General features: G+C 69.8%; 56 protein-coding genes, 1 tRNA gene and 3 pseudogenes (2 of these 60 only partly in view). 38 read left to right on the forward strand and 22 right to left on the reverse strand.

All coding sequences use genetic code 11. From position 1 onward, the window contains the following. From ABGB12_RS20185 to ABGB12_RS20225, 9 genes are all read left to right on the forward strand, one after another. Positions 1 to 1,626, forward strand: the 3' portion of a protein-coding gene (locus tag ABGB12_RS20185) for an NADH-quinone oxidoreductase subunit G (RefSeq protein WP_347680116.1). It extends 774 nt beyond the left edge of the window; 1,626 of the gene's 2,400 nt are visible here — the last part of the coding sequence; its start codon lies off the left edge, out of view; the stop codon is at positions 1,624 to 1,626. Beyond that, positions 1,626 to 2,915 (forward strand): NADH-quinone oxidoreductase subunit NuoH, encoded by a 1,290-nt coding sequence (gene nuoH / locus ABGB12_RS20190; RefSeq protein ID WP_347680118.1) that lies wholly within the window; start codon positions 1,626 to 1,628, stop codon positions 2,913 to 2,915. Before ABGB12_RS20185 ends, nuoH (ABGB12_RS20190) begins: the two co-directional genes overlap by 1 nt. Continuing rightward, positions 2,902 to 3,429, forward strand: coding sequence for an NADH-quinone oxidoreductase subunit NuoI (gene nuoI, locus ABGB12_RS20195; protein WP_344243825.1), 528 nt, complete (start codon positions 2,902 to 2,904; stop codon positions 3,427 to 3,429). The genes nuoH (ABGB12_RS20190) and nuoI overlap by 14 nt, the downstream gene beginning before the upstream one ends. Next, positions 3,429 to 4,193, forward strand: a complete 765-nt coding sequence (locus ABGB12_RS20200; protein ID WP_347680120.1) for an NADH-quinone oxidoreductase subunit J — start codon at positions 3,429 to 3,431, stop codon at positions 4,191 to 4,193. Before nuoI ends, ABGB12_RS20200 begins: the two co-directional genes overlap by 1 nt. After that, positions 4,190 to 4,483, forward strand: a complete 294-nt coding sequence (gene nuoK / locus ABGB12_RS20205; protein ID WP_347680122.1) for an NADH-quinone oxidoreductase subunit NuoK — start codon at positions 4,190 to 4,192, stop codon at positions 4,481 to 4,483. The genes ABGB12_RS20200 and nuoK (ABGB12_RS20205) overlap by 4 nt, the downstream gene beginning before the upstream one ends. 13 nt (positions 4,484 to 4,496) lie before the next feature. Then, entirely contained in the window at positions 4,497 to 6,392 is a 1,896-nt protein-coding gene (nuoL, locus tag ABGB12_RS20210) for an NADH-quinone oxidoreductase subunit L (RefSeq protein WP_347680124.1), read from the forward strand. Then, positions 6,392 to 7,930 (forward strand): NADH-quinone oxidoreductase subunit M, encoded by a 1,539-nt coding sequence (locus ABGB12_RS20215; protein WP_347680126.1) that lies wholly within the window; start codon positions 6,392 to 6,394, stop codon positions 7,928 to 7,930. The genes nuoL and ABGB12_RS20215 overlap by 1 nt, the downstream gene beginning before the upstream one ends. Then, positions 7,927 to 9,528: an NADH-quinone oxidoreductase subunit NuoN gene (gene nuoN / locus ABGB12_RS20220; RefSeq protein ID WP_347680128.1), complete on the forward strand. Its 1,602-nt coding sequence runs from the start codon at positions 7,927 to 7,929 to the stop codon at positions 9,526 to 9,528. Before ABGB12_RS20215 ends, nuoN begins: the two co-directional genes overlap by 4 nt. A gap of 68 nt (positions 9,529 to 9,596) precedes the next feature. After that, positions 9,597 to 10,538: a polyprenyl synthetase family protein gene (locus tag ABGB12_RS20225; RefSeq protein WP_347680662.1), complete on the forward strand. Its 942-nt coding sequence runs from the start codon at positions 9,597 to 9,599 to the stop codon at positions 10,536 to 10,538. Positions 10,539 to 10,568: 30 nt separating this feature from the next. Here the strand turns inward: ABGB12_RS20225 and ABGB12_RS20230 are convergent, their stop codons facing one another. Together ABGB12_RS20230 and rarD are read right to left on the reverse strand one after the other, a co-directional pair. Continuing rightward, positions 10,569 to 11,210: a C39 family peptidase gene (locus ABGB12_RS20230; RefSeq protein WP_347680130.1), complete on the reverse strand. Its 642-nt coding sequence runs from the start codon at positions 11,208 to 11,210 to the stop codon at positions 10,569 to 10,571. 74 nt (positions 11,211 to 11,284) lie between these two features. Further along, the gene (rarD, locus tag ABGB12_RS20235; protein ID WP_347680132.1) at positions 11,285 to 12,184 is read right to left on the reverse strand and encodes an EamA family transporter RarD; all 900 of its coding nucleotides are present in this window, start codon (positions 12,182 to 12,184) and stop codon (positions 11,285 to 11,287) included. Between the two features lie 117 nt (positions 12,185 to 12,301). On the opposite strand from rarD, the gene msrA reads away from it, so the two are divergent. The 9 genes and pseudogenes from msrA to ABGB12_RS20280 all read left to right on the forward strand — a co-directional run. Further along, a complete protein-coding gene (gene msrA / locus ABGB12_RS20240) occupies positions 12,302 to 12,958 on the forward strand; it encodes a peptide-methionine (S)-S-oxide reductase MsrA (RefSeq protein WP_347680134.1) in 657 nt (218 codons plus the stop codon). A gap of 35 nt (positions 12,959 to 12,993) precedes the next feature. Beyond that, the gene (locus tag ABGB12_RS20245; RefSeq protein ID WP_347680136.1) at positions 12,994 to 13,395 is read left to right on the forward strand and encodes a hypothetical protein; all 402 of its coding nucleotides are present in this window, start codon (positions 12,994 to 12,996) and stop codon (positions 13,393 to 13,395) included. Between the two features lie 33 nt (positions 13,396 to 13,428). Then, positions 13,429 to 13,527: pseudogene (locus ABGB12_RS20250) on the forward strand (peptide-methionine (S)-S-oxide reductase); the annotation flags it as partial. A gap of 6 nt (positions 13,528 to 13,533) precedes the next feature. Continuing rightward, positions 13,534 to 13,740: a hypothetical protein gene (locus ABGB12_RS20255; protein WP_347680138.1), complete on the forward strand. Its 207-nt coding sequence runs from the start codon at positions 13,534 to 13,536 to the stop codon at positions 13,738 to 13,740. Between the two features lie 82 nt (positions 13,741 to 13,822). Further along, positions 13,823 to 14,449, forward strand: coding sequence for a Uma2 family endonuclease (locus ABGB12_RS20260; protein WP_347680140.1), 627 nt, complete (start codon positions 13,823 to 13,825; stop codon positions 14,447 to 14,449). Between the two features lie 44 nt (positions 14,450 to 14,493). Then, positions 14,494 to 14,595: pseudogene (locus ABGB12_RS20265) on the forward strand (peptide-methionine (S)-S-oxide reductase); the annotation flags it as partial. 49 nt (positions 14,596 to 14,644) lie between these two features. Further along, positions 14,645 to 14,845 (forward strand): Arc family DNA-binding protein, encoded by a 201-nt coding sequence (locus tag ABGB12_RS20270; RefSeq protein ID WP_347680142.1) that lies wholly within the window; start codon positions 14,645 to 14,647, stop codon positions 14,843 to 14,845. Then, positions 14,842 to 15,231 carry a Fic family protein gene (locus ABGB12_RS20275; RefSeq protein ID WP_347680144.1) on the forward strand — a complete coding sequence of 130 codons (390 nt, stop codon included), beginning with the start codon at positions 14,842 to 14,844 and terminating at the stop codon, positions 15,229 to 15,231. The genes ABGB12_RS20270 and ABGB12_RS20275 overlap by 4 nt, the downstream gene beginning before the upstream one ends. A 16-nt stretch (positions 15,232 to 15,247) precedes the next feature. Continuing rightward, positions 15,248 to 15,331 (forward strand): annotated as a pseudogene (locus ABGB12_RS20280) (peptide-methionine (S)-S-oxide reductase); the annotation flags it as partial. A gap of 14 nt (positions 15,332 to 15,345) precedes the next feature. Here ABGB12_RS20280 and ABGB12_RS20285 read toward each other — a convergent pair. From ABGB12_RS20285 to blaOXA, 4 genes are all read right to left on the reverse strand, one after another. Next, positions 15,346 to 15,495: a hypothetical protein gene (locus ABGB12_RS20285; protein ID WP_347680146.1), complete on the reverse strand. Its 150-nt coding sequence runs from the start codon at positions 15,493 to 15,495 to the stop codon at positions 15,346 to 15,348. Between the two features lie 2 nt (positions 15,496 to 15,497). Further along, positions 15,498 to 17,120: a hypothetical protein gene (locus ABGB12_RS20290; RefSeq protein ID WP_347680148.1), complete on the reverse strand. Its 1,623-nt coding sequence runs from the start codon at positions 17,118 to 17,120 to the stop codon at positions 15,498 to 15,500. A gap of 208 nt (positions 17,121 to 17,328) precedes the next feature. Beyond that, positions 17,329 to 18,639, reverse strand: coding sequence for an MFS transporter (locus ABGB12_RS20295; protein WP_347680150.1), 1,311 nt, complete (start codon positions 18,637 to 18,639; stop codon positions 17,329 to 17,331). Positions 18,640 to 18,658: 19 nt separating this feature from the next. Beyond that, the gene (gene blaOXA, locus ABGB12_RS20300; RefSeq protein ID WP_347680152.1) at positions 18,659 to 19,555 is read right to left on the reverse strand and encodes a class D beta-lactamase; all 897 of its coding nucleotides are present in this window, start codon (positions 19,553 to 19,555) and stop codon (positions 18,659 to 18,661) included. 222 nt (positions 19,556 to 19,777) lie between these two features. Here blaOXA and ABGB12_RS20305 point away from each other — a divergent pair, with 222 nt between their 5' ends. Next, positions 19,778 to 20,491: a DUF2306 domain-containing protein gene (locus ABGB12_RS20305; protein ID WP_347680154.1), complete on the forward strand. Its 714-nt coding sequence runs from the start codon at positions 19,778 to 19,780 to the stop codon at positions 20,489 to 20,491. Here ABGB12_RS20305 and ABGB12_RS20310 read toward each other — a convergent pair. From ABGB12_RS20310 to ABGB12_RS20325, 4 genes are all read right to left on the reverse strand, one after another. Then, entirely contained in the window at positions 20,466 to 21,137 is a 672-nt protein-coding gene (locus ABGB12_RS20310) for a response regulator transcription factor (protein WP_347680156.1), read from the reverse strand. The genes ABGB12_RS20305 and ABGB12_RS20310 overlap by 26 nt on opposite strands. After that, on the reverse strand, positions 21,134 to 22,273 hold the full coding sequence (locus ABGB12_RS20315) for a histidine kinase (protein WP_347680158.1): 1,140 nt from the start codon (positions 22,271 to 22,273) through the stop codon (positions 21,134 to 21,136). The genes ABGB12_RS20310 and ABGB12_RS20315 overlap by 4 nt, the downstream gene beginning before the upstream one ends. Before the next feature lie 66 nt (positions 22,274 to 22,339). Further along, the gene (locus ABGB12_RS20320) at positions 22,340 to 23,389 is read right to left on the reverse strand and encodes a mechanosensitive ion channel family protein (RefSeq protein WP_347680160.1); all 1,050 of its coding nucleotides are present in this window, start codon (positions 23,387 to 23,389) and stop codon (positions 22,340 to 22,342) included. A 105-nt stretch (positions 23,390 to 23,494) separates the two neighbouring features. Continuing rightward, positions 23,495 to 23,986 (reverse strand): MarR family winged helix-turn-helix transcriptional regulator, encoded by a 492-nt coding sequence (locus ABGB12_RS20325; protein ID WP_347680162.1) that lies wholly within the window; start codon positions 23,984 to 23,986, stop codon positions 23,495 to 23,497. A 66-nt stretch (positions 23,987 to 24,052) separates the two neighbouring features. On the opposite strand from ABGB12_RS20325, the gene ABGB12_RS20330 reads away from it, so the two are divergent. The 3 genes from ABGB12_RS20330 to ABGB12_RS20340 all read left to right on the forward strand — a co-directional run bounded on the left by ABGB12_RS20330 (position 24,053) and on the right by ABGB12_RS20340 (position 26,058). Next, on the forward strand, positions 24,053 to 24,739 hold the full coding sequence (locus ABGB12_RS20330; RefSeq protein WP_347680164.1) for a hypothetical protein: 687 nt from the start codon (positions 24,053 to 24,055) through the stop codon (positions 24,737 to 24,739). Next, entirely contained in the window at positions 24,736 to 25,554 is an 819-nt protein-coding gene (locus ABGB12_RS20335; protein WP_347680166.1) for an SGNH/GDSL hydrolase family protein, read from the forward strand. Before ABGB12_RS20330 ends, ABGB12_RS20335 begins: the two co-directional genes overlap by 4 nt. Positions 25,555 to 25,617: 63 nt before the next feature. Further along, on the forward strand, positions 25,618 to 26,058 hold the full coding sequence (locus tag ABGB12_RS20340; protein ID WP_347680167.1) for a carboxymuconolactone decarboxylase family protein: 441 nt from the start codon (positions 25,618 to 25,620) through the stop codon (positions 26,056 to 26,058). Positions 26,059 to 26,183: 125 nt separating this feature from the next. Here ABGB12_RS20340 and ABGB12_RS20345 read toward each other — a convergent pair whose 3' ends face one another. The 8 genes from ABGB12_RS20345 to ABGB12_RS20380 form a co-directional block, all read right to left on the reverse strand. Beyond that, positions 26,184 to 28,421, reverse strand: a complete 2,238-nt coding sequence (locus tag ABGB12_RS20345) for an esterase-like activity of phytase family protein (protein WP_347680168.1) — start codon at positions 28,419 to 28,421, stop codon at positions 26,184 to 26,186. Between the two features lie 851 nt (positions 28,422 to 29,272). Further along, positions 29,273 to 30,091 carry an ABC transporter permease subunit gene (locus ABGB12_RS20350; protein ID WP_347680170.1) on the reverse strand — a complete coding sequence of 273 codons (819 nt, stop codon included), beginning with the start codon at positions 30,089 to 30,091 and terminating at the stop codon, positions 29,273 to 29,275. Next, positions 30,088 to 32,472: an alpha/beta fold hydrolase gene (locus ABGB12_RS20355; protein WP_347680172.1), complete on the reverse strand. Its 2,385-nt coding sequence runs from the start codon at positions 32,470 to 32,472 to the stop codon at positions 30,088 to 30,090. The genes ABGB12_RS20350 and ABGB12_RS20355 overlap by 4 nt, the downstream gene beginning before the upstream one ends. A gap of 54 nt (positions 32,473 to 32,526) precedes the next feature. Then, the gene (locus tag ABGB12_RS20360; protein ID WP_347680174.1) at positions 32,527 to 32,829 is read right to left on the reverse strand and encodes a hypothetical protein; all 303 of its coding nucleotides are present in this window, start codon (positions 32,827 to 32,829) and stop codon (positions 32,527 to 32,529) included. A 46-nt stretch (positions 32,830 to 32,875) separates the two neighbouring features. Continuing rightward, a complete protein-coding gene (locus tag ABGB12_RS20365) occupies positions 32,876 to 33,397 on the reverse strand; it encodes a hypothetical protein (RefSeq protein ID WP_347680176.1) in 522 nt (173 codons plus the stop codon). Positions 33,398 to 33,508: 111 nt separating this feature from the next. Then, entirely contained in the window at positions 33,509 to 34,537 is a 1,029-nt protein-coding gene (locus ABGB12_RS20370; protein ID WP_347680178.1) for a 2-oxoacid:ferredoxin oxidoreductase subunit beta, read from the reverse strand. After that, positions 34,530 to 36,371: a 2-oxoacid:acceptor oxidoreductase subunit alpha gene (locus ABGB12_RS20375; RefSeq protein ID WP_347680180.1), complete on the reverse strand. Its 1,842-nt coding sequence runs from the start codon at positions 36,369 to 36,371 to the stop codon at positions 34,530 to 34,532. Before ABGB12_RS20375 ends, ABGB12_RS20370 begins: the two co-directional genes overlap by 8 nt. 275 nt (positions 36,372 to 36,646) lie before the next feature. After that, the gene (locus ABGB12_RS20380) at positions 36,647 to 37,984 is read right to left on the reverse strand and encodes a hypothetical protein (protein WP_347680182.1); all 1,338 of its coding nucleotides are present in this window, start codon (positions 37,982 to 37,984) and stop codon (positions 36,647 to 36,649) included. A 353-nt stretch (positions 37,985 to 38,337) separates the two neighbouring features. On the opposite strand from ABGB12_RS20380, the gene ABGB12_RS20385 reads away from it, so the two are divergent. From ABGB12_RS20385 to htpX, 11 genes are all read left to right on the forward strand, one after another. After that, on the forward strand, positions 38,338 to 38,709 hold the full coding sequence (locus tag ABGB12_RS20385) for an NADH-quinone oxidoreductase subunit A (protein ID WP_347680184.1): 372 nt from the start codon (positions 38,338 to 38,340) through the stop codon (positions 38,707 to 38,709). After that, entirely contained in the window at positions 38,700 to 39,542 is an 843-nt protein-coding gene (locus ABGB12_RS20390) for an NADH-quinone oxidoreductase subunit B family protein (RefSeq protein WP_347680186.1), read from the forward strand. The genes ABGB12_RS20385 and ABGB12_RS20390 overlap by 10 nt, the downstream gene beginning before the upstream one ends. Further along, the gene (locus ABGB12_RS20395; RefSeq protein ID WP_347680188.1) at positions 39,529 to 40,080 is read left to right on the forward strand and encodes an NADH-quinone oxidoreductase subunit C; all 552 of its coding nucleotides are present in this window, start codon (positions 39,529 to 39,531) and stop codon (positions 40,078 to 40,080) included. Before ABGB12_RS20390 ends, ABGB12_RS20395 begins: the two co-directional genes overlap by 14 nt. Then, positions 40,073 to 41,017: an NADH-quinone oxidoreductase subunit NuoH gene (gene nuoH, locus ABGB12_RS20400; RefSeq protein ID WP_347680190.1), complete on the forward strand. Its 945-nt coding sequence runs from the start codon at positions 40,073 to 40,075 to the stop codon at positions 41,015 to 41,017. The genes ABGB12_RS20395 and nuoH (ABGB12_RS20400) overlap by 8 nt, the downstream gene beginning before the upstream one ends. Further along, positions 41,014 to 41,487 carry an NADH-quinone oxidoreductase subunit I gene (locus ABGB12_RS20405; protein WP_347680192.1) on the forward strand — a complete coding sequence of 158 codons (474 nt, stop codon included), beginning with the start codon at positions 41,014 to 41,016 and terminating at the stop codon, positions 41,485 to 41,487. Before nuoH (ABGB12_RS20400) ends, ABGB12_RS20405 begins: the two co-directional genes overlap by 4 nt. Continuing rightward, a complete protein-coding gene (locus ABGB12_RS20410; protein WP_347680194.1) occupies positions 41,484 to 42,008 on the forward strand; it encodes an NADH-quinone oxidoreductase subunit J in 525 nt (174 codons plus the stop codon). The genes ABGB12_RS20405 and ABGB12_RS20410 overlap by 4 nt, the downstream gene beginning before the upstream one ends. Continuing rightward, complete coding sequence (nuoK, locus tag ABGB12_RS20415) at positions 42,008 to 42,331, forward strand: NADH-quinone oxidoreductase subunit NuoK (RefSeq protein WP_347680196.1); 324 nt, start codon at positions 42,008 to 42,010, stop codon at positions 42,329 to 42,331. The genes ABGB12_RS20410 and nuoK (ABGB12_RS20415) overlap by 1 nt, the downstream gene beginning before the upstream one ends. Further along, positions 42,328 to 44,346, forward strand: coding sequence for an NADH-quinone oxidoreductase subunit L (locus ABGB12_RS20420; RefSeq protein ID WP_347680198.1), 2,019 nt, complete (start codon positions 42,328 to 42,330; stop codon positions 44,344 to 44,346). Before nuoK (ABGB12_RS20415) ends, ABGB12_RS20420 begins: the two co-directional genes overlap by 4 nt. Further along, on the forward strand, positions 44,343 to 45,830 hold the full coding sequence (locus tag ABGB12_RS20425; RefSeq protein WP_347680200.1) for an NADH-quinone oxidoreductase subunit M: 1,488 nt from the start codon (positions 44,343 to 44,345) through the stop codon (positions 45,828 to 45,830). The genes ABGB12_RS20420 and ABGB12_RS20425 overlap by 4 nt, the downstream gene beginning before the upstream one ends. Before the next feature lie 2 nt (positions 45,831 to 45,832). Then, positions 45,833 to 47,293, forward strand: coding sequence for an NADH-quinone oxidoreductase subunit N (locus ABGB12_RS20430; protein ID WP_347680664.1), 1,461 nt, complete (start codon positions 45,833 to 45,835; stop codon positions 47,291 to 47,293). A gap of 72 nt (positions 47,294 to 47,365) precedes the next feature. Beyond that, entirely contained in the window at positions 47,366 to 48,214 is an 849-nt protein-coding gene (gene htpX / locus ABGB12_RS20435; RefSeq protein ID WP_347680202.1) for a zinc metalloprotease HtpX, read from the forward strand. A gap of 51 nt (positions 48,215 to 48,265) precedes the next feature. Here the strand turns inward: htpX and ABGB12_RS20440 are convergent, their stop codons facing one another. Then, positions 48,266 to 48,757, reverse strand: coding sequence for a YajQ family cyclic di-GMP-binding protein (locus tag ABGB12_RS20440; protein WP_347680204.1), 492 nt, complete (start codon positions 48,755 to 48,757; stop codon positions 48,266 to 48,268). 160 nt (positions 48,758 to 48,917) lie between these two features. Here ABGB12_RS20440 and ABGB12_RS20445 point away from each other — a divergent pair. Together ABGB12_RS20445 and ABGB12_RS20450 are read left to right on the forward strand one after the other, a co-directional pair. Then, a tRNA-Tyr gene (locus ABGB12_RS20445) sits at positions 48,918 to 48,999 on the forward strand. 170 nt (positions 49,000 to 49,169) lie between these two features. Next, positions 49,170 to 50,363 carry a hypothetical protein gene (locus ABGB12_RS20450; RefSeq protein WP_347680206.1) on the forward strand — a complete coding sequence of 398 codons (1,194 nt, stop codon included), beginning with the start codon at positions 49,170 to 49,172 and terminating at the stop codon, positions 50,361 to 50,363. Between the two features lie 153 nt (positions 50,364 to 50,516). On the opposite strand, the gene ABGB12_RS20455 is transcribed toward ABGB12_RS20450, so the two are convergent. Further along, positions 50,517 to 51,077: a dihydrofolate reductase family protein gene (locus ABGB12_RS20455; RefSeq protein ID WP_347680208.1), complete on the reverse strand. Its 561-nt coding sequence runs from the start codon at positions 51,075 to 51,077 to the stop codon at positions 50,517 to 50,519. Between the two features lie 92 nt (positions 51,078 to 51,169). Next, positions 51,170 to 51,679: a cupin domain-containing protein gene (locus tag ABGB12_RS20460; RefSeq protein WP_347680210.1), complete on the reverse strand. Its 510-nt coding sequence runs from the start codon at positions 51,677 to 51,679 to the stop codon at positions 51,170 to 51,172. Positions 51,680 to 51,762: 83 nt separating this feature from the next. On the opposite strand from ABGB12_RS20460, the gene ABGB12_RS20465 reads away from it, so the two are divergent. Further along, positions 51,763 to 52,272, forward strand: a complete 510-nt coding sequence (locus ABGB12_RS20465) for a MarR family transcriptional regulator (RefSeq protein WP_347680212.1) — start codon at positions 51,763 to 51,765, stop codon at positions 52,270 to 52,272. 30 nt (positions 52,273 to 52,302) lie between these two features. On the opposite strand, the gene ABGB12_RS20470 is transcribed toward ABGB12_RS20465, so the two are convergent. Further along, positions 52,303 to 52,887, reverse strand: coding sequence for a TetR/AcrR family transcriptional regulator (locus ABGB12_RS20470; protein ID WP_347680214.1), 585 nt, complete (start codon positions 52,885 to 52,887; stop codon positions 52,303 to 52,305). A 174-nt stretch (positions 52,888 to 53,061) separates the two neighbouring features. Here ABGB12_RS20470 and ABGB12_RS20475 point away from each other — a divergent pair, with 174 nt between their 5' ends. After that, a complete protein-coding gene (locus ABGB12_RS20475; protein WP_347680216.1) occupies positions 53,062 to 54,522 on the forward strand; it encodes a DHA2 family efflux MFS transporter permease subunit in 1,461 nt (486 codons plus the stop codon). A gap of 88 nt (positions 54,523 to 54,610) precedes the next feature. Further along, positions 54,611 to 54,902 carry the 5' end (the start) of a 3-oxoacyl-ACP reductase family protein gene (locus tag ABGB12_RS20480; RefSeq protein ID WP_347680218.1) on the forward strand. 440 nt of this gene lie beyond the right edge of the window, so the window shows 292 of its 732 coding nt (coding positions 1-292); the start codon lies at positions 54,611 to 54,613; the stop codon falls past the right edge of the window.

Genomic DNA, 54,902 nt, shown 5'->3' on the forward strand with positions numbered 1-54,902 from the left:
CGGCGCGGCAAGGTCACCCGGCGCCTGGCTGGTGACGACCCGCAGGTCAACGAGGAGTGGAACTGCGACAAGGGCCGCTGGGCCTTCACCTACGCCACCGAGCCGGACCGGCTGCGCTACCCGCTGGTCCGCAACGCGGAGGGCGTGCTGGAGCCCGCCTCGTGGCCCGAGGCTCTCGCCGTCGCGGCGGCGGGCCTGGCCGGGAAGAAGACGGGTGTCTTGACCGGCGGACGGCTGACCCTGGAGGACGCCTACGCGTACTCCAAGTTCGCCCGCATCGCCCTGGGCACCAACGACATCGACTTCCGGGCCCGCCCGCACAGCGTCGAGGAGGCCGAGTTCCTGGCCTACGGCGTCGCCGGGCACGGCATCGAGGTCTCCTACCAGGACCTGGAGAACGCGCCTGTCGTGCTCCTCGCGGGCTTCGAGCCCGAGGAGGAGTCGCCGATCGTCTTCCTGCGGCTGCGCAAGGCGGTGCGCAAGAAGGGCCTGAAGGTCCTGTCCATCGCCCCGTTCGCCACGGACGGGCTGCGCAAGCTCAAGGGCCGGCTGCTGCAGGCCGGTCCGGGCGGCGAGCCGGAAGCGCTGAGCATCAGCGGTGAGGCGGCAGAGGCCCTGCAGGCCGAAGGCTCCGTCATCCTGGTCGGCGAGCGGCTCGCCCAGACCACCGGGGCGCTGAGCGCCGCGGTGCGGCTGGCGCAGAACACCGGGGCCCGGCTGGCCTGGGTGCCGCGGCGCGCCGGTGAGCGCGGGGCGCTGGAGGCCGGCGCGCTGCCGGACCTGCTGCCGATCGGCCGCCCGGTCGGCAACGCCGCGGCCCGGGTCGAGGTCGCGCGGGTCTGGGGCGTGAGCAGCCTGCCGGACGAGCCCGGCCGCGACGCCGCGCACATCCTGGCCGCGGCCGCGTCCGGCGAGATCGAGGCGCTGGTCGTCGGCGGGGTCGACCCCCACGACCTGGAGCACCCGCGGTTCGCGCTGACCGCGCTGGAGGAGACCGGCTTCATCGTCAGCCTGGAGCAGCGGGTCAGCGCGGTCACCGACCGCGCCGACGTGGTGCTGCCGGTCGCGACCGTCCAGGAGAAGTCCGGGACGTTCGTGAACTGGGAGGGCAGGGGCCGCCCGTTCGAGACGGCGCTGAAGGTGCCGAGCGCCATGTCCGACCTGCGGGTGCTGGGCGCGCTCGCCGACGAGCTGGACGTGCACCTGGGGCTGCCCGACCCCGCGGCGGCCCGCAGGGAGCTCGCCGAGCTCGGCGCCTACCGGGGCGAGCGTCCCGACGCGCCGGGCACGCTGGCGGACTTCACCTTCACCCCGGGTTCGGGCGAGGCGGTGCTGGCCACCTGGCGGCTGCTGCTCGACGACGGCCGCATGCAGGACGGGGAGCCGCACCTGAAGGGCACGGCCCGTCCCGCGGTCGCCCGCGTGTCGGCCAAGACCGCGGCGGAGAACGGGCTGAACGGCCTGGTCACCGTCTCCACCGACGAGGGCGCGATCACGGTCCCGCTGCGGATCGACGACCTGCCCGAGGGCGTCATCTGGCTGCCGGGCAACTCGTCCGGCAAGAACCTGCTGCGTGAGCTCGGCGCCACGACCGGCAGCATCGTGAAGATCGGAGGTGTGGGCTGATGGGTCCCGATCCGTCGCTCCCCGCATTCGGCCAGGACCCGTGGTGGCTGATGCTCGGCAAGGTGCTGGTCATCTTCGTCTTCCTGGTCCTGACCGTGCTGATGTCGATGTGGGTGGAACGCCGCGTCATCGGCAGGATGCAGCTGCGCGTCGGCCCCAACCGCACCGGGCCGTTCGGCCTGCTGCAGGGACTGGCCGACGGTGTGAAGCTGGCCCTGAAGGAGGACATCGTCCCCGCGGGCGTCGACAAGATCATCTTCTGGACGGCCCCGGTGGTCGCCGCGATCCCGGCGTTCATCTCGTTCGCCATCATCCCGTTCGGGCCGACCGTCTCGGTCTTCGGCCACCAGACGCCCCTGCAGGGCACCGACCTCCCGGTGGCGGTCCTGCTGGTGCTGGCGATGGCCTCCATCGGCGTCTACGGGATCGTGCTGGCGGGCTGGTCGTCCATGTCGCCCTACTCGCTGCTGGGCGGGCTGCGCTCCAGCGCCCAGGTGATCTCCTACGAGATCGCGATGGGCCTGTCGTTCGTGGCGGTGTTCCTCTTCTCCGGGACGCTCTCCACGTCCGGCATCGTCGCGGCCCAGGCCGACCGCTGGTTCGCGGTGGCGCTGCTGCCCTCCTTCGTGGTCTACGTGATCACGATGATGGGCGAGTCGAACCGCATCCCGTTCGACCTGCCCGAGGGCGAGGGCGAGCTGGTCGCCGGCTTCCACACCGAGTACTCGTCGCTGAAGTTCGCGATGTTCTTCCTCGCCGAGTACATCAACCTCGCCACCCTCTCGGCCCTGGCCACCACCCTGTTCCTGGGCGGCTGGCGGGCCCCGGCGCCGATCTCCACCGTGTGGGCCGGCGCCAACGAGGGCTGGTGGCCGGTCCTGTGGTTCATGATCAAGATCTGGGCCTTCATCTTCTTCTTCATCTGGCTGCGCGGCTCCCTCCCCCGGGTCCGCTACGACCAGCTGATGAAGCTGGGCTGGAAGGTGCTGATCCCGTTCTCGCTGGGCTGGATCCTGCTGGTGGCCACCATGCGGGCGCTCACCCAGGAGGGCTACGGCACCGGCGCCCTGGTCGTCGTCGCCGCGGTCGTGGTGGCGCTGGCCCTGGGCGGCTCGGTCGTCTACGACATGCTCCGCAAGGACAAGAAGCTCGAACCGGGACAGGCCGCGAGCGCTGAGAAGGCCGAGCGGAAGGACCCGTTCGCGGGTGGCTTCCCGGTCCCGCCGATGGACGCCCCGCACTACCACGGGACGTCCCCGCAGAAGGAGGTCGGAAGTGGGGTTCACTGACTTCCTGAACCCGGTCAAGGGCTTCGGAGTCGCGTTCCACCAGCTGTTCACCAAGGTGGAGACGGTCCAGTACCCGGAGGTGAAGAAGCCCACGGCGCCCCGGTTCCACGGCCGGCACCAGCTCAACCGCTGGCCGGACGGGCTGGAGAAGTGCATCGGCTGCGAGCTGTGCGCCTGGGCCTGCCCCGCCGACGCGATCTACGTCGAGGCGGGCGACAACACCGAGGACGAGCGCTTCTCTCCGGGTGAGCGCTACGGCCGGGTCTACCAGATCAACTACCTGCGCTGCATCCTGTGCGGGCTGTGCATCGAGGCGTGCCCGACCCGGGCGCTGACCATGACCAACGAGTACGAGCTGGCCGACGACAGCCGCGAGTCGCTGATCTACACCAAGGAGATGCTGCTCGCCCCGCTGCGCGAAGGCATGGAGCAGCCGCCGCACGAGATGCGGCTCGGCGAGACCGAAGAGGATTACTACCGCCTCGGCCTCGGCGCCAAGGACGGTGATTTCTGATGGTCGTGTTCTGGATTCTGGCGGTGGTCTCGGTGGCCGCCGCCCTCAGCATGATCTTCCAGCGCAAGGCCGTCTACTCGGCCCTGCTGCTGGCCGTGGTCATGCTCAGCCTGGCCGCGCTGTACGCGGTCCAGGAGGCGCCGTTCCTGGCGTTCGTGCAGGTGATCGTCTACACCGGCGCGGTGCTGATGCTGTTCCTGTTCGTGCTGATGCTGGTCGGCGTCGCGACCGTCGACTCGCTGGTGGAGACGATCTCCGGCCAGCGGATCTGGGCCGCGATCGCCGGCCTGGGCTTCGCCGGGCTGCTGGTCTTCGGCATCGGCGGCGCGGCCTTCGCGGACGACACCGGGCTGGCCGCGGCCAACGGCGAGGGCAACGTCCTCGGCCTGGCCCGGCTGATCTTCAACAAGTACGTGTTCGCCTTCGAGGTGACCAGCGCCCTGCTGATCACCGCGGCGCTCGGCGCGATGGTGCTGGCGCACAAGGAGCGCACCTCGCCCAAGGCCACCCAGCGCCAGCTGTCCGAGCAGCGGTTCAAGTCCGGGGAGCACCCGGGCAACCTGCCCAGCTCGGGCACCTACGCCCGGCACAACGCGGTCGACATGCCCGCGCTGCTGCCGGACGGCTCGGTCGCCGAGCGCTCGCTCAACCCGGTGCTCACCGGCCGCGGCGACGCCGCGTCCCGGCACACCGACCTGGAGGGCGCGACCGAGATCGAGGCGGCCGAGGCCGACGTCGAGGCAGTACGGGAGACCCAGAAGTGACCCACTACCTAGTGCTCTCCGCGCTCCTGTTCAGCATCGGCGCGGTGGGCGTCCTGATCCGCCGCAACGCCATCGTGGTGTTCATGTGCGTCGAGCTCATGCTCAACGCGACGAACCTCGCCTTCGTGAGCTTCTCCAAGATGCACGGCAACCTGGACGGGCAGGTCATCGCGTTCTTCGTGATGGTCGTCGCCGCCGCCGAGGTCGTGGTGGGTCTCGCGATCATCATGACCATCTTCCGTTCCCGCAGGTCCTCGTCGGTCGACGACGCGAGCCTGCTGAAGTACTGAGGGGCTTGGGGACGTGGAACAACAACTCACCGCCACCGGGCTCCAGTCGCTCGCCTGGCTGCTGATCGCCCTGCCCCTCGCGGGCTCGGCGATCCTGCTGCTGGGCGGACGCGTCACCGACAAGTGGGGCCACTACCTGGCCACCGCGCTGTCGGGAGGCGCGTTCGTCCTCGGCTTCCTCATGTTCTGGCAGATGCTCGGCTACCCGGGCGAGGAGCGCGCCAGGGGCGTGCACCTCTACCAGTTCATCCAGACCGGGTCGGTCACCGTCGACATGGGTCTGCTGCTGGACCAGCTGTCGATCAGCTTCGTGCTGCTGATCACGTTCGTCGGCACGCTGATCCACATCTACTCCATCGGCTACATGCACGAGGACACCGGCCGGCGCAGGTTCTTCGCCTACCTGAACCTGTTCGTGGCGGCCATGCTCCTGCTGGTGCTGGCCGACAACTACGTCGGCCTGTTCATCGGCTGGGAGGGCGTGGGCCTCGCCTCGTACCTGCTCATCGGGTTCTGGCAGCACAAGCCCACCGCCGCCGTCGCGGCCAAGAAGGCGTTCGTCGTCAACCGGGTCGGCGACCTGGGCCTGGCGATCGCGATCATGCTCATGTTCGCGACCTTCGGCACCGTCTCCTACACGCAGGTCTTCGGCCTGGTGGACGACCCGGCGGTGTCCGAGGGCATCATGACCGCGCTCGGCCTGCTCCTGCTGCTGGGCGCCTGCGGCAAGTCCGCCCAGCTGCCGCTGCAGTCCTGGCTCCTGGACGCGATGGAGGGCCCGACCCCGGTGTCGGCGCTCATCCACGCGGCCACCATGGTCACCGCGGGCGTCTACCTGATCGTCCGCTCCGGCGCGATCTTCGAGGCGTCCCCGACCGCCCAGCTGGTGGTCACCATCGTCGGCGCGGCCACGCTGCTCGCCGGTGCGATCATCGGTTGCGCCAAGGACGACATCAAGAAGGCCCTGGCCGGCTCGACCATGTCGCAGATCGGCTACATGGTGCTGGCCGCGGGCCTCGGCCCGGTCGGCTACGTCGTGGCCATCGGCCACCTCATCACGCACGGCTTCTTCAAGGCCGGGATGTTCCTGGGCGCGGGCTCGGTCATGCACGCGATGGAAGACGACGTGAACATGCGCAGGTACGGCGCGCTCCGCAAGATGCTGCCGATCACCTTCGGGACGTTCTTCCTCGGCTACCTCGCGATCATCGGAGTGCCGCCGTTCGCGGGCTTCTTCACCAAGGAGGGCATCATCGAGGCGGCCTGGGACCAGAACGCGGTCCTGGGCGTGTGCGCGATCGTCGGCGCCGCCGTCACCGCGTTCTACATGTCCCGGCTGATGTTCATGACCTTCTTCGGGCAGAAGCGCTGGGACCCCGACGTGCACCCGCACGAGTCGCCCGCCGTGATGACCGTCCCGCTGATCGTCCTGGCGTTCGGCTCGGCCGGCATGGGCGCGTTCCTCATGCTGGGCGACCGGTTCGGGTCCTTCCTGGAGCCGGTCACCCGCACCCCGCACGCCGAGCACCACCTGTTCACCCTCAACGGGACCATCACCCTGGTGCTGGTGGTCATCGGCGTGATCATCGCGTGGGTGAAGTACGGAGCCCGGCCGGTGCCCGAGACGGCGCCCCAGGGCTCGGCGCTCACCACCTTCGCCCGCAAGGACCTGTACGGAGACGCCCTGAACGAGTCGCTGCTCATGCGGCCCGGCCAGTGGCTGACCCGGCTCGCGGTGTTCTTCGACAACCGGGGCGTGGACGGGGTCGTCAACGGCCTCGCCGCGCTCATCGGCGGCACGTCCGGCCGGGTTCGGCGGCTGCAGACCGGCTACGTCCGGTCCTACGCCCTGTCCATGTTCCTCGGCGCGGGCATCCTCGTCGCCGCTCTGCTGGTGGTGAGGCTCTGATGTTGACCGCACTCATCGCCCTTCCCGCCCTGGGGGCACTGGCCGTCGGCCTGCTGCCCAGGGGGAAGGACGACCTGGCCAAACTGGTCGCGCTGGTGATCTCGGTGGCCGTCGCGGTCTACGCGATCGTGGTGGCCCTCGGGTACGACACCGCGTCCACCGAGAGGTTCCAGCTCACCGAGACGTACTGGTGGATCGAGTCGTTCGGCGTCCACTGGGCGCTCGGGCTCGACGGAGTCTCGCTGACGCTCGTCCTGCTGTCGGTCATCCTCGTCCCGGTGGTCATGCTGGCCAGCTGGACGTCGGCCGACCGGTACGGAGGGGCTTCCAGCGACGACGTCCCCGAGCGTTCGGTGAAGACGTACTTCGCGCTGATCCTCCTCATGGAAGCGATGATGATCGGCGTCTTCGCGGCGACCGACGTCTTCCTCTTCTACGTCTTCTTCGAGGCCATCCTCATCCCGGCCTACTTCCTCATCGGCCGGTACGGCGGGCCGCAGCGCTCGTACGCGGCGGTCAAGTTCCTGCTGTACTCGCTGTTCGGCGGGCTGCTCATGCTGGCCGCCGTCATCGGCCTGTACGTGGTCGGCGGCAAGAACTCGTTCCTGCTGACCGAGCTGACCGGGCTGGACATCCACCCGACCACCGCCAAGTGGCTCTTCCTCGGCTTCTTCATCGCGTTCGCGATCAAGGCGCCGATGGTGCCGGTGCACACCTGGCTGCCGGACACCGCCGGGCAGGCCCCCGCGGGCGCGCTGGTGCTGATCGTCGGCGTGCTCGACAAGATCGGCACCTACGGCATGATCCGGTTCTGCCTGGAGCTGTTCCCCGGCGCCTCCAAGTGGGCCACCCCGGTGGTGATCACCCTCGCGGTGATCAGCATCGTCTACGGCGCGGTCCTGGCCATCGGCCAGGTCGACCTCAAGCGGCTCATCGCCTACACGTCGGTCAGCCACTTCGGGTTCATCGTGCTGGGCATCTTCGCGATGACGACGGCCGCCCAGTCCGGCGCCATGCTCTACATGGTCAACCACGGGTTCTCCACCGGCGCGCTGTTCCTGGCCGTCGGGTTCCTGATCTCCCGGGGCGGCTCGGCCCGGATCGACGCCTACGGCGGGGTCCAGAAGGTCGCGCCGCTGCTGGCGGGGACGTTCCTGGTGGCGGGCCTGTCCGGGCTGGCGCTGCCGGGGCTGTCGTCGTTCGTCTCGGAGTTCCTGGTGCTGGTCGGGACGTTCTCGCAGTACAAGGTGGCCGCGATCATCGCGACCTCCGGCATCGTGCTGGCCGCGATCTACATCCTGTGGGTCTACCAGCGGGTCGCCGGCGGTCCGTCCCTGGTCAGCTTCCCCGATCTGGGCAAGCGCGAGCTCGCCGCGATCGGGCCGATTCTGGCGATCATCGTGGCGCTCGGCTTCTTCCCGCAGCCGATCCTCAAGGTGATCAACCCCTCCGTGGAGCGCACTCTGACGGTCGTGGAGAAGACCGACCCGGAGCCCACCGTCGCAGAGGCTCCGACTAGCACGGGAGTGAAGCCGTGACCGGTTCAGTTCTCGCCGCGGGGGACATCCCCGCACCGCACATCGAATACGACCTCGTCGCCCCGCTGCTGATCGTCTTCGCGACGGCGGTGCTCGGCGTCCTGGTCGAGGCGGTCTTCGGCCGGGAATGGCGGCCGAAGATCCAGGTGCCGCTGGCGTTCGCCGGACTCGGCGCGGCGTTCGTCTGGACCGTCATCATGGCGGTCAACGGCGACCCGCACCAGGTGGCGGCCGAAGGGGCGCTCGGCATCGACGGGCCGACGCTCTTCATCCAGGGCACGATCCTGGTGCTGGCGATGCTCAGCATGCTGCTCATCGCCGACCGCAGGCAGGACACGTTCGCGGCGCAGGCCGCGGCGCTGCCCGGCACCGAGGCCGAGGCCAAGGCCTCGGCGGGCGGGTCCGCGCACACCGAGATCTACCCGCTCACCCTGTTCGCGGTCGGCGGCATGCTGATGTTCCCGGCCTCCAACGACCTGCTCACGATGTTCGTGGCGCTGGAGGTCATGTCGCTGCCGCTGTACCTGCTGTGCGGGCTGGCACGGCGCCGCCGCCTACTCTCGCAGGAGGCCGCGGTCAAGTACTTCCTGCTCGGCTCGTTCTCCTCGGCGTTCTTCCTGTTCGGGATCGCGCTGCTGTACGGGTACTCGGGCAGCATGTCGCTCGGCGACATCGCCCAGGTCGTCCAGACGGGGCAGACCATCGTCCCGGCGGAGGTCGCGGGCGGGGTCCAGCCGCAGGAGGCCACCGGCGTGCTGCTGTACGGCGGTGTGGCGCTGCTGGCGGTCGGGCTGCTGTTCAAGGTGGGCGCCGTGCCGTTCCACTCCTGGAAGCCCGACGTCTACCAGGGGGCGCCGACCCCGGTCACCGCGCTCATGGCGTCCGGGACCCTGGTCTCGGCCGTCGGCGCGCTGCTGCGCGTGTTCTACGTCGCACTGGAGAACATGCGCTGGGACTGGCGGCCGATGATGTGGGCTGTGGCCATCCTCACGATGGTCGTCGGCGCGGTCGTCGCCATCACCCAGACGGACATCAAGCGGATGCTGGCCTACTCGTCCGTCGCGCACGCGGGCTTCCTGCTCACGGGCGTGATCGCGACCTCGGAGAACGGCCTGTCGTCGGTGCTGTTCTACCTGGCGGCCTACGGCGCGACGACCATCGGCGCCTTCGCGGTCGTCACGATGGTGCGCGACTCCAGCGGCGAGGCGGGGCACCTGTCCCGCTGGGCCGGGCTGGGCAAGCGCTCCCCGGCGGTCGCGGGGATCTTCGCGTTCTTCCTGCTGGCGTTCGCCGGCATCCCGCTGACCAGCGGGTTCACTGGGAAGTTCGCGGTGTTCCGGGCCGCGGTCGAGGGCGGGGCCGCGCCCCTGGTGGTGGTCGGCGTGCTCAGCTCCGCCGTGGCCGCGTTCTTCTACGTGCGTGTGATCGTGCTCATGTTCTTCAGCGATCCGGAGCCCGAAGGACCGTCCGTGGTGGTGGCACCGGCCACCGCGGCGGCGGTCGCCCTGGGGCTTGCGGCTACTGTGGTACTCGGCGTGCTGCCGCAGCCGCTGCTGGACTTGGCTGGTCAGGCCGCCGGTCAGCTTTTCGTGCGTTAGAAGGGTCTACTCCTGTGGGTGCTGCCGTGCCGTTCGGTCTGCGAGTGGACGACGCGCTCGCCGCGCAGATGCAGCAGGGGCTCGCGGACGTCGAGTCCCTGCTGCTGGAGACGGTCGACAGCGAGGAGTCGCTGCTCACCGAGGCGTCCCAGCATCTGGTGACGGCCGGTGGGAAGCGGTTCCGGCCCATGCTGGTGCTGCTGGCCTCGCGGTTCGGCGAGCCGTCAGCACCGGGAGTCGTCCCGTCCGCCGTCGTGGTGGAGCTGACCCATCTGGCGACGCTCTACCACGACGACGTGATGGACGAGGCCCCGCTGCGGCGGGGCCAGGCGTCCGCCAACTCGCGGTGGACCAACACCGTGGCGATCCTCACGGGCGACTACCTGTTCGCCCGTGCCTCCGACCTCCTGGCCGACCTCGGCACCGAGGCGGTGCGGATCCAGGCCCGCACGTTCGCCCGGCTGGTGCGGGGCCAGATCCAGGAGACCGTGGGGGTCTCCGACGACGGCGACCCGCTCAAGCACTACCTGCAGGTGGTCGCGGACAAGACCGCCTCGCTGATCGCGACCTCGGGCCAGTTCGGGGCGATGATGGCCGGGGCCCCGTCCTCGGTGGTGGACACGCTGACCTCGGCGTGCGAGAAGATCGGCGTCGCCTTCCAGCTCTCCGACGACATCCTGGACGTGGCGTCCGAGTCGGCGCAGTCGGGCAAGACTCCCGGCACCGACCTGCGTGAGGGCATCCGGACGTTGCCGATGCTGCACGTCCTGGCGGGAGACGACCCGGCCGACGCGCGGCTGCGGGACCTGCTGTCCGGGCCGATCACGGACGACGGCGACCACGCCGAGGCGCTGGACCTGCTGCGGGCGCACCCGGCGATGGCGCGGGCCAAGGCCGACACCCGGCGGTGGGCGGAGGACGCCCGTGCCGAGCTGCTCACCCTGCCCGACGTGCCCGCGCGGGACGCGCTGGCGAGCCTGTGCGACTACGTGGTGTCCCGGACGGGCTGAGGCCCCTCCAGCGGGCTCGGCTCCGGGCCCTCAGTCCTTGGTGAGGTAGAACATGCCGGCGGCGCCGTCCGTCGACTGCGTGGCCTTGGCGAGCTTGTTCAGCGGCATGACGTGGGTGCCGCCGTTGAAGTAGTAGTTGTACGGGTCCCAGATGGTGACGGTCTTGGCCTTCTTGTCGTAGCCGTAGGCGACGATCAGGTGCCCGGGGTTGCCGTCGATCAGGCCCTTGTACCAGGGAAGACGCTTCATGTAGACCTGCAGCGGCACGGCTCTGCGCAGCACTCCGACGTCGTGGACGACGCGCTTGGCCAGCCGGCCGGGCTTGTTCACGTCGTAGACGAGGGAGAAGCGGTAGCCCTTCTTGCTCGCGTAGGAGTTGAGGACCCGGACGGCGTCGTAGTCGTAGGTGCCGTAGGGGGACTTGGTCTTCATCTTCTTGGCGAGCGTCTTCTGGCCGACGTTGACGCCCAGTTTCGCCAGGGAGATCGAGGCCCCGGCCGGCGCGCACCACAGCGGCCGGGCCTGGTAGGTCTTGTTGATCTTGAGGGTGAGGCGGGCGGGGGAGCCGGCGAGGCTGATCCCCTTGGCCTCCGCGGGGGCCGGAGGCTGGAGCACGACGAGCGTGGCGGTGAGCGCGGTGCCGGACACCAAGCTCGCGAGTACCTTGTTCACCTGGGCGAAACTCCGGACAGTCGGGGTGGTTCGTGCGGTAAGCCTGCCGAAGAGAACCAAACGGTGCAAGTGCCTCAAGCGGCGACAGTGACCGGTTCTCTGGAGCGGATTTTACGGGCGGTACGTAGAGCGTCCCAGGTCAGTACCGACAACGCCACCCAAACAAGGGTGAAACCCAGCCATCGGCTGGGGGGCATCGCCTCATGCTGTATCAGGAGTCCCACCAGGAACTGCAGTACCGGGGCGACGTACTGCAGGAGCCCGAGGCTGGTGAGCGGCAGGTGCTGGGCGGAGGCGTTGAAGAGCATCAGCGGGACGGCGGTGACGACGCCGAGGCTGAGGATCAGCAGGACGTTCCCGGTGCCGGCGTGCCCGAAGGCGGCGGTGCCCTGGATCTGGGTCCAGGCCATCAGCCCCAGCGCGGGCGGGGTCAGGACGGCGGCCTCGACCGTCAGGCTCTCGGCCGAGGGCATCGCGGCGCTCTTCTTCATCAGCCCGTAGGTGCCGAACGTCAGGGCCAGGATGAGCGCGATCCACGGCGGCCTGCCGTAGTCGAGGGTCAGCACCACCACCGCGACGGTGCCGACGGACAGGGCGCCCCACTGCCAGGGCCGCAGCCGTTCCCGCAGCAGCACGACGCCCATCAGGACGGTGATCAGGGGATTGATGAAGTAGCCGAGGGAGGCCTCGATGGTGTGGCCGGAGTTGACCGCGACGATGTAGGTGCCCCAGTTGACCGCGATCACCGCCGCGGCGACGGACAGGAGCAGCCACTGGCGGCGGGTCATGCGGCGGATCCAGCCCCAGTTGCGGGTGGCGGTCAGCAGCAGCCCGACCGCCACCAGGGTCCAGACGATGCGGTGGGCCAGGACCTCGTCCGCGCGGGCCGGCTTGAGGAGCGGAAAGTACAAGGGGAAGAGGCCCCACAGGGCATACGCCGCGAAGCCGTATATCAACCCCTTTTTCGTTTCCATGCGCGCAGGCTATCAAGCTGTAATGAGTGATAATAGGGTCACTCATGTCCTTCCCGGGTATGTCATGCCGTCCCCAGGAAGGAGGGCGGCGCGGCCCGGACCGGTTACCCTGACAACGTGTTCGGATTCGCGAAGGCTGAGATGGTCACACCGGAGAAGGCGCTCCCCGGCAGGGACAACCCCGTGCCGGTCGCCCCCCGCCATGCCGTTCTGTCGGGCCCGCTGGCCCCGCCCTACCCGGACGGCGCCGAGGTCGCGGAGTTCGCCTTGGGCTGCTTCTGGGGCGCCGAACGCAAGTTCTGGCAGTTGGAAGGCGTCCTGTCGACCGCGGCCGGCTACACGGGCGGCTACACCCCCAACCCCACCTACGAAGAGGTCTGCTCGGGCCGCACCGGCCACGCCGAGGCCGTCCGCGTCGTCTTCGACCCGTCCCGCATCTCCTACGAGACTCTCCTGAAGGTCTTCTGGGAGTCCCACGACCCCACCCAGGGCATGCGCCAGGGCAACGACGTCGGCACCCAGTACCGCTCCGCGATCTACACCCGCGGCGAAGCCCAGCATTCGGCCGCCGAGTCCTCCCGCGAGGCCTACCAGAAGGTCCTCACCGAGGCCGGCTACGGCGAGATCACCACAGAGATCGCCCCCGCCACCGACTTCTTCTTCGCCGAGGACTACCACCAGCAGTATCTTTCAAGCAGTAAAAACCCCAACGGGTACTGCGGCATCGGCGGCACGGGCGTTTCCTGCCCGATCGGCGTCGCTCCGGCTGAGTGAAGCAGGGGGCTTCATACGGGTGAGAGACTCCTCAGATGAGGCGGTCTTGGGCTCTTTTCGGCCTGCTGTTCACGGTCGGCTGTTCGGCGTTCGGCTGGGGCGGCCGAGAACTGAAACCAGGCTCGGACGCGGCGGCCTGGGTCGAGCCTGATCAGCGCACCGTGTTGATCTCGACTCTCGGCGGTGCCTGCGAGGAGTCCGCCAAGGTCAAGGTGCAAGAGACATCGGAGACGGTGGAGATAAGGGTGACCGTCCGTTCTAGCGACGGCCCTTGCGTAATGGTCGGTATCCCCCGGGCGTACAAGGTCGTGCTGCGTGAGGCGCTGGGAAGCAGGAAGCTCGTCGGCGGTGATGCAGTGGAATACCCAAGGGCCGAGCAACGGCCTGTCGAGGGCTCAGCCGAGTACAAGATCCCGGTCGAGGTCGAGTACGACTGATCACCAGAACGAACCTCTCCTCCGCAGGACTGTCACCAGCAGTATCTTTCGGACGCCAAGAACCCCAACGGCTACTGCGGCCTCGGCGGCACGGGCCTGAGCTGCCCCATCGGCGTCGCCCCCGCCGAGTGAATCGCGTTGCTGGACGCCTATGTGGCCGGGGGCGTGAGCGGTTATCTGGACGGCCGGATGGATCCCTGGGGACTTGCCATCCTGGACGACTGTCTCCAGGATCTGCGGGACCTGCTGGCGGACCTTCGCGGGCGAGAGGAACGCGACCATGTCGCGCGCCTGGTCCGGATGGTCGAACTGATCCTCGGCGACCCGAAGGCGCTACAGGCCTGACCTGTCACCTCGTCATCTCGGCGTGGTCCCGGGACAGGCCGTAGGCTTGGCTCGTCGAGCGGGTGGCGACAAGGAGACATGGATGACGGCCCTGCCGGAGGACAGCTGGCTTCTCAACCTCCGTCCGCAGCCCGCGCGGGTCACCGCTGAGGAGTACGAGGCGCTTCCTGAGGAGATCGCCAAAGCGATCGAGATCGTCGACGGCTATGTGGTTTACTGCGCGGCCCCCACACCTGATCACCAGACCGCCGGCAGGCGACTGGCCAACATGCTGGAACGTCATGCTCGTGAGGCGATGAGCGAGGGGCACGAGCGCGTCACCGTGAACAATGACGTGGATCTGCGGCTGAGGGATCTTCCATTGCTCAACCGGAGGCCCGATGTCGCGCTCTACCGGTGCCTGGACCGTGAGCGGGGCGAACGGCTCCGGGCCGAACATGCGTTGCTCATCGTGGAGATCGTGTCTCCCGGGTCGGAGACTCAGGACACGACCGACAAGCTCGGGGAGTACGCCAAGGCGGGTATTCCGCATTACTGGATCGTCAGGCTCGACCTCACCGGCGTATCGATCATCGAACGCTACCGGCTGGACCGGGCTGCCATGCTCTACAAGCACATGAGCACGTTCATGAAAGACGAGTCCGGTGACGCTCCCAGCGTCAGCAACCCGATCCCCATGGTGATCGATTGGTCGGAACTGCAGTTCTGAGTGAGAAGAGCCGCATGAATCGGGTCAGAACACCCGGCAATCGCTACCACCGGCAGTATCTTTCAAGCAGTAAAAACCCCAACGGCTACTGCGGCATCGGCGGCACGGGCGTCTCCTGCCCGATCGGCGTGGCTCCGGCCGAGTGAGCAGGCCGGCCGGCTAGAAGGTGGTACCACTCGGTGGTACCGTGCGGGTATGGCTGAGACTCGGTTGCGTCTGCCCGACGAGATCTACGAGCAGATCAAGGAGATCGCCCAGGGCGATGAGCGGAGTGTCAACTCCGCGATGGTTCTGGCGATCGAGGAGTACATCACTCGGCGACGGCGTGACCGGTATGCGGCGATCGGCAGGAAGGTCGCGCAACGCGACCGTGAACTGCTGGATCGCCTCGCGTGACCTCCTTCCCCACCACAGACGACATCCTCGCGCTGGCCGATGCCCTGCTCCCGGTCGTCGAACTGCGAGATGGCGGACTCCTGCACGCGGCGGTGCTACGGCCCCAGACGTCGGTGTTCGGCGGAGACGCCTATCCGGACCTGTGGGAGAAGGCCGCCGCGTTGATGCACAGCCTTGTTCTGGGCCATCCGCTGGTGGACGGCAACAAGCGGCTGGGCTGGGCCGCTGCCGTCGCCTTCCTCGAAGACAACGGCGAGATCCTGGATTACCAGGACGTGGATGAGGCCGAGAGCGTCATCATCTCTCTGGCAAAGGGAGAACTGGACGACATTCCCGAGCTGGCACGCCGTCTGCGAGATCTCCGCAGCGCACCAGGAGCAGAGTAGGCACGTGAAGGACTGCCACCAGCAGTATCTTTCGGACGCCAAGAACCCCAACGGCTACTGCGGCCTCTCCTGCCCGATCGGCGCCGCTCCTGCCGAGTAGTAGGCACCGACTGATCAGCCGGACCCATCGACTCCCAGCGCCTGACCGGCGGCCCGGCGGTGCCCGGTGGACATCGCGCCGACGGAGTGAGCCGAGCCGTCCTCGCCGAGGTCACCGTGCTCCGGGCGGAGTGCGGGGAGCGCCGTGACCCGTTCGAAAGACATGGCTACTGTCGCGGTCCTGACGAGGTGAACGTGAGGATTCTCGGTGCCAGCACCTTGGAGGAGTCCGGCCCGCGCTGGGTTCCCGGCTTGATGTAGTCGCGCAGCGAGGCCATGAACATGCCGTGCAGAGCGGGGTCGCCTTCCGCCGAGGTGTCGCCGCGCGACGGCAGCATCTGATCCGTGATCCTGGTGCAGTTCTTCGGCCAGCCGGGCAGGCCCCGGAGCACCTCGCAGTCCCGGGTGAAGTAGTGCACGAAGAACTTGCCGCTGTTCTTGACCGTGTTCGTGTAGCCGGACGCGGAGCCTTTGAGAGTGGTGTCCAGAACATTCGCCACGCCCGCCAGCAACGAGGCGTCGTTGACGGACAGGGCGCTGTAGGTCGCGTTGCCGGTTTCGGTGGCGAGGGCGTCGACCACTGCGTAGACCTGACCGGAGTCGAGGGGGAGCGGTCGTGACAGGTAGTAGGCCGCGTCCTGCTGGTCGCCCAGGCAGTTCATGTTGATCTTGCGGCAGTACGGCCCGGTCCACCCGTACTCCCGCACCGGGTCGACCATCGGCGAGGATGCCGCCGGCCGCCTGCAGTCACTGCTCTTCAAGCGCGCCGTACCGCTGACCTTGTCGCACACCGCGTTGATCAGCTTTCGCAGGTCCGGGGCCAGGCGGGCCTCGTTGTTCGCGGTCCGTTTCTCGAAGGCCAGCGATCCGTAGCGCCGTACGGGCCCCTGAGAGGCAGAGGCACGTACGCGCAGCACCTTCAGCGGGGGGTTCTTCCGCCACTCGTCCGCGGCCTGCTCTTGGCCGGGTGCGGGGATGGCGTACCGGAACGCGGTGAAGAAGTCGACGGCGTTCTTGCCCATGCCCAGCGGACCGATCGGGCCGAATCCGTCGCGGCTGGGCACCCGCTCGGTGAAGATGTGCCCGCTGGGAACGCCCTCGGCTCGCAGGGCCCGGCGGACGGCCCGGTCGGTGGTGGCGCTGGGCGTGATGATGAAGTACCGCTTCTTCCCGAAGGGATAACCGGATCGCCGCTGCATGACGACGTTGTTCACGGTGTCCCCGATCGCGGACACGCTCTGGATCCGTCCTGATCGCCGGCCGTTGGCCGGGATCGTGTCGAACAGGTACTGCATGGGAACAGGCTGGCCGGCTGTGCGCTTCCACTTGCGGTAATCGTTTTCCCTCCACCGCCCGTTCTGGCTGAACTGCCATGTCTGCACCCCCATGTAGCGGCCCGGGGGAGGCATCTTCCCGTAGATCACGATCGCTTCCCGCGGATCGAGGCGGTAGGTCACGTTGTAGCCGGGCCGCGTCCCGCCGAACGCGTTCACCATTTTCGGGTCGACGTATTCGTTCGGCCAGGTCTTCACGATGGGGACCACGTACGGGGCCGAGGGGTTGTTCAGGAGGCAGTTCTTCAGCACCGGGTAGGTGGAGTCCTTGCAGTCCTGCTGGGTGTACAGCATCGGATACCCCGGGTTGACCCGCGCTCCGCTCTTCTTCAGGCCGGCGACCAACCTCGTGGTGAACGGATCATCGGCCATGCCCGCCCGCTCGCCGTTCTGGTGCAAGCGCGCCGGAGGGGAGGCGCCGCCCTGCGCCGGAGACGCTGATGCGTACCCGGTCACGACGACGAGCATCACGCACATCGGCAAATACCGGGCTCTCGGTGAGATGCGACTCATGGCCATCCCTTCCCCCGGGGTGCTGAGCGGCCGTCCCGTGCCGTGGCTCTGCCCGCCCGACCCTCACTTTGACTACCATTAGTAGTATGAATGCTACTATAAGTGAGGAGGGATGGTGCTGGCCTGCCCGGTCTTGCCGGGTTCCTTCAGCTCATCGAACGCTACCGGCTGGATCGGGCTTCAGTTCTGAGCGGGTCGGAGGGATCCGCAGGGCGGCCGCGGAGAGTGCCGCGATGAGTGCGAGGCCGGTCATGGCGGTCGTCGTGCCCGGGGTCCCGGCGCCCAGAAGCGGGCCGAGGGCGAATCCTCCTGCCAGGGAGACGGCTCCGGCGAGGAAGCTGAGCAGGCCGAGATACACGCCGAACCGCGAGGGCGGGGCCCAGCGGGTGACGGCCTGGAACAGCGCCGACTGCGTCAGCCCGGCGGCCGATCCGTGCAGGACGGCGGCTGCCATCAGCACGGCGATCCGGCCGTAACGGTCAGAAGGCACCGCGAGCAGTACCAGATAGCCCGTGCCCGCGCAGAGCAGGCCGGTCCTCAGCAGCCGGGGACGCTCGCCTCGGCCGCCGCCGCACCACGGCTGGACGGCGGCCGTGGCCACCGCCACCACGCAGAAGAACAAGGTCGTCGTGCCGGAGCCGACCTCCTTGAGCGGGACGACGGTCGTGACCTGGGTGGTGAGCAGCGTGCTGGGAGCGGCGGCCAGGGCGAACAGGAGGAAGGCCCGATCCCGGAACACCGCCGAGACCCCCTCGGCGAGACCCCGGGCCCACGGCCGGTCGTCCGCCCGGCGGACGGCGCCGGACGGACGGTGCAGGAGCACGAACAGTACGGCGCCGGCCACCCACGCGCCCGCCGTTACCGCCGACAGCAAGCCGAACCCGCCGGCCAGCAGGACCAGACCGAGGGGCGGGCCGGCCACCGCGCCCAGCTGACCGGCGATCACGTAGGCCGAGAAGCCTCGGGAACGGCGCGACGGCGCCACTCCGGCCAGCACGGACTGGGCGGCGGGATGGAACAGAGCCCCGCCGATCGCCATCACCACGACCGCGAGGAGCAGTTCGCCCACGCCCTCGGTGGTGCCCAGCAACGCGAACGCCGCAGCCCTCAGGACGCAGGCCAACGCCCCCGTGCGTGCGGGGCCGATCGTGTCGGTGAGCGCGCCGGCCGGCAGGTACAGCATGTTCTGGACCGCGACGCGCACGGCGAGCACCACCGTGATGGTGCCCGCGAGCATGCCGAGGTCGTGGCGCAGGTGGAAGACCACATGCGCCATCACCGCGAAGTAGCCGAGCGAGATGGCCAGCTGGATCCCCACGACGATCGCGACCACACGACGGTCGGAGACCGGCGGCCGTCCCCGCTGTGTGGGGATGCGCGACCCGGCGGTTCCCCCGGCCCGGGAACGGCCGGGAGGATCGGGCTTCACGCGTGACGGGGCCATGGTGTCGGGGGTCTTCATGCGATCACGGTCGGGCTCGTCAGGCCTTCGGGAGGACGCCGAGGGTCCGCAGCAGGTCACGGGCGAGGGGGACGCGCTTGGCGGTGTCATCGTCGGCGTTGATGTCGATGTTGAGGGCGAAGGCGTAGACGCGGTCGTCGCGCTCGACCCAACCCACCCACCAGCCGATGCCGGGCTCGGTCGAGGTGCCCCAACCGGTCTTGGCGAACAGCGCGTAGCCGTCCTTCTCCTCGACCTTCAGCAGTTCACGCACCGTCAGCTGGTGGTGCTCGGACGCCGGCAGCTGCCGGCGGGCCAGCCGGGACAGGAAGCGGGTCTGCTCGACCGCCGAGATCTCCAGCGGGCCGTCGAGCCAGAAGCGGTCCACGGCGGCGCCGATCTCGCGGTCGCCGTAGTGCAGCCGGTTCACCCACTGCTGCTCCCGCTTGACGCCGATCCGGCGGGCGAGCGTCTGGAACACCGGCACGTTGGACACCCGGACGGCGTCGCGCAGGTTCATGTCCTGCTCCCATTGGGGGAAGGGCTGCGGCTGCCCGCCGTAGGGGATCACCTCGTTCTCGTCCGCGACGACGCCGGTCTCCAGCGCGATCAGGCTGTGCGGGATCTTGAACGTGGAGGCCGGGATCAGTCTCTGCTCCGCCCGTGCGAGGTCGACGACGGTCGTCCGCTTCTGCTCCACGTCGAGGAGCACGAATGTTCCGTTCACTCCCGCCTCGCGGAACGCGGCTCGAAGGTCGTCCCGCACGATCAGGTCATGGTGGACGGCCGTCCGGGGCGCGGCGCCGTGGACGGTCGTGGTATCCGTGGGCCGGGCGCCGGCGGCGCCGGGGATGATTCCGCCGAACAGCGCGGAGGCGGTCAGAACGGCTGCACCGAGTGCCGCGCGCAGTCGTGTCCGTGGGGTGGAGTTCTGCATTCCGGTCTCCTCACTCTCGATCTTCAGGGGAAGAGCAGACCAGAACCCGAAGGAATGTGTCCAATATCGATATGAAAGCAAGATTGATATGTGAATAGATATTCATGCTGGTGAGAAGCGTGGATGAACGGCCTTTCGGTGGGGCGCATCGGCCGAAAGTACGGGTGGGGTCGAGCCGATCCGGCGATGATCCGGCGGGGTCTCGGCGGTCACGATCGGTGCATGAACGACGTGAGTGGTGAGAACAGGGCGGGGCGGGTCTTCGCTCCTCGGAAACCGGGGAACGGCCGAGCGGCGGGGGAGCTTTCCGCGGGCTCCGCGAAGGCGGGGTGGAGGGCGCCCGCCGGGTTGATCGCGCTCAGCGCGGTACCCATGGTCGCGGGGGCGCTCCGGCTGGGGGAGCTGGCCGGCGGGGCTGAGGTCACGGCGGACAACGCCCGGTTCTTCGCGCAGCCCCTGCCGATCGTGGCGCACATCTTCGGCGTCAGCGTGTACTGCGTTCTGGGGGCGTTTCAGTTCGCTCCAGGGCTTCGGCGCCGACGGCCCGGATGGCATCGTGTCGCCGGGAGGCTGCTGGTGCCGTCCGGGCTGGTCGCGGCGCTCACTGGATTGTGGATGAGCCTGTTCTACGACCTTCCCGCGCATGACGGGGAGCTTCTGCTCGTTTTCCGGCTCGTGTTCGGGGTGGCGATGGCGGTGGCACTCGTTCTGGGGTTCGCCGCGATCCGGCGAAGGGACGTCGCCCGGCACCGCGCCTGGATGATCCGTGCTTATGCGATCGGGTCGGCGGCGGGCACGCAGGTGCTGACCAATGTGCCTTGGATGCTGTTCTTCGGGATGCCTGGAGAGACGCCCAGGGCGTGGCTCGTGGGCGCCGGATGGGTGATCAACCTCGCGGTGGCCGAAAGGGTCATCCGAGCCCGTCCCGGTTCCTGACGCGGCCGGTCTCGTAGGCCCAGATGGCCAGTTCGACCCGGTTGCGGGCGCCGAGCTTGGCCATCAGACCGGCGATGTGGGTCTTGACGGTGCTGAGGGAGATGTGGAGTTCGCGGGCGACCTCGCCGTTGGTCCGTCCGCGGGCCACGGCGGCCAGGACCTGCTCCTCCCGGTCCGTGAGGGGGTCGACGGGCTGCGGCGCCGGTGCGCGGGGCCCGGTGCGGGCGAAGGCGCCGAGCAGCCGCGCGGTGACGCTCGGGGCTATGAGGGCGTCGCCCTCGGCGGCGGCGCGGACGGCCTGGGAGAGCAGGTCGACGCCCGCGTTCTTGAGCAGGAAACCGCGGGCACCCGCCCTGAGCGCGGCGTAGACGTACTCGTCGAGGTCGAAGGTGGTGATGACGATGACGGCGAGGGGGTCGCCGACGTCCGGCCCGGCGAGGGCGCGGGTGGCCTCGATGCCGTCGGCTCCGGGCATGCGGATGTCGAACAGGCACACATCGGGGCGCAGGAGCCGCGCGAGTTCGACGGCCCGCCGCCCGTCCTCGGCCTCGCCGACGACCTCGATGCCGGGCTGGGCGTTGAGGATCATCGTCAGCCCGGTGCGGACGATCTCCTGGTCGTCGGCGACGAGTACCCGGATGCTCATCCGGCCCTCCCGGTGCGGGGCAGCACGGCGGTCACGGCCCAGCCCCGTTCGGGGCCGTGACCGGCCGCGCAGGTGCCGCCCAGCAGTTCGGCGCGTTCGATCATGCCGATGAGTCCGTATCCCGGCGCCGTGACCGTTCGTGCGGAGGCGCTGTCGCCGTCGTCGCTGACCCGCAGGCGCACGGACGTGCCGTCGGCGGTGACGCGCACCTCGATACGGGTGGCGTGGCGCGCGTGCCGCCGTGCGTTGGTGACCGACTCCTGGACGATCCGGTAGACCGCCGCCTCGACCGCCGGGGAGATGCCGTCGAGCTCGCCGGAGAGTTCCACATCGACGGACGGTCCGGTGCGGGGGGTGTCGGCGAATCGACGCAGGTCGGCGATGCGCCGTCCGGGTTCCAGGTCCGCGGGCAGGTTCCGGCGCAGGACCCGGACCATGGTGTTCAGTTCGGTGAGGGCGAGTCCCGCCTCGGCCTCGATCACCCGGAGCGCCTCGACCGCGGCGTCCGGCCGTGAGGCCGCGGTCGCCAGGCCCGCCTGGGCCCGGATCGCCATCGCCGAGACGTGGTGCGCGACGGTGTCGTGCAGGTCGCGGGCGAGGTTCTCGCGTTCGAGCAGCTTGACCTGGTCGAGTTCGCGCATCCTCGCCTTGGCCCGGTAGCGGAACGCCGCGCCCAGGGCGAGGGCCGCGGACACGACGGCGAGCGCGCCGACGGCCTCGGACGGGACGAGGCGGCCCGAGGCGACCTGGAACACGATCCCGCCGAGGATGACCGCCGACCCGGTCACCGTTTCGCGTCCCGACCCCCATCGGAAGAGCGAGTACAGAACGACGAGAAGGAACATCATCGTGTTCGTCTCCGCGGATTCGCCGCCGGTGAGCAGCGCCGCGAGCCCCGTGCAGACGAAGACGATCAAGACCATCAGCAGCGGTCTGGTCCTCCGCCACAACAGTGTGGGTATCAGCCCGAGCGTGAGGGCCAGGGAGAGGCCCCGCCAGGGGAGGTCCGGCCGCAGCACCCCTTCGAGTACCGCGAGCGGCACGAGCGCGCCCACGAGCGCCCAGTCCCGCCACACCCGTGCCGGAGGGTCCGGGGGGCGGGGCTCATTCCACACGGAGAGGGGGAGGCCGTGCACCCCGCCATGGTACGAGAACCTCCGGGCGGCGGGAGGCGCGGTGGGCGCTGCTCCCGCCGGGACGGTTCAGCGGGGGCCGGGGACGAGGGCGGGGGTGTCGGGGAAGATGAGCTGCCGGGTGGGGAGGGGGATGCCGATGCCCTCGGCGCGGAAGCGGGTGTGCAGGCGTTTGACGAACTCGTGTTTGACGACGAACTGGTCGGTGAAGTCGCGGGTGCGCAGGATGACGGTGAAGTCGATGCTGGACTCGCCGAAGGTGTGGAAGCGGACCAGGGGGTCGTAGTCGGGGACGCCGCCTTCGACTTCGGTCATCACCTCCTTGCCGACCTCGATGACGACCTTCTCGACGTGTTCGAGGTCGCTGTCGTAGCCGACCTTGGCCTGCAGGAGCAGGCCCATGTCCTGCTCGGGCTGGTGGTAGTTGGTGAGGATCGCGTCAGCGAACTTGGCGTTCGGGACGATCACCAAGTTGTCGGACATGGTGCGGATAGTGGTCTTGCGCCAGTTGATATCGACGACGTGGCCTTCCTGGCCGGTGCTGAGGCGGATGAAGTCGCCGGGGACCACGGTCTTGGACGCCAGGATGTGCACGCCCGCGAAGAGGTTGGCCAGGGTGTCCTGCAGGGCCAGGGCGACGGCCAGGCCGCCGACGCCCAGTGCGGTCAGCAGCGGGGTGATCGACACCCCCAGGCTCTGCAGCAGCACCAGCGTGCCGACCACGAGCACGACGGTCCGGGTGATGTTGGCGAAGATCGTGACCGACTGGGAGATGCCCGACCGGGCCATCGCGATCGAGCTGACGATCCCGCCCGCCAGCCGCGCGGCGGCCAGCGACACCACGAAGATCACCAGCGCGACGAGGATCTGCCCGATCACCGTCCGCACGCTCGGCTGGAACCTCAGGACCAGCACCCCGATCCAGGCGCCGCCGGCCGCCGACAGGACGACGGCCAGGTCGTACAGCAGCCGGAGGACCAGGTCGTCCCAGACCCAGTGGTTGCCCTCGGCGCGCTGGATCAGCCGGCGCAGCACCAGCCGGAGGCCCAGTCCCACCCCCAGCATGACCACCAGCACGACGGCGGCCCCGATGACGCGCCCCCATTCGAGTTCAGGCACGGTACTCCGTTCGGTGAGGGGAAGGGGAACGCACCGATCGTATGATGATCATGCTCCCTTTGCCGACAGAGCCCACGGAACAGTGACCTTCGCGACGCTCCGGCGTCAGCGGGGAAGGGCGCGGTAGCCCGGGTGGACGCCAGGGGCGAGGCCGTGATGGGCGGCGAGGGTCTCCAGCAGGGCGGTCAGCTGGGCCCGCTGGTCCTCGTCGAGAGGCGCGCAGACCTCGTCCTCGTGGGCCGAGCCCAGGGAGAGCATCTCGGACATGACGCGGGCGCCCTCCGCGGTGAGGTGCAGTTCGTGGTGGCGGCGGTCCCGGGGGCTGCGCCGGCGCTCGACCAGCCCCTTGCGTTCCAGCGCGTCGATCAGCGTGACCACGCGGCTGGGGACGACGCCCAGTTCCTTGGCGAGTGACTGCTGGCTGCGGCCGGGATCGGCGGAGATCAGGCGGAGCAGCCCGACGTCGGAGGGGACGACGCCCAGCGCGCTGACACGTTCGGCGAAGCGCTGGGCCGCGTGGGCTCCGATCTGGGAGAGGAGGAAGGCGGTTCCCCTCGGGCGTGCGGCCGGAGCGTCGGGTCGTGCGGGCTTGCTCATGAGGTGATGGTAGTCGCAGAGAATAGTTCTGTGCTATGAATGATTCACCAAAGTGAAGGAGTTGGCATGGTCCAGCAGGCTCATCGGGCGCAGGGAGGCCCCCCGCTGGGGGTCCTCGGCGTCGTGTCCACGATGTTGTTCGTCATGGGGGTCGTCGTCAGCACGGTCCTCGCCGGAGGCGACACGTTCCCGTCCCCCTTCGGGGAGGAGACGGAGATCCTGCGGCACTTCCGGGAACACCAGGACGCCGTGAAGGTGGGGGCGTTCCTGCACTTCGCCTCCTCGGTGCCGCTGGCGATCTACGCGGCCACGGCCTCGGCGCGGCTGCACAACCTCGGCGTCCGGGCGCCCGGCGCGACCATCGCCCTGGCGGGCGGCCTCCTCGGCTCGGGGATGCTGGCGCTGTCCGGGCTGGCCTCCTGGGTGCTGTCCCGGCCCGAGGTGCTCGCCGAACCCGCCCTGGTCCGGGCGTTGCAGGACCTCGCCTTCGCCTCCGGAGGCGTCGGGAACGTGGTCTTCATGGGCCTGCTGGTGGCGGGGATCGCCGTGCCCGGCTGGCTGGCGGGGCTCCTGCCGCGGCCGCTGGCCCTCCTGGGGCTGGCCATCGCCCTCGCCGCCGAACTCTCCACGCTGACGCTGCTCGTCTCCGGGGCCGCGGTACTCCTGCCCATCGCCCGTTTCCCCGCGCTGATCTGGCTCATCGCCGCCGGATTCCTGCTGCCGCGCACCCGTCCGAAGAAGGTGACCGCATGAGCACCGCGCAGACCGAACGCCTCATCCGGTTCCAGCACCCGGAGAAGACCCTGGGATACCTGGGCGGGCTCGACGACGAGCGGCTCGCCTCGCTGTTCGGCCTGGACGCCCCCTCCTACCGGAGGTTGCGCCGCGAACACGCCGACCAGGCGAGGTCGGCGGCGCGGGAACTGCTCGAAGAACCGGGCTTCGCGGAGAAGGTGGACCGGCTGCCCTTCGCCCCCGGCCAGCGGATCGTGGCTCTGGGCGAGAGCACCACCGCCGACCTGCTGTCCTGGTTCGAGATCCTGCGCCACCTCCTGGAGATCCGGCGGCCGCAGGACGGCCTCTCCCTGGTCAACCTGGCGGTGTCCGGCCAGACGACCACCCAGGCCCTGACCGCTCTCCCCGCCCTGGCGTTCCGCGACCCCGACTGGGTGCTGTGCATGCTCGGCGCCAACGACGCCCAGCGTCTGGGGGTGGACGGCCCGACCCTGGTCAGCCTTCCCGAGACCGAACGCAACCTCCGGACCCTCCGCGACCTGGCCGCCCGAGGCACCCCCGCACGCTGGGTGTGGCTCACCCCCGCCCCCGCGGACGAGGCCCGCGTCGTGGCCTACCCGCACTTCCAGCGGGCCCGGCTCCACTGGAAGAACACCGACCTCGACGCCGTCGCCCGAACCCTGACCGGACTCGAGGACGTCACGGTCGACACCGCCGGAGCCCTCGCCGAGCGGCCCGGGACGGATCCCCACCTCGAGGACGGCCTGCACCTGTCCCTCGCCGGCCAGCGGGCCCTGGCGGCTGCGCTGGTCGGCGTTCTCGCGGCGAATTGACCCATGATTTCGCCACGAAAATGCACCATACCCCGGGCTGTTCGGGCTTCTAGGGTTGTGGACATGACAGCTCAGCGCATGAACTTCACCACCACGGCTCCCCGCGTCTTCAAGGCAGTGCTCGCCCTGGACGCCGCCGCGCGCAAAGGGCTGGACCCGGTCCTCGTGGAGTTGGTGCAGATCCGCACGTCGCAGCTCAACCGGTGCGCGTACTGCATCGATTACCACACGAAGGACGCCCGCAAGGCGGGCGAGACGGAAGAGCGGATCTACCAGCTCAACGCCTGGGAGGAGTCCGGTCTCTTCAGCGAGGAGGAGCGGGCGGCCCTGGCTCTCACCGAGGCCGTCACCCTGCTTCCGGGCGGCGTCCCGGACGAGGTGTACGACCGGGCCGCCGCCCACTTCCCGGAAGAGGAGCTGGCCCAGCTCATCGCCGTGATCTTCACCGCCAACACCTGGAACCGGATGAACGTCACCACGCGCAAGACTCCCGGCACCGAGTGACGGACGTCCTGGGCCCCGGCGCCCGCGACGATGGCGGTTCGGCCCGGGAGTCCCGCTCGCGGTCCAGAAGAAGGTCCCCGCCTGCGGGGGCAGGCGGGGACCGGGGGAGGGGAGGAAAGCCGGGTTCAGAAGGCGGACTTCAGGGTGCCGGGGGAGTAGAAGACCGTCTCGCCGGTGGCGTCGTCGACGGCGTCGTTGTCGGTGACGATCCAGACGCGGCCGCCCTCGGTGACGCCGAGGCCCTCGACCTTCTCCTGGGTCCAGCCGCCGAAGCTCCGGAGGTCGGGGAGGAGGTCGCGTTCCAGGGTCTTGCCGAGGACGGGCAGGGCGCCGTCGCCGGGAGTGCCGGTGGGGAGGGCCACCGAGTAGACCTTCTTGTGGGCGGCGGCGGTGCCGGAGGCCTTGTCGCGCTCGACGACGAGGAGACGGCCGTCGGCGTGGGTCAGCTCGGACAGGCCGTTCCAGTTCGAGGCGGACGCCGAGGGCTCGACCGGGTAGCCGAACCAGGCCCACTCGCCGGTGGCGACGCTGTAGCGGCCGAGACGGGCGACGTCGGCGGGGTCGCCGGTCAGGGGGCGCTGGAGGGCCACCCACACCTGCTCGGACGCGCCGGTGCCGACGACGGTGACGCCTTCGAGGCCCTGGCCGCCCATCCGGGAGGCGATCTCGGCGGGCAGCGGGACCTCCTGCTGGACGGCGCCGGCCGCGTCCAGGCGGACGAGCAGGTTGCCCGGGCCCTTGGCGCCTTCGGAGGCCAGCCAGAAGCCGCCGCCGGGACGCGCGGCGATGCCTTCGGCGTCGTAGGCGGCGGGTGCGCCGCCCTTGGTGACGGTCAGCGCCCTGGTGATCGTCGCGGGCTTCTCCCCGGTGTCGATCGTGAAGATCTTGGTGGGCTTGTAGGCGGAGTCCCACACGGCGTACAGGCCGTCGCGGCTGCCGGGGACCGAGGACAGGCCGGACAGGGCGCCCCAGCCGATCGGCTTGCCGTTCTCGGAGGCCGAGACGAGACCCGGCACCTCAGGCTTGCCGAGGCGGAAGATCTGGACGCCCGCCCGCAGGCCCGCGGAGGCGTCGTCGGCCTCGCTGGAGACGATGAACATGCCCCGTGACGGCACCGCCAGCAGCCCTTCGGGCCCGGCGTTGGTGGGCAGGAACTGCACGAAACGCGGCTTGGACGGCTTGCTGACGTCGTACACGGCGACGAAGTTCGACCGCTCGGAGCCGACGAAGGCGTAACGGCGACCCCGGTACGTCGCGACGGTGATGCCTTCGGGTTCGGCGCCCTTGTTCCCGGCCCGGTCCTCGTTGTGGTGGCCGTGCCGGACGGCCAGGTACTCGAAGGTGTTGCCCGCGTCCCACACGACCTGCCCGCGGTCGCCGAACACGGTCCAGCCGCGGCTGCCGCCCTTCCAGTCGCCTTCGTTGGCGGTGGCCAGGTGGTGGTCGTCGATCCAGGCGATCGCGTCGGGCTCGCGGGGCGCGTCCTCGATGGTGCCGGTCAGGGAGATCTCGCGCTCTTCCTTGGTGTCGACGCCCGTCAGGGTGACGTCGCCGGCGGAGAAGACCCGCTCGACGCGTCCGGTGCGCAGGTCGACGACGGCGATGCCGTTGTTCTCCTGGAGGGTGACGGCGACCTTGCCCCGCTTGTTGATCGCCACGTATTCGGGCTCGGGGTCCTGCGGGGTGTCCAGCCCGGCCTGGACGAACGAGGGCAGCGCGCTCCCGTCGGCCTGGGTGAACGGGACCTTCCGCAGTTTCCAGCCGGAAGGGTCCGAGCCCTTCAGGTCGAGGATCTGCAGGAATCCGGCGGGGGCCTGCGGCAGGTCGCCTTCGTCGCCGCCGTCCGGGGTGAAGTCCTCGTCCCGCTCGTTCTCGATGGCGATCGCCGCGTACTTCCCGGACACCGCGATCGAGTCCGGCTGCCCGCCCAGCTCGATGCTCCGCACGGTCTTGCGGTCCTCGATCCGGATCACGTCGATCCGCCCGGACGTCTTGGTGTAGCTCGCGCTGGTGTTGACGACGACCAGCGCGTACCGCCCCACGACGGCCACGGACGTGGGCTCGTACTCGCCGAGGTCCAGCGTCCCCAGCCCCTTGGGCTTGCCGGGGTCGCTGATGTCCAGGAACCCGACGCGTTCACCGGGCGCGTCGGTGTAGATCAGCGTCCGCCCGTCCTGGCTGACCGCACTGATCTCGGCGACGGTCTCCCCGTCGCCGCCGCCGTTCTGGTGCACGGGATAGGTGGCGACCCGCTCGAACAGCGGGTCCTTCGCCCCGGCCCCGGCGGGGGAGATCCCCGCCATCCCGGCGAACGCCACGGCACCCGCGGCCAGCCCGGCCGCCCAACGCATGCGTCGTCGCATCGCTTCTCCTGCTTCGTCCCAAAAATGCGTAACGAGCCTCGCATCGCCTCAGAACCGGCAGGTGAATTCCGTAAGGCGTCCGCCTGAAGACCCGGACGGCTACCGGAGCGGGAAGGGCGCGGGCGGCGGAGACGACGGCGAGGGCCGCCGGACGGAGAGGGCGGGCGCGGGGGCCCGGGGGCGGAGAAGTAGGGTCGGGGGATGCGGATCTGTTGCCAGAGCATGCGGGCTCAGTTGGAGAAGCGCTGCGCTCTGCATGACGATCCGTATCGGTGCCCGGATCGTCTGGTGGTCCACTCGGCGGAGTTCGGGGTCTGGGGTCTGATCATCCATGACGGGGGAAGGGCGGCGGTTCCGATCGCCTTCTGCCCATGGTGTGGAGCGAAGCTGGCGTAGCCGGCTCCGGGGGAGGCGCCCTGTCAGTAGGGGAGGATCCGGCCTGACGGGGTGCGCAGGTCCAGCGACTGGGGCTTGCGCGGGACTCGTGGAAGCTTGACGATCTGCTGCTGTCGTGCCATTTCGATCATCTCCCCTCTTTCGGCGGTGTCGAACCGCCCGGGTTGTTCACCTGAGGCGGAAGAACCGCCAGGTTTTGGTGAGCTTATGCGACGTCGGCTGGTTGTTCATCCGATTTTCCGATGACGGGTATCACTCGGAGCGATCGTATGGTGTCTCGGGGTCAGGTCGCATCGACTTCGGAAACGACACGCTTTCGGGGCTCAGTAGCCGGTATGGGGGATCGGCGGTGACCCTCCTGGGCTTCCTGAAGAGATACCCCGGTCAGGCCGGAAAAAAACGGTCCAAATCCCTGGCCGTCCCCGGGGCGCCCACAAGCCCCGGGGACGGCGGTCTCAGGAGGTGACGTCCTTGGCGCGGAAGTGCCGGAAGGCCAGCGCGAAGAGCACCACCGCGTAGGTGACGGACAACGAGGCGCCCTGGATCATGCCGTTCCAGGAGATGTCCGGCTGCAGGGCGTCCAGCCAGGCGTAGGTGAAGCGGGTGGGCAGCAGGTCCCGCCAGTCGCCCAGCGCGGTCACCGCGTCGAGGATGTTGCTGACGATCACCAGCCCGACGGCGCCGCCGACCGCGCCCAGCGGCGAGTCGGTCATGACCGACAGCAGGAACGCCAGCGCCGCCACCACCAGCTGGGAGACGAGCGAGTAGCCGACGATGATCGCCATCCGCCCGAAGGCGCTCTCGGCCGGGTAGGTGCCGCCGGTGGGGAGCGTGATGTCGGACCAGCCGAACACCAGCGTCCCGGCCAGCAGCGCCATCAGCGGCAGCGCCAGGACGGCGGCCGTGGCGTAGCCGAGCGCGACGACGAGCTTCTGGCGCAGCAGCCTGTCCCGGGGCACGGGCGCGGCCAGCAGGTAGCGCAGCGAGGACCAGCCCGCCTCGCTGGCCACGGTGTCGCCGCAGAAGAGCGCCACGGTGACCACCAGCAGGAATCCGGTGGAGACGAACAGGGTGAACAGCGCGAAGTTCAGCCCGCTGGTGGTGGCCACGTCGGCCAGGCTCATCCGCCCGTCCTCGTCCGGCCCGTCCCCGCCGAACTGGAAGGCGATCACCAGGATCCACGGCAGGAGCAGCAGCAGCCCGAAGGCGACCAGGGTCCGCCGCCGCCGGAACTGGCGGATCGCCTCGACCCTCAGGGGCAGTGGTCCGCTCATGCCCGGCTCCCGATGATCTCCAGGAAGACGTCCTCCAGGCCGCGCCCGCCGACGATCTCGGTGACGGGCCCGTCGGCGACCTTGCGTCCGCGCGCCATCACCACGACGTGGTCGCAGGTCTGCTCCACCTCGCTGAGCAGGTGGCTGGAGACGATGACCGTCCGCCCCGTCCCGGCGTACCGGACGAGGACCTCGCGCATCTGGCGGATCTGCGGCGGGTCGAGACCGTTGGTGGGCTCGTCGAGGACCAGCAGGTCGGGCAGGCCGAGCATGGCCTGGGCGATGGCCAGGCGCTGGCGCATGCCCTGGGAGTAGGTGCGGACGGGACGGGCCAGCGCCTCGTCGGTGAGCGCGGCGACCTCCAGTGCCTCCTCCAGGTGGGAGTCCCCGGCGGGGCGCCCGGTGGCCCGCCAGTACAGCTCCAGGTTGTCCCGGCCGGACAGGTGCGGCAGGAAGCCGGGCCCCTCCACGAACGAGCCGAGCCGGGCCAGAACGGGCGCTCCGGGGACGACCCGGTGCCCGAAGATCCGGATCTCGCCGCCGTCCGGGTGGATCAGCCCCATGAGCATGCGCAGGCTCGTGGTCTTCCCCGCGCCATTGGGCCCTAGCAGACCGAGGACCTGACCCTTCTCGACCCGGAACGACAGGTCGTCCACGGCCTTGTACCCGTTGCGGTAGGTCTTGGTGAGCCCCTCGATCCGCAGCGGGACCGCGGCGGACTCCTCGTCGAAGTCGTCCCGGCGGTGTCGTCCGCGCGCCAGCAGCGCGATGGCGGCGGCCAACGCGGCGGACGGCGCGATCCACACCCACAGGGGCGGGCGCTGAACCGGAGCGGACAGGTCGTCCACGGACGGCACGGACAACCCGGAGACCGCCGAGATCTTGTAGGTGAGGGGTTCGGCCGGGCCGGCGAACCCGTAGTCGGTGGTGGAGAGCACGACCCGCAACCGGTGCCCCCGGCTGAACTCGTAGTCCAGCGCGGGCAGGACCACGTCCCTTTCACCGTCGACCTTGACGGGGGCGGCGAGCCGCCGGGCGAGGGTGGCCTTGCCGTCGGGGGAGACGTCGTAGAGCTTGGCGAACAGGACGGCTTCGCGGTCGGTCCTGACGCGCAGGGCGGGGGAGCCCGTCACGCGCAGGGACGCGTCGAGGGGGCCGGTGGTGAAGGAGGCGTTCTGCCCGGCCATGTCCAGGCTGAGGCCTCCGCCGAGGGAGCCCAGCGAGCTCAGCGCGCCCAGGCCGGGCAGCGCCGAGATGGAGGCCGGGACTCCTCCGGCCGGGTTCTGGACGGTCTGCTCGCCGCCTTCCAGAGGCAGTTCCCGCGCGGCGCTCTCCAGCCCCGGGTACTTGTCGGCGGTGGCCGCCACGACGGACTGCCTTCCGTTGCGGGAATCGACCCCGCCGGCTCGCGTGACGGTGAAGTAGGGCGGCAGCGCGACGTCCTTCTCGCCCTTGAGGTAGTGGTCGAACCAGTCGGTGGTCAGCCCGGTGAGCCGTTCCGTCTCCGGTTCGCCGCCGTCGTGCCCGCCCTGGTACCAGACGACGGAGACGGGCCCCTTGGCGGCGCGGGCGTTCCGGTCGGCCTCCTCCAGCGGGAACAGCGAGTCGCTCTGACCCTGGATGAGCAGCATCGGTGCCCGGACGGGCGGCGCCGTGGCGGGCGAGGACTGGCGGAGCAGGTCCCGCGCCTCGTCCGTGGGGCGCCCCGTCTGTGCGACCTCCTGGTACATCTCGCAGATGGACGGCAGGAACCGTCCGCAGGCCGTGGACCCGTCGGACTCGCCGGTGAAGAACAGCCCCGCCCACAGCTTCTTGAACACCCCGTCGGGCAGCAGCGACTGCGAGAGGTCGTGCCAGGTGATGGAGGGGACGATCGCGTCGACCCGCCCGTCGTAGGCGGCCGTCAGCAGCGAGATCGCCCCTCCGTAGGAAGGTCCGGCCATGCCGACGCGGGGGTCGCCCTCCGCGTCCAGCCGGACCTCGGGACGCCCGGCCAGCCAGTCGATCAGCTGCCGGGTGTCCTTGACCTCGTAGTCGGGCGAGTTCAGCGCGATCCGGCCCTCGGAGCGCCCGAAGCCCCGCGCGGACCACGTCAGCACCGCGTAGCCCCGCCGGGCCAGCTTCCGGGCCGCTCCGGCCTGGGAGTCCTTGCTGCCGCCGAACCCGTGCGCCAGCATCACCGCGGGGGCCTTCTCGACACCGGCGGGTTTGTAGAAGGTGGCGTCCAGCGTCACCTTCTGGTCGTCCTCGGGCCCGTCGACGACCTCTATGCGCACCGCTTCGTGCCGGACGGCGGGCTCGTCGTCCACGGCGAGGACGAAGCCTCCACCCGCCGCGAGCACGCCGACCGCGGCCGCGCCCGCGACCCATCGCCCCCTCATGGCGCAGATGGTACGCGAGCACCCCATAAGCCGGAGATCAAGAACTCCGAATGATCACTTAGCGTGACGTCCCGGATATCCGCGCGGCCTGCTGCGGCGTCCGGCGCGGAGCCCGGCGAGCCCCAGCACGAGCGGGGCCACCAGGGCGAGCGTCCGGCGGACGCGCGAGTGCGGGATCCCGGTGCGGCGGGAGATCCGCAGGGAGAGCGGGCCGAGCGCGCGGAAGACCAGCACGCCCATCAGCAGCCCCCCGCCCGCCAGGGCCGCCACGGCGCGCAGCACCGGAGCGTCGGCCCGTATCTCGTCGCCCATCTCGTTGAGCAGGCCCAAGTCGTTTTCGTCAGCGATGTGATCCATGTTCGACAGATGCCAGGTTCGCTCTCGCGGCAAGCCCAAGCCGAGGTCAGGTTCCGGTGCTGTCGCCCCGGGCGCCGGTGATCTCGTGCACCAGCCGTTCGGCGTCGGCCCGGGAGAACCGGCCGGTGATCAGGACCTCGCCCCCGGTGATCGGGGTCTCGACCCAGGGCGCGGTGACGACCCGTCCGCCCACCACCACGATGATCTGCTTGCCCTGCTGGGCCCTGGTGAGGTCGGCGAACGCCTTGCGGTCCGCGCCGGTCAGCAGGATGGAGATCCCCTGGCTGCCGTCCCGCAGCGGCCGGAGCCCGATTCCGCCGACCTTGCGGATGACGATGCCCTCGGTGACCTGGTAGCAGGACGGTTCGGGCCCGGTGACGCCCTGGGTGCCGGTGGGGCAGGCGCCGGGCGTCTGCTGGGAGACCGGGTAGAGCAGCAGAGGGGAGGCGAGCCTCGTCTGGCTCTGGCGGGCGGTCGCGACCAGGAGGCCCGTCATCACGACCGCGGCGGAGCACAGTCCGATGACGATGATCGCGGCGAGCAGCGTGGTCTTCGGCGGTCTGCGCACGGCGTCCAGTCTGGCAGAAAAAGATCGCCGGAAAAGTGAAGGACCCGGGCGGCGAGCCGCCCGGGTCCCGTGCCGACGCGGAGGCCGGGGGGCCTCCTCAGACCGACCGGATCAGTCGATGCGCCAGGTGTCGCCGCTTCGCAGCAGCTCGGTGAGGTCGCCGCGGCCCTGCCGGTCCTTGGCCTGCTCCACCTGCTCGTTGAGCAGCGAGTCGTAGGACGGGCGCGGCACCGAGCGGAACACCCCGATCGGGACGTGCGTGAAGGCGGGCTGGTCCAGCCGGGACAGGGCGAACGCCTGCGACGGGTCCGGGTTGTGGGCGTCGTGCACCACCACGCCGGCCTCGTCCGGGGTGCCGACCCGGAACCCGAAACCTTCCTGGATCAGGGCCTTGTCACGGTCCTTGCCGAAGACGATCGGCTGGCCGTGCTCCAGCCTGACGGTGACGTCGTCCCGCTGGTCGGCGTCCTTCAGCGGCTCGTAGGCGCCATCGTTGAAGATGTTGCAGTTCTGGTAGATCTCCACCAGGGCCGCGCCCTTGTGCTCGGCCGCCTGCCGCAGCACCGACTGCAGGTGCTGGCGGTCGGAGTCGATCGTCCGGGCCACGAACGCGCCCTCCGCGCCGACCGCCAGGGAGATCGGGTTGAAGGGGTGGTCCAGCGAGCCCATCGGCGAGGACTTGGTGACCTTGCCCATCTCCGAGGTGGGCGAGTACTGGCCCTTGGTCAGACCGTAGATCCGGTTGTTGAACATCAGGATCTTGATGTTGACGTTGCGGCGCAGCGCGTGGATCAGGTGGTTGCCGCCGATGGACAGCGAGTCGCCGTCACCGGTGACCACCCACACCGACAGGTCCGGACGGGCCGAGGCCAGCCCGGTCGCGATCGCCGGGGCCCGCCCGTGGATCGAGTGGAACCCGTAGGTGTTCATGTAGTACGGGAACCGCGAGGAGCAGCCGATGCCCGAGATGAACACGGTGTTCTCGCGCCTGATGCCCAGTTCGGGCATGAAGCCCTGGACCGCGGCGAGGATGGCGTAGTCACCGCATCCAGGGCACCAGCGGACCTCCTGGTCGGTCTTGAAGTCCTTGGCCTTGAGCGGGATCTCGCTCTTGGGCACCAGTGCCAGGGCGTCACTCACTGCTCATCACATCCCGGATCACGTCGCTGAGCTCTTCGGCCTTGAACGGAAGGCCGCGCACGCGGTTGTAGCTGACCACGTCGATCAGGTACTTGGCGCGCAGAAGGGTGGCGAGCTGTCCGAGGTTGATCTCGGGCACGATCACCTTGTCGTACTTCTTCAGGACCTCGCCCATGTTCGCGGGGAACGGGTTGAGGTGCCGCACGTGAGCCTGGGCGACCTTGCCGCCGGACTTGCGGATGCGCCGCACGGCCGCGGAGATCGCGCCGTAGGTGCCGCCCCAGCCGAGCACGAGCACGCGGGCGTCGCCGTCCGGGTCGTCCACCCGCAGCGGCTCGACGTCGTTCGCGATGCCGTCGACCTTGGCCTGGCGCAGCCGGGTCATCAGGTCGTGGTTGGCCGGGTCGTAGGAGATGTTGCCGGAGCCGTCGGCCTTCTCCAGACCGCCGATCCGGTGCTCCAGGCCCGCAGTGCCCGGAACCGCCCACGGGCGGGCCAGGGTCTCGGGGTCGCGCTTGAACGGCTGGAAGTCCTCCTGCAGCGGCTCGGCGAAGTCCGCCTCGATCACCGGCAGGTCGGCGACCTCGGGCAGCTTCCACGGCTCGGAGCCGTTGGCCAGGTAGCCGTCGGAGAGGATGAACACCGGGGTGCGGTACTTGACCGCGATCCGGGCCGCCTCGATCGCCGCGTAGAAGCAGTCGGCCGGCGACAGCGGCGCCACGATCGGCACCGGGGACTCGCCGTTGCGGCCGAACATCGCCTGCAGCAGGTCGGCCTGCTCGGTCTTGGTCGGCAGGCCCGTGGACGGGCCGGAGCGCTGCACGTTGACGATCAGCAGCGGCAGCTCGACGGCGACCGCGAGGCCGATCGTCTCGGCCTTCAGCGCCACACCGGGGCCCGACGTGGTGGTCAGGCCCAGCGCGCCGCCGAACGAGGCGCCCAGCGCCGCGCCGATCGCGGCGATCTCGTCCTCGGCCTGGAACGTCCGCACGCCGAAGTTCTTGAACTTCGACAGCTCGTGCAGGATGTCGGACGCCGGGGTGATCGGGTACGAGCCCAGGAACAGGTCGAGGCCGCTGCGGTCGCCGGCCGCCACCAGGCCCCAGGCCAGTGCCGTGTTCCCCGTGATCTGCCGGTACAGGCCCGGCTCCAGTGTCGCGGGCTTGACCTCGTAGGAGGTCGCGAAGTCCTCGGTGGTCTCACCGAAGCTCCAGCCCGCCTGGAAGGCCGCGATGTTGGCCTTCATGATCTCGGGCTTCCTGGCGAACTTCTTCTCCAGGAAGGAGATCGTGCTCTCCACCGGGCGGTGGTAGAGCCACGACAGCAGGCCGAGCGCGAACATGTTCTTGGCGCGTTCGGCGTCCTTCTTGGACAGGTCGAAGTCCTCGAGGGCCTTGACCGTCATCGACGTCAGCGGCAGCGCGTGCACCCGGTAGTCGGTCAGCGAGCCGTCGTCGACGGGGCTGGCCGGGTAGCCCACCTTGGCCAGGTTGCGCTTGCTGAACTCGTCGGTGTTGATGATGACGTCCCCGCCCTTGGGCAGGTCGCCGATGTTGGCCTTCAACGCGGCCGGGTTCATGGCCACCAGGACGTTCGGGGAGTCCCCGGGCGTCAGGATGTCGTGGTCGGCGAAGTGGAGCTGGAAGCTGGAGACCCCGGGAAGGGTCCCGGCGGGGGCGCGGATCTCGGCCGGGTAGTTAGGAAGCGTCGAAATGTCGTTTCCGAACTCAGCCGTCTCCGCCGTGAAGCGGTCGCCGGTCAACTGCATGCCGTCGCCGGAGTCCCCGGCGAAGCGGATGATGACGCGGTCGAGTTGCTGGACCTGTTTGGTCACAGAGGAAGACCTTCCTCGACGCGCAGTCCTCGTCCCAGGTGAGGGTGCCTGTGACAGGAGGGCTACTTGGGCTTGTGCTTATGTTACGACCCAGGCGAGACGGGGCTCACCCGTCTCGATTCCAGGCTCTGAGACCCCGCGCCGTGAGCCTCCGTAAGCCGGCCGGTGCCGACGTGAGAACCCCCGCGATACAGGACGTACCACAGGGGCGCTCCGGTTCGTCGCCGACCTGGATTCGGTCGTTGCCAATGTACCGAACCTGATAGGGGGGTTACTTACGCGCCCTGCTGTTCGGCCTCGAGTTTGCCGATCAGAGCCTCGGCCTTGCTCTTGGAGACCGACTCGACCTTCAGCCAGGCGTTGAAATAGAAGGGGTTGTTGGTGCTGCCCGGCTTGAGGCCGCGCACCCAGGACTTCCAGCCGCCGCTGGTCACCCTGCATTCCAGCGTGGTGGAGCCGGCGCGCAGGGACTGGGCCTTGGTGCATTCGCCCAGTTCCTTGTCGCCCGCCTTGTCCCGCCAGATCCTGGCGACGTAGGTGACGGTGGCGGTGGGCCCGGTGTTGTCGAACTTCCGCTTGATGGTGCAGCCGCGGGCGTCGCAGTCGGAGCGGGTGGCCGTCGCGGCCGCCTTGATCTCGGCGGCGGGGTCGAGCGCGCCGGCCAGCCCGTTGCGGACCTTGTCCTTGAGCTCGGTGTAGAGGGTTCCGATGGAGTCGGCGGTGAGCTCGGTCACATCGAAGTCGAAGGCCTGGGACCCGCCCGCCTTGATCTTCACGAGCTGGTACGGGGCGTCGTCGGACACGTAGTACTGGGCCTCGAGCCCCTCGAAGGCGATCGCCCGGCGGCCCGCGACGGGCTCGGCGGTCGGCGCGCCGGACGGCGGCACCAGCGGCTTGGCCTGCTGGAGGGCCTGGCCGAGCGCGGCGGGGACGAGGAGCTTTCGGATGTCGAAGGACCGCAGCGAGCCGGGGGCCTTGGCCCACTTGCCGGCGAAGTCGCCGACGGCGTCCTCGCCGATCTCGGGCTGGACCTGCCAGAAGGCGGCCGGCGCCTTCACGTAGAGGTCGCCGTCCAGGAGCATCGCGTCGATGACGTCGCCGCTCACCGTCAGGGTTCCGGAGGCCGTGCCGACCCGCGTCACCGACAGGTCGGCCTGGACGGACGTGCCGGAGGCGTCATAGATCCCGACGTAGCGCAGCCCCGGCAGGGAGTTCAGCTTCGTCACGGCCTGCGACGACTTCTGCTGCGGGGTGAGGGCCTTCTCCTTCTCCTCTTCGCCCTTGTTTCCGGCGACGACGAGGAGGACGACGGCGAGCACCAGGACGAGCGCCACGGAGGCGCTGAGAACGGCGATCAGCACGCCCTTGTTGCTCTTCGGCGGCTGCGGCCCGCCCGGGGGCATGGGCTGCCCGAGGCCGGGAGGCTGCCCGAAGGGCGGCGGGCCGCCCGGAGGCTGGAAGGGAGGCGGCGTCCAGCCGCCCTGCTGCGGCTGGTGGCTCCAGTTGGGCTGCGGTCCCTGGTCGGACGCCGGGGGCTGCGGCGGCGGTTGTACGGGCGGGCTCCAGTTCTGACCGGGAGGCTCCCAGTTCGGCTGCTCAGGTCCCTGCGCCATCTGCCGCACCACCCCGTATAACACGTGTTCTTGGGGGAGACCTTATGTTCGTCTCCTAGATCCGTAAAGATAGACGTACTGCGGATGCTCATGGTTCGAGGATCTTGGTCTGCTTCGGCCGGTTGGGGAGAGACTGCCCGGGCGTGTGACCTGCGGCTATGACGATCACCACATCGCGCGAAAGAAGCGGCAGGCCGACGAGGGGCGGAAGACGGTTCCGATACCTCAGGGGATTTCGGTGCCTGTTTCGGTATATGCATGATCGCCAGGAAACTCTATGGTTTGTTCCTGCGGCGTTAAAGACGGACGCAGGCGCGCGGCGGCGGCTCCCCACGACGGTTTACGCTTCCTCCGTGCGCGACTACTACGGCTCCTATGTTCTCGTCGCCGTCCTGTTCCTCATCGGCGGCGGGATCGTCGCGGGCGGGCTCTTCGCCAACAGGCTGCTGCGCCCCTCCCGGCCCACCCCGGAGAAACTCACCACCTACGAGTGCGGCATCGATCCCGTGGGGGAGGGCTGGGCCCAATCCCATGTCCGCTATTACGTCTTCACCTACCTGTACGTGGTGTTCGCCGTAGACGCGATCTTCCTGTTCCCGTGGGCCACTATTTTCAGCGCTCAGGGGTATGGAGCAGTGACGCTCGGGGAGATGTTCGTCTTCCTCGGCTTCCTCGCGACGGGTCTGCTCTACGCCTACAAGAAGGGAGTCCTCACATGGGTCTAGTGGATCTCCCCGAGCCGACCGTGGGACCGGCGTCCAGACTGGCGCCGCAACCGGTCAGATTCGTGCTCAACTGGGGACGCCGCTACTCACTGTGGGTCTTCAACTTCGGACTCGCGTGCTGCGCCATCGAGTTCATCGCCGCCTCGATGGCACGGCACGACTTCATGCGGCTCGGGGTGATCCCGTTCGCACCGGGGCCCCGGCAGGCCGACCTGATGGTGGTGTCCGGGACGGTCTCCGACAAGATGGCGCCGGCCGTCAAACGGCTGTACGAGCAGATGCCCGAGCCGAAGTACGTCATCTCCTTCGGGTCGTGCGCCAACTGCGGCGGCCCCTACTGGGACTCCTACTGCGTGACCAAGGGCGTCGACCAGATCATCCCCGTCGACGTGTACGTGCCGGGCTGCCCGCCGCGGCCCGAAGCGCTGCTGCACGGGATCGTCCGGCTCCAGGAGAAGATCGCGGGCGAGTCGCTCAAGGAGCGCTACACCGGCTCCGGGCCGTCCCGGCCGCCGTCCTGGGAGCACCGGGCGAGCGTGCTGCGGCGGCCGCTGCAGCCCGTACCCGAACTGCTCGTCGAGGCCGACCGGCCGACCCAGGCCCTGCCCCCGGTCGACCCGGAGGGGATCCGGGAGCCCGAGGGGGCGCGGAGCGCCACGGGCGCCGAGACGCCTGAGAACACGGTCATCGAGAAGCCCGCGGACGCCGAGAGCGCCGAGAAGCCCGCGGACGCGGGCACCGAGAAGACGCAGCGGTTCCGCCGGGGCGGGACGCGGCCCGCGGAGGTCGTGGACTACTCGATCATTCCGGGGATGGCCGATGACGACGACTGAGCTGGCCGTCGAGTTCATCCACCGGTTCGGCGCCGAGATCGAGACGGAGGACACCTTCGGGCAGCTGTCCGTCGACGTCCCCGCCGGATTGTGGCTGGAGGCGCTGGAGTTCGCCCGGGACGGCCTGGGCTGCGAGTTCTTCGACTGGCTGACCGGGGTGGACGAACTGGACGAAGGGTTCCGGATCGTCGTCCACGTCTACTCCCTGGAACGCCGCCACCACGTCCTGCTGCGGACCCTGGTGTCCCGGGAGGAGCCCGTGCTGCCCTCGGCCGTCGGGGTCTACCGGGGGGCGAACTGGCACGAGCGCGAGACGTTCGAGATGTTCGGCGTGGTCTTCGAGGGCCACCCCGACCTGAAGCCGCTGCTGCTGCCGGACGGGTTCGAGGGCCATCCGCTGCGCAAGGACTTCGTGCTGGCGGCCCGGGTCGCCAAGGCGTGGCCTGGGGCCAAGGAGCCCGGCGAGGGCGGAGGGGCGCCGTCGCGGCGCAAGAACCTGCCTCCGGGAGTGCCGACGGGTTGGGGGCCCCATGCGTGACGTCGTGGCCCTGGTGCTGGTCACCGTCGCCTTCCTGACCCTCCCGCTGATCATCGGCCAGGCCGAGCACAAGGTGATGGCGCACATGCAGGGCCGTCTGGGCCCCATGTACGCGGGCGGCTTCCACGGCTGGGCGCAGCTGGTGGCGGACGGCGTGAAGTTCGCCCAGAAGGAGGACACCGTCCCGGCCGCCGCCGACCGGAGGATCTTCCTGCTGGCGCCGGGCGTGGCGCTGGTGCCGTACCTGGTGGCGCTCGCCGTGGTCCCGGTCGGGCCGGGCCAGGTCGCGATCGACCTGTCGCTCGGGCTGTTCTTCGCGCTGGCCGTCATGGGCATCGGCGTGATCGGCTCGATCATGGCGGGCTGGGCGTCGGCCAACAAGTACTCGCTGCTGGGCGGTATGCGGGTGGCGGCCCAGCTGGTCTCCTACGAGCTGCCGATGGTGCTGGCGGCGGCGTCCGCGGCGATGGCGGCCGGGACGCTGAACCTCAGCGGCATCGCGGAGGCGTGGGAGTGGTGGTGGCTGGCCTGGCAGGCGCCGGCCGCGGTGGTGTTCTTCCTGGCGGGCCTGGCCGAGCTGCGCCGGCCGCCGTTCGACATGCCGGTCGCCGACTCGGAGATCATCTTCGGCCCGTACACCGAGTACGGCGGGTTGCGGTTCGCGTTCTTCCTGCTCGCGGAGTACGCCGGGATCCTGGTGGTCTGCTCGCTGACCACCGTGCTCTTCCTGGGCGGCTGGCAGGGCCCGCTGCTGCCCGGCTTCCTGTGGACCCTGATCAAGATCTTCCTGCTGGCGTTCGTGGTGATCTGGTTCCGGGTCGCCTACCCCCGGCTGCGCGAGGACCAGCTCCAGCGCCTGGCCTGGGTGTACCTGGTGCCGATCGCCCTGCTCCAGCTGGCGCTGACCGGTGTGGTGAAGGTGGTGACCGGAGCGTGAAACTGGGCCTGGCCAAGGGACTGGCCGTCACCCTGAAGACGATGATGAAGCGCTCGGGGACCCGGCAGTACCCCGAGGTGGCGCCTGACCTGGCGCCGCGCTCGCGCGGTGTGATCGCGTTGTTCGAGGAGAACTGCACCGTCTGCATGCTGTGCGCCAGGGAGTGCCCCGACTGGTGCATCTACATCGACTCCCACAAGGAGACGCTCCCGGCGGAGGGCTCGGCGCGCGCGCGTTCGCGCAACGTCCTCGACCGGTTCGCGATCGACTACTCGCTGTGCATGTACTGCGGGATCTGCGTGGAGGTCTGCCCCTTCGACGCGCTGTTCTGGTCGCCGGAGTTCGAGTACGCCGCCTACGACATCGCCGAACTGACCCACGAGAAGGAGCGGCTGCGCGAGTGGATGTGGACGGTCCCGCCGCCCCAGGCCCACGAGCCCAACGCCGACCCGCCCAAGGAGCTGCGTTGACGACGCCGGAGATCGTGTTCACCGCGCTCGGGGTCGTCGCCGTCGGGTCCGGCGTGCTGGTCGTCACGACGAAGCAACTCGTCCACGCGGCGCTCTGGCTGGTGGTGTCGTTCGGGGCGCTGGCCGGGATGTACCTGGTGCTGACGGCCGAGTTCGTCGCCTGGGTGCAGGTGCTCATCTACGTCGGCGCGATCGTGGTGCTCCTGCTGTTCGGCATCATGCTGACGCGGGCGCCGATCGGGCCCAGCGAGGGGTTGAACTCCGGTAACAGGACGCCCGCCCTGGCGGTGGCCCTCGGGACGGCCGCGGTGCTGGTGACGCTGCTCGTCCGGGGCTTCAAGGACGCCAGGATCGACCTCGACCCCGGAGGCGGGTCGGGCGACGCGCTCGGCGAGGCGATCTTCCGGGAGTGGGTGCTGCCCTTCGAGGTGCTCTCCGTCCTGCTGCTCGCCGCGCTCGTCGGCGCGATCGTCCTGTCCAAGGGCGGGAACCTCCCCGGCCGGAACGGAAAGGGGCGCTGATGTCCGTCGCCTACCCGGTGGTGTTCTCGGCGCTGCTGTTCTCCGTCGGCGTGTACGGGGTCCTGGCGCGGCGCAACGCGATCCTCGTGCTGATGTCCGTCGAGCTCATGCTCAACGCCGTCAACCTCAACCTCGTCGCGTTCGACGTGTGGCTGCGCGACGCGCTGCACGGAGGGCAGGTGCTCACCCTCTTCACGATCGTCGTGGCCGCCGCCGAGGTGGGGCTGGGACTGGCGATCGTGCTGCTGCTCTACCGCAACCGGAGCAACATCGACGTGGACCGCCAGGACACCCTGCGCGAGCCGGAGCAGGAGGCACGGTGACGGTCCTCGCCGCACAGGCGGTCGTACTCCCCTTCCTCGGCGCGGTCTTCGGACTGCTGCTCGGCCCCTGGCTCACCCGGATCCTGGTGGCCGGGGGAGTGCGCACGGCCGAGGACACGCCCCCCGCCCCGCCGACCGAGGCGCGGGGCGTCGAGGAGCACGTGGAGGCCGTCCCCGGAGTGCCCGGAGAGCCGGTGCCGCAGGAGGGACGCGCGGCGCCCGCCGGGCTGCCGGGCGGAGGCTCGCGCGGCGCGCTCGGACCGGTGCTGTTCGCGGTGCTGCCGACCGCGCTGACCACCGTCCTCACCCTGGTCATCGCGCTGGCGGTGTGGCGGAACCCCGGCACCCGGACGGCGACGCTGGCCGAGGTGCGGACCGGAGGCCCGTCGATCCTCGTCGGGCTGAGCGTCGACGGGCTCGCGGCGCTGCTGGCCGTCCTCGTCGGGGTGGTCGCGCTGGCCGTCCAGGTCTACTCGGTCGCCTACATGCGGGACGAGCCGCGCTACTCGTCGTACGCGGCGTTCGTCTCCCTGTTCACCTCGGCGATGCTGCTGGTGGTGTTCGCCCGGGACCTGATGGTGCTGTACGTCGGCTGGGAGATCATGGGCATCTGCTCGTACTTCCTCGTCGGCCACCACTGGGAGGACAAGGCCAACTCGCGGGCGGCGGTCAAGGCGTTCCTGGTCACCCGCGTCGGCGACGCGGGGCTGCTGCTCGGCGTCATCGTGCTGGGGCTGGGCGCGGGGAGCTTCGACATCGCGACGGTCCTGGACGAGGTCGGCGGGATGCCGCACACGACGGTCGTCGTGGCCGCGCTCCTGCTGCTGTGCGGGGTCGCGGGCAAGAGCGCCCAGTTCCCGCTGCACACCTGGCTGCCGGACGCGATGGCGGGCCCCACGCCGATCAGTGCGCTCATCCACGCGGCGACGATGGTCGCGGCGGGCGTCTACCTGGTGGCGCGGCTGTACGGGGTGTTCCTCACGGCGCCCGTCGCGCTGGCCGTGCTGGGCGTCGTCGCGGCGGTCTCCATGGTCGGGGCGGCGCTCGCGGCGCTGGCCCAGCGCGACCTCAAACGGGTCCTCGCCTACTCCACGATCAGCCAGCTCGCCATCATGGCGGCGGGGCTGGCGGTCGGGTCCGAGCCGGCGGCGATGTTCCACCTCGTGACGCACGGGGCGTTCAAGGCTCTGCTGTTCCTGTCGGCCGGGTGCGTCATCCACGCCGTGGGGTCGAACCTGCTCGCCGACATGGGCGGGCTGCGCAAGGCCATGCCCGTGACGTTCGTGTGCATGACCATCGGATACGCGGCGCTGGCGGGGCTGCCGCCGGTCGCCGGATTCTTCTCCAAGGACGCCGTCATCGAGCACGCGCAGAACGTGGCCTTCAACGACGGAGCGCTCGGAGTCCTGCCGGGAGGCGGGACGAGCATCCCCGCGTGGACGGCCTGGACCGTCTACCTCTCGCTGCTCCTCACGACCGCGCTGACGGCGGCGTACGCGCTGCGGGCGTGGCTGATGACGTTCTTCGGACCCGAGAGGGCCGCGCACGAGGCGCCGGCCGCCATGCGGTGGCCGATCATCGTGCTGGCGGGCGCGAGCGCCGTCATCGGGTTCTTCGGGCTGGCGGCCGAGGAACTGCGGCCGCACTTCGGGGCCGCGGCCATGGCGCTGCTGTTCACCGCGGCGGGCGCCGGCGCGATGCTCCTGGCCTGGCGTGACGCGCCGGCCTCCGACCCGGCCGACCGGTTGAAGAAGGTGCGCCCCCTGCTGGAGAACGCTTTCTACATGGACGGCCTCTACGACCGCGTCATCGTCCGTCCCGTGAAGTGGACGGGCCGGATGGTGCGCGGAGCCGACACCCGCGTCGTCGACGGGGCCGTCGAGGCGACCGTCCCGGCGGCGCGCGGGCTGGGGGCGCTCGCCAGGCTCCCGCAGACGGGCAATCCACAGACCTACCTGACCGGCCTGCTGGCCGGGGCCGTGTTCCTCGTCCTCGCGGTGGTGGCCCTCACGTGAGCACTCTCGTCCACCTTCTCTGGCTGCCGCTCGCCGCGGCGGTCCTGCCCTACCTGGTCCCGGCCGGGACCAGGCTCGACCCGGTCGGTTTCGGGCGGGTCGCGTCCGGGTTCATCCTGGCGATGTCGCTCGTGCAGGTCGCGGCGTTCGACTACGCCGAACCCGAGCGGATGCAGCAGCCGATGGACGTCGCCTGGATCCCGTCCATCGGCGTGCGCTTCCACCTCGGCGTCGACGGGATCTCGCTGCCGCTGGTCGTCCTCACGACGCTGCTGACGTTCCTGTGCTTCGTCTACCTGGGGCGCCACGAGACGCCGAACGCGCGGCTGCTGACGGCGCTGCTGTTCGTCCTCGAAGTGGGCATGATCGGCACGTTCCTCGCGCTGGACCTGGTGTTGTTCTTCGTGTTCTTCGAGATCGTGCTGATCCCGATGTACGCGATCATCGCCGTCTGGGGCGGGGAGAGACGCCGCCACGCCGCCTACAAGTTCATCCTCTACACGCTGCTGGGGTCCGCCGCGCTGCTGGCCGGGCTGCTGCTGCTGGGCGTCAACGCAGGGACGTTCGACATGGTCGCGCTGTCGGAGCGTCAGGGCTTCGACATCGCGCGCGGCGTCCAGATCGCGGCGTTCGCGTTCATCGGGTTCGGGCTGGCGGTGAAGGCGCCGATGTGGCCGCTGCACACGTGGCTGCCCGACGCGCACACCGAGGCGCCCACCGTCGGGTCCGTCCTGCTGGCCGGGGTGCTGCTGAAGATGGGCACGTACGGGCTGGTGCGCATCGCGGTGCCCGCGCTGCCCGAGGGGGCTGAGTTCTGGGCGCCCTGGCTGGGCTGCCTGGCCGTCGTCGGGATCATCTACGGGTCGCTGGCCTGCCTGGCGCAGACCGACCTGAAACGGCTCATCGCCTACTCGTCCATCGGGCACATGGGCTTCGTGCTGCTGGGCATCGCGACGCTGACCGCCACCGGGCTCAACGCCGCGCTGTTCGGGAACATCGCGCACGGGCTCATCACCGGGCTGCTGTTCTTCCTCGCCGGCTCGATCAAGGAGCGGTACGGGACGGGAGACCTGGCGGAGATCGGCGGCGGCATGCTGGCCCGCGCTCCGCGCCTGGCCGGGGTGCTGACCTTCGCGGCCGTCGCCTCGCTCGGGCTGCCGGGGCTCGCCGGGTTCTGGGGCGAGATGCTCGCGCTGGTCGGCGCCTACCGGCCCGGCGCCGGGCTGCCCCGCGAGACCTTCGTGACGTACATGGCGGTGGCCGCGGTCGGCGCGGTGCTGACGGCCGCCTACTTCCTGCGGCTGCTCGCCAAGATCACCCACGGGCGGTCCGGGGCGGGCTCCGCCGTCGCCGACGCGCACCCCGTGGAGTGGGCGTCGTGGGTGCCGCTGATCGTCCTGGTGGTGCTGGTGGGGTTGTGGCCGAAGGTGCTGCTGGCCCTCACCGACGGCCCGGTACGCGCACTGATCGGAGCGGGGTCTTGAACGTGATCCAGGAGATCGACTACGCGGCGGTGGCGCCGGTGCTGATCGTCGCGGTCGCGGCGGTCGCTCTGCTGCTGGCCGGGGCGTTCGAGCTGGGCAGGAAGTGGCTGGGCTGGCTGACGGCCCTGGCCCTGTCCGCGGGGCTGATAGCCGTCTTCACGCTCATTCCGGGAGAGGTGCGGCGCACGTTCTGCGTGCCGGAGACGCTGCGCGGAGACGGGCTCGAGTCGTGCTCGTACGTTGTCGACCAGTTCACGCTGCTCTTCCAGGGCGTCGTCCTGGCGGCCGCCGTAGTGGTCGTCCTGATGTCGCTCTCGGACCTGGAGGCCGCGGACATCCCGGCAGGGGAGTACTACTTCCTGCTGCTGTGCGCGGTCACCGGAGCGCTGGCGCTCGTCGCGGCGCGGGACCTGGTGCTGCTGTTCGTGTCGCTGGAGACGCTGTCTCTGCCGGTGTTCGCGATGGTGGCGTTGAAGCGTTACGACGGCCGGGCCACCGAGGCGGCGGTGAAGCTGTTCCTCGTGTCGGTGGTCTCGGCGGCGGTGCTGCTGTTCGGAGTCAGCCTCGTCTACGGCACGGCCGGGGCGATGCACTTCGACCGGATCGCCGCCGCGTCCGTCGAGGGCCCGCTGGAAGCGGTCCTGACGGCGGGGATCGTCATGGTCGTCGTGGGGTTCGCGTTCAAGGTCGCGGCGGTGCCGTTCCACTTCTGGGCGCCGGACGTGTACCAGGGGGCGCCGGTGCCGGTGGCTGCGTTCCTGTCGGTCGTCTCCAAGGCCGGGGGGTTCGCCGGGATCGCCCTGGTCGTCGCGCTGGCGTTCCCGGAGCAGGACCACGTCTGGGGGCCGCTTCTGGCGGTGCTGGCGGCCGTGACGATGACCGTGGGCAACGTGATGGCGCTGCGCCAGACACAGGCCGTGCGGCTGCTGGCGTGGTCGTCCGTGGCGCAGTCGGGGTACATGCTGGCGCCGCTGTCAGTGGGGGCCGGGCACATCGGGCAGGGCATCGCGGCCACCGCCGGGTACCTGGCGTTCTACGCGGTGATGAACCTGGGGGCGTTCGCGGTGGTCCGCGGGGTCGCGGCCGCGTCGGAGGAGAACCTTCTGGCGGATTACACGGGGCTGGTCCGACGTAATCCCCTTTCGGGGCTTTTGCTGGCGTTCTTCCTGATCTGCCTGGCGGGTCTGCCTCCGGGCGTGATGGGGCTCATCGCGAAGGTACTCGTCTTCAAGGCGGTGGTGACCGGGCCGGTGTTGTGGCTGGCCGCCGTCATGGCCGTCAACGTCGTCATCGGGCTGTACTACTACCTGGTGTGGGCGGTGCGGCTGTTCGCGCCGGGCACGGGCCGGCTGCTGCCGTCCGGGCTGCCCTACAAGCTGGCGCTGGGCGTCACCGGAGCCGGAGCCGTGGTGCTCTCCGTCGTGCCGCAGTTGTTGCTCCAGGCCGTCTTCCCGACCGGCTGAAAACCCCACGACGGAACGTTTCCCCTGATCCGCACGTTGTTCCGGGCGTAGAGCCAGGGGAGGTTCTGAGCCATGAACGGCGTGAAGACGGCTGTTCTGATCGCCGCGCTTTCCGCGGTGATGCTGCTCGTCGGGTGGGGGCTCGGCGGGAGGGGCGGACTGGTGATCGCCCTGGTGATCGCGCTGGGGAGCAACGGCGTCGCCTACTTCTTCAGCGACAGGATCGCGCTGCGTTCGATGCGGGCGCACCCGATCGGCGAGGTCGAGGCGCCCGCCCTGTACGCGATCGTCCGCGAGTTGGCGACCGCCGCGCACCAGCCGATGCCGCGCCTGTACGTCTCGGAGACGCCGCAGCCGAACGCGTTCGCCACCGGACGCAACCCGCGCAACGCGGCGGTCTGCGTGACCCGGGGAATCCTACAGATGCTCGACCGGCGGGAACTGCGCGCCGTCATCGGCCACGAGCTGTCGCACGTCTACAACCGCGACATCCTCATCGCGTCCGTCGCGGCGGCCCTCGCCACGGTAGTCACGTACCTGACGTACCTGGGCATGTTCCTGCCGGGCCGCTCCGACGACCGCGAGGGGCCGGGGATCTTCGGCGCCCTGATGATGGTCGTCCTGGGCCCGGTGGCCGCCGCGATCATCCAGATGGCGATCAGCCGGACCCGCGAGTACCAGGCCGACGAGTCGGGTGCCCGCCTCAGCGGCGATCCGCTGGCCCTCGCCAGCGCCCTGCGCAAGATCTCCGGCGGGGTCCGCGCCCTGCCGCTGCCCGCCGACCCGCAGATCGAGTCGACCAGCGCGCTGATGATCGCCCACCCGTTCAGCGGCGGAGGCCTCAGCAACCTCTTCTCCACCCACCCGCCCATCCCCGACCGGATCGCCCGTCTGGAGCGGATGGCCGGGATACGCGGCTGAATTTTCACCCGATTTTCAGGACCCGCCCGCCTCGGGCGGGTCCTGGTGTTCTCAGCGGTAGTTCACGAACTGCAGGGCGACGTCGAGGTCCTTGCCCTTCAGCAGCGCGATGATCTCCTGCAGGTCGTCGCGCTTCTTGGAGCTGACCCGCAGTTCCTCGCCCTGGATCTGCGACTTGACGCCCTTCGGCCCCTCGTCGCGGATGATCTTGTTGATCTTCTTCGCGTCCTCCTGGGAGATCCCCTCCTTGAGGTTCACCCCGAGTTTGTAAATCTTTCCGGACGCCTTGGGCTCGCCCGCGTCGAGGATCTTCAACGAGAGCCCGCGCTTGACCAGCTTCTCCTTGAAGACGTCCAGGACCGCCAGGGCCCGCTCCTCGCTGTTGGCCTGGATCTCGATGGAATCCCCCGACCACTTGATGCCGGCGTCCACGTTGCGGAAGTCGAACCGGTTGGCCACTTCCTTGGCCGCCTGGTTCAGCGCGTTGTCCGTCTCCTGCCGGTCCAGCTTCGAGACGATGTCGAACGAACTCTCGGATGCCACGGTTTCAGATGTCCTCACGCATAGAGATGATCACTCCGGACGGGCCCTCCCGGCCCCGTCCACCTCCCAGTCTCCCAGCCCCATCCCCCAGCCAGTGCCAAACCGATGTGACGACCACGCCCGACGTCCGCTAGTATTTCTGACGTCGCAAGCGACACACGGCGGTTTGCCCGAGTGGCCAAAGGGAGCAGACTGTAAATCTGCCGGCTCAGCCTTCCCAGGTTCGAACCCTGGAGCCGCCACACTCGAAGAAGGGCCCCTGATCTGGGAAACCAGGCAGGGGCCCTTCGCTTTGCCCGCGATACCACCTGCGGAACGATGCGGTGCCGGTTGGCGGATCGCACGGACGGGGTCGGGAAGTTCGTGAGAATTTCCCAAAATCTGGCTCGGTGGGTGGGGGAGAGTGCCTTGCATGTGGAGACACCCCCTCGCGGTCGGCGTGCTGGCCGCCGCTTCGTCGCTGATCTCGGCCGGGCCCGCTTCGGCCGAGGACCTGGGCGCCTGGCGCGCCATTCCGCTGAACTTCACCTGGGGCCCCGAGCGCGGCGTCACCGATCTGGAGGCGACCGGACCCGCCGAGGCCTGGGTGAGCGGCTTCCAGGGGGCCCTGACCGTCTACGGTCCCGTGTACAACCCTCCCTACCCCGGGGCGCCCTCGGAGCCGAGCCCGGTGATATTCACGGTGAATCCCAAGCCGGTGCTCCAGCGCTGGACCGGCGGTACCGGCTGGACCGGCTACTCGCCCCCCGGGATGGGCGGCGAGGGGATCATCCGCGCCGTCGCCTCCACCGCTCCGAACGACGTGTGGTTCTGCGGCAACACCTGGTCCTGGGGCAAGGTCGTCCCCTGGGCCGCGCGCTACGGCGGCCAGAAGATCGAGCAGACGACGACCCCGCTGACCGGGACCTGCACCGGCATCGCGGTCCTGGGCTCGGACGTCTTCCTCTCCGAGGTGGGCCGGGTCCACCGGTTCCACGACGGTGCCTGGACCTCCTTCGACGCCGACCAGCCGGCGTTCACCCTGTCGGACCCGGAGGCCGGTCTGTACGCGAAGGTCGGGGGAGTGCTCCACAGGTGGGACGGATCCGGCTTCGCCCCGCTGCCCGCCGCTCTGACCGCTGAACCGCTCCTCATCACCCAGAAGCATGGTTTCTGGACCTTCCGTGAGTCCGGCCCGTTCCGCTGGGACGGCGCGGCTTGGCAGCCCGTCGAGAAGCCCGCCCACTACAGCGTGCCTTACGGCTTCACCAACGGCACCTGGAACACGGTCTACTACACCGACGCCGACGGCCCGTGGTTCGCCCCTTACACCACCGACCGGAACGCCTCGATCTACCACTGGAACGGCACGGGCTGGGACGCCTTCGCGCCGAACTTCGCGGACTCCTCCTCCGCGCAGCTGCCCAGAGGCCTGCGGGACGACGGGTCGGGCCGGGTCTGGGCGGTCGTCGACGGCGAACGGTCCTACCTGGACGGCACCACCTGGACGCAGGTCCCGGAGGCCGCTGACGTCGAATCCTTCCGAGCCCTGCCCGGCGGGAAGGTATTGGCGTACAAGGTCGGTGACGGGGGGATCACCGCCAAGACCACCGCGCCGCTTCCGTGACGAGCCAGGGCGCGTAGGCGGAGGTGTTCGCGAGGGCGACCGACCCGGCCGTCGCACTCGCGAAAGGCCCCTGACCTGGGAGATCAGGCAGGGGCCCTTTCGCTTCACGGGGAGCGGACGGCCCTGGCGATCACCGGGGCGTCGCGGGGCGGGTCAGGCTTCGGCGGCCGGGGCGGTGGGGCGGTAGGTGAGGACGATGACGCCGGAGTCGAAGGTGGTGCTGTCGGCCAGCTCGACGGGGGTGACGCTGCCGGGGCGGAAGAGGGGTTCGCCTTCGCCCTTGAGGACGGGGTAGATCCATACGCGGTACTCGTCGAGCAGGCCGTGGTGGGCGAGGGCGTCGGTGAGGCGGCCGTTGCCCCAGATCAGGATGTCCTTGCCGTCCTGCTTCTTGAGGTCGGCGACCTGGGCGGGCAGGTCGTCGCCGGGGATGACGACGGTGGGGTTCCAGGCGGCGGTGTCGACGGGCTCGGAGGCGACGACGTACTTGGTCATGGCGTTGACGTGGTCGGAGTAGGGGTTGCCGCCCATGTTCGGCCACGCCTGCGCCATGCCCTCGTAGGTGACGCGGCCCAGCAGCAGCGCGTCGCAGCCGGTGGTCAGCTCGAAGGCGTAGGCCATGGCGTCCGGGCTGTTGTACTGCATGGACCACAGGTGCGGGTCGTCGATGAAGCCGTCGAGGGTCGTGTACGTGGAAGCGATGATCTTGCGCATGGAGACTCCAAGGTCGTTTTCGACGGTGGGTGAGGGCCGATGAGCGTCATCGGGCCGGGAGCCGCCGCCCTCGGTGAGGGCCGGGCTCGGGGCTAGGCGGCGAGGCGGGCTCGGCGCCAGGCGTCGCTGTCGACGAAGTGGTTGTCGAAGCGTTCCCGGGTGGCGAGGACGTCGCCCGGGTCGGCCAGGCCGCGCCGGATCCGGTCGAGCAGGCGGAAGTAGGCGAACCGCTCGACGCCGGGGGTCATCACGATCAGCACGTCGGCGCCCGAGTCGGGTGCCGCGGCGAACGCGTGGGCGGTGTGCGGCGGTACGACCAGCATGTCGCCCGCGTGTGCGGTCACCACCTCCTGGTCGGCCAGGACCTGCAGCCGGCCTTCGAGGACGAAGAACATCTCGGCGGAGGCGCGGTGGTAGTGCGGGGCGGCGCCGTCCTTGCCGCGGCCCAGGGTGGTGCGGCTGGTGCTGAGGAAACCGCCGGTGGCGGAGACGTCGGCCAGCAGCGCCATGGTGTCGGGGGCCGTGCCGAGGACTTCGGCCTCGTCCCCGCGGACCAGGATCGGTCGGCTCTCGGAGAGGCCGTGGAGGTGTGGCTCGCTCATGCCGGAAATGTTTCCACGACTGATAGTACGGTGTCAAACTATCTGGTGACGAATAGAGCCGACATCGAACTAGGATGGACGTCATGGACGCAGTGAGCATGGACTCCCCGGACGCGATCGACGCCGTCGTCGCGGCCTGGCATCGGGAACGCCCCGATCTGGACCTGACCGCGATCGCCGTCGCCGGCCGCCTGGGCAGGATCGCGCTGCTGCTGGGCCCGGCTCAGGAGAAGGTGTTCGGCGCGTTCGGCCTGCAGCGGGGCGAGTTCGACGTGCTGGCGGCGCTGCGCCGCTCGGGCGAGCCGTACACGCTGATCCCCTCCCAGTTGTCGCAACTCCTGATGTTGTCGCGTGCCGGGATGACCAGTCGGCTGGACCGGCTGGAGGCGGCCGGACTCATCGAGCGCACGCTGGACCCCGCCGACCGGCGCAGCTTCCGGATCCGGCTGACCGAGCGGGGATACGCCACGGTGGACGCGGCGATGACCGAGCACACCGCCAACGTCACCGGCCTGCTGTCGGCGCTGGACGGCGGGGAACTGGCCGATCTGGACGGCCTCCTGCGCAAGCTGCTGGGAAGCCTGAGCGAGTAGGCGGGTCCCGGCGGGGCGCCCGGGCGGGTCTCAGCGGTGGTAGCCGTACAGGAAGACGCGGACGGCCGCTCGGATCTGGGCCTCTTCGGGTTCGGGGGCGTTGTAGGCGAGGTCCGCGTTCAGCAGGGCCGCGAAGTGCAGGGAGGCCAGGGACGGGTCGTCCAGGCGGAGTCCGGGGAGGGTGGCCAGGCGGTCGGCGAGGTAGCGGCGGACGCGAAGGGGGCCCGCTTCCTGCCAGGCGTCGATGGCCGGCTGGGGGATGTGGTCGGCGTCGGCCTGGATCTGGCGGACCAGGGCGAAATGGGCGGCGTAATCGGTGGCGTTTCCCCGTCTCCAGGCCAGACCGAACTCGGTGAGGTCGTCCTCCAGGTCGGTGACCTTGCGGAGGTAGGTGTCGACCAGTGCCATGTGGCTCGCGGCGACCTTGTCGGCGCTCTCGGAGATCACGGTCTGGAACAGCGTGGCCTTGTCCTGGAAGTGGTTGTAGATCGTCCGGGTGGAGACGCCGGCCTCCTTGGCGATCACGTCGATGCTGGCGCGCGCGTAGCCGTCCCGGGCGAAGACCTCGAGGGCGCCGTCCAGGATCGCTCGCCGTTTGTCCGACCTCGGGGTCATGTGTTCCACCTCACATAGATACAACGGTCGTTGTATAATTTGCAGTGCACGTTGTACTTTACTCGCATCTGATTCGTGCGAGGAGAGCATCATGACGCCCGAGTACGACCACCTCTTCCCCGGCCCGCTGAAGAACATGACAGTCCGCACCCAGGTCGCGCCGAGGGTCCCGGCATGACCTCCGTCGCCGCCCCGGAGGCGGCGCCGCGCACCGCGCCCAAGCCGATGACCATCGCGATGGTCGTCGTGCTGAACATGCTGATCGTGGTGCTCGACACGACGATCGTCCACATCGCCGTCGGGACCCTCGCCCAGAGGTTCCACGCGTCGCTGACCACGATCCAGTGGGTGACCACCGGGTACGTGCTCGGCCTGGTCGCCATCATCCCGATCACCGCCTGGGCGGTCGGCCGGTTCGGGACCAAACGGCTCTACCTCACCGCGATCGCCTTCTTCGTGCTCGGCTCGGCCCTGTGCGGGCTGGCCTGGGACGTGGGATCCCTGGTCGCCTTCCGGGTGCTGCAGGGGCTCGGCGGCGGCATGCTGCTGCCGGTCGGCATGACGATCGTGCTGCGCGCCGCGGGCGGCGGCGAGAACGGACGCCTGATGAGCATGCTCGGCCTCCCGCCGCTCATCGGCCCGCTGATCGGCCCGGTCCTGGGCGGGTTCCTGATCGACGAGGCGTCCTGGCGCTGGATCTTCCTGGTGAACGTGCCCGTCGGTCTGTTCGGCTGGTTGCTGGCGGCGCGGGTGCTGCCCGCCGACCCGGCCCGGTCCAGACGGCGCCTCGACGTGCTCGGGCTGCTGCTGCTCTCACCCGGACTCGCCCTGCTGATCTACGGGCTGACGGGAGGCGGCGCGGTGTCCGCCGCCGCCGGCGCGGTCCTCGGCGCGGCGTTCGTCGTCCGGGCGCTCACCACGCATGAGCCGCTCATCCAGCTCCGGCTGTTCCGCCGGCGCAGGCTCGCCGCGGCGGCCGCCACCGTGACGTTCACCGCGGCCGCCTACTTCGGATCGATGACGATCCTGCCGCTCTACTACCAGATCGTCCGCGGCGAGGGCGCGGCGACGACAGGGATGCTGAGCATCCCGCAGGTCCTCGCCGTCGGCATCACCATGCAGGTGGCGACCCGGCTGGTCGACCGGATCCCGCCCGGCCGGATCGTCTCCCTCGGCACCGTCATCGCGCCCGCCGGGGTCCTGCTGTTCCTGCTCCAGGCCTCGGCGGACGTCCCCTACTGGCGGCTCATGGCGTCGATGGCCGTCATGGGGGTCGGGATCGGCATGACGCTCATCCCCGCCACCGCCGCCGGGACCAGGGGCCTCTCCCACGATGAGGCCCCCGCCGCCAGCACCGGACTGATGATCATCCAGCAGGTGGCCGTCGCGACGGGCACCGCGGTGATCGCGGCCCGCCTGAACCAGGCCGTCACCGACAGGCTCCCCCGGATCCACGACCTGGACCAGGCCTTCGACCTGCCCGTCTCCGCCGCCCCCGTCCTCGCGGACGCCTTCCGGTCCGCCTACCTCTGGGTCTCCGTGATCATGGCGATGGCCCTCCTGCCCTCCCTCTTCCTCCCCCGCCGCCCTCCCGCCGAGGAAGCCGACCCCGCGGTCCGTGGCCCGGTTTCGTGAGATCACCGTGAGGGCCGAATGCCGCCAGCGCGGGAAGGGGCCCTCCGGTTTCCTTGAAATATCAATGAAACCGACCCATGGGGGAAGCATGAACGGCAAGACGGCTCTGGTGACCGGGGGAAGCCGGGGGATCGGGGCGGCGACGGCGCTGCGGCTCGCGGAGGAGGGGGCCGACGTGGTCCTGACCTACCGGGAGGGCAAGGACGCGGCCGAGAGCGTCGTCCGGCGGATCGGGGAACTCGGACGCAAGGGGCTGGCGCTACGGGCGGACTCGGGGGACGCCGAGGAGGCCGTCGGCGCGGTGCGGCAGGCGGCGGAGGCCTTCGGGCGGCTCGACGTCCTGGTCAACAACGTGGGGATCGGGGCGCTGGGGCCGCTGG

Origin of the sequence: Actinocorallia sp. B10E7 (assembly GCF_039871655.1) — a bacterium.
GTDB lineage: Bacteria > Actinomycetota > Actinomycetes > Streptosporangiales > Streptosporangiaceae > Actinocorallia.

Excerpts from the sequence above, each read along its gene's own strand:
- ABGB12_RS20345 (WP_347680168.1), bottom strand. The coding sequence starts at position 28,421 with ATGCGACGACGCATGCGTTGGGCGGCCGGGCTGGCCGCGGGTGCCGTG.
- ABGB12_RS20465 (WP_347680212.1), top strand. The coding sequence starts at position 51,763 with ATGGACGCAGTGAGCATGGACTCCCCGGACGCGATCGACGCCGTCGTC.
- ABGB12_RS20245 (WP_347680136.1), top strand. The coding sequence starts at position 12,994 with ATGAGGCGGTCTTGGGCTCTTTTCGGCCTGCTGTTCACGGTCGGCTGT.
- ABGB12_RS20310 (WP_347680156.1), bottom strand. The coding sequence starts at position 21,137 with ATGAGCATCCGGGTACTCGTCGCCGACGACCAGGAGATCGTCCGCACC.
- ABGB12_RS20295 (WP_347680150.1), bottom strand. The coding sequence starts at position 18,639 with ATGAAGACCCCCGACACCATGGCCCCGTCACGCGTGAAGCCCGATCCT.
- ABGB12_RS20215 (WP_347680126.1), top strand. The coding sequence starts at position 6,392 with ATGTTGACCGCACTCATCGCCCTTCCCGCCCTGGGGGCACTGGCCGTC.
- ABGB12_RS20450 (WP_347680206.1), top strand. The coding sequence starts at position 49,170 with ATGTGGAGACACCCCCTCGCGGTCGGCGTGCTGGCCGCCGCTTCGTCG.
- ABGB12_RS20340 (WP_347680167.1), top strand. The coding sequence starts at position 25,618 with ATGACAGCTCAGCGCATGAACTTCACCACCACGGCTCCCCGCGTCTTC.
- ABGB12_RS20355 (WP_347680172.1), bottom strand. The coding sequence starts at position 32,472 with ATGAGGGGGCGATGGGTCGCGGGCGCGGCCGCGGTCGGCGTGCTCGCG.
- ABGB12_RS20305 (WP_347680154.1), top strand. The coding sequence starts at position 19,778 with ATGAACGACGTGAGTGGTGAGAACAGGGCGGGGCGGGTCTTCGCTCCT.
- nuoK (WP_347680196.1), top strand. The coding sequence starts at position 42,008 with ATGTCCGTCGCCTACCCGGTGGTGTTCTCGGCGCTGCTGTTCTCCGTC.
- nuoH (WP_347680118.1), top strand. The coding sequence starts at position 1,626 with ATGGGTCCCGATCCGTCGCTCCCCGCATTCGGCCAGGACCCGTGGTGG.
- ABGB12_RS20225 (WP_347680662.1), top strand. The coding sequence starts at position 9,597 with ATGCAGCAGGGGCTCGCGGACGTCGAGTCCCTGCTGCTGGAGACGGTC.
- ABGB12_RS20350 (WP_347680170.1), bottom strand. The coding sequence starts at position 30,091 with ATGAGCGGACCACTGCCCCTGAGGGTCGAGGCGATCCGCCAGTTCCGG.
- ABGB12_RS20270 (WP_347680142.1), top strand. The coding sequence starts at position 14,645 with ATGGCTGAGACTCGGTTGCGTCTGCCCGACGAGATCTACGAGCAGATC.
- ABGB12_RS20380 (WP_347680182.1), bottom strand. The coding sequence starts at position 37,984 with ATGGCGCAGGGACCTGAGCAGCCGAACTGGGAGCCTCCCGGTCAGAAC.
- ABGB12_RS20390 (WP_347680186.1), top strand. The coding sequence starts at position 38,700 with ATGGGTCTAGTGGATCTCCCCGAGCCGACCGTGGGACCGGCGTCCAGA.
- ABGB12_RS20200 (WP_347680120.1), top strand. The coding sequence starts at position 3,429 with ATGGTCGTGTTCTGGATTCTGGCGGTGGTCTCGGTGGCCGCCGCCCTC.
- ABGB12_RS20455 (WP_347680208.1), bottom strand. The coding sequence starts at position 51,077 with ATGCGCAAGATCATCGCTTCCACGTACACGACCCTCGACGGCTTCATC.
- ABGB12_RS20395 (WP_347680188.1), top strand. The coding sequence starts at position 39,529 with ATGACGACGACTGAGCTGGCCGTCGAGTTCATCCACCGGTTCGGCGCC.
- blaOXA (WP_347680152.1), bottom strand. The coding sequence starts at position 19,555 with ATGCAGAACTCCACCCCACGGACACGACTGCGCGCGGCACTCGGTGCA.
- ABGB12_RS20475 (WP_347680216.1), top strand. The coding sequence starts at position 53,062 with ATGACCTCCGTCGCCGCCCCGGAGGCGGCGCCGCGCACCGCGCCCAAG.
- ABGB12_RS20460 (WP_347680210.1), bottom strand. The coding sequence starts at position 51,679 with ATGAGCGAGCCACACCTCCACGGCCTCTCCGAGAGCCGACCGATCCTG.
- rarD (WP_347680132.1), bottom strand. The coding sequence starts at position 12,184 with ATGGAAACGAAAAAGGGGTTGATATACGGCTTCGCGGCGTATGCCCTG.
- ABGB12_RS20335 (WP_347680166.1), top strand. The coding sequence starts at position 24,736 with ATGAGCACCGCGCAGACCGAACGCCTCATCCGGTTCCAGCACCCGGAG.
- htpX (WP_347680202.1), top strand. The coding sequence starts at position 47,366 with ATGAACGGCGTGAAGACGGCTGTTCTGATCGCCGCGCTTTCCGCGGTG.
- ABGB12_RS20360 (WP_347680174.1), bottom strand. The coding sequence starts at position 32,829 with ATGGATCACATCGCTGACGAAAACGACTTGGGCCTGCTCAACGAGATG.
- ABGB12_RS20325 (WP_347680162.1), bottom strand. The coding sequence starts at position 23,986 with ATGAGCAAGCCCGCACGACCCGACGCTCCGGCCGCACGCCCGAGGGGA.
- ABGB12_RS20470 (WP_347680214.1), bottom strand. The coding sequence starts at position 52,887 with ATGACCCCGAGGTCGGACAAACGGCGAGCGATCCTGGACGGCGCCCTC.
- ABGB12_RS20285 (WP_347680146.1), bottom strand. The coding sequence starts at position 15,495 with ATGTCTTTCGAACGGGTCACGGCGCTCCCCGCACTCCGCCCGGAGCAC.
- ABGB12_RS20260 (WP_347680140.1), top strand. The coding sequence starts at position 13,823 with ATGACGGCCCTGCCGGAGGACAGCTGGCTTCTCAACCTCCGTCCGCAG.
- nuoH (WP_347680190.1), top strand. The coding sequence starts at position 40,073 with ATGCGTGACGTCGTGGCCCTGGTGCTGGTCACCGTCGCCTTCCTGACC.
- ABGB12_RS20330 (WP_347680164.1), top strand. The coding sequence starts at position 24,053 with ATGGTCCAGCAGGCTCATCGGGCGCAGGGAGGCCCCCCGCTGGGGGTC.